The organism is Mycobacterium sp. 2-64, assembly GCF_035918375.1.
In the GTDB taxonomy this organism is placed as follows: domain Bacteria; phylum Actinomycetota; class Actinomycetes; order Mycobacteriales; family Mycobacteriaceae; genus Mycobacterium; species Mycobacterium intracellulare.
Map to the genome: position 1 here is coordinate 3179495 of NZ_CP142361.1, position 57671 is coordinate 3237165.

The 57671-nt window shown below is 67.1% G+C and carries 25 protein-coding genes (1 of these 25 cut by a window edge); 12 read left to right on the forward strand and 13 right to left on the reverse strand.

The annotated features are described in order from the left end of the window. The 10 genes in view from QGN31_RS15005 to QGN31_RS15050 are tightly spaced (at most 30 nt apart) and all read left to right on the forward strand, a layout consistent with a single transcriptional unit that may run on beyond the window. Window positions 1-819, forward strand: partial view of an MlaE family ABC transporter permease gene (locus QGN31_RS15005; RefSeq protein ID WP_014941829.1) — the 3' portion only. The gene continues 24 nt to the left of window position 1, outside the view; only the last 819 of its 843 coding nucleotides appear in the window; its start codon lies beyond the left edge, outside the window; the stop codon is at window positions 817-819. A gap of 1 nt (window position 820) precedes the next feature. Beyond that, window positions 821-1684 carry an ABC transporter permease gene (locus QGN31_RS15010; RefSeq protein ID WP_014711536.1) on the forward strand — a complete coding sequence of 288 codons (864 nt, stop codon included), beginning with the start codon at window positions 821-823 and terminating at the stop codon, window positions 1682-1684. 23 nt (window positions 1685-1707) lie between these two features. Then, window positions 1708-3291 carry an MlaD family protein gene (locus QGN31_RS15015; protein WP_014941828.1) on the forward strand — a complete coding sequence of 528 codons (1584 nt, stop codon included), beginning with the start codon at window positions 1708-1710 and terminating at the stop codon, window positions 3289-3291. After that, window positions 3288-4343, forward strand: coding sequence for an MlaD family protein (locus QGN31_RS15020; RefSeq protein ID WP_014941827.1), 1056 nt, complete (start codon window positions 3288-3290; stop codon window positions 4341-4343). The genes QGN31_RS15015 and QGN31_RS15020 overlap by 4 nt, the downstream gene beginning before the upstream one ends. Further along, on the forward strand, window positions 4336-5391 hold the full coding sequence (locus tag QGN31_RS15025; protein WP_043954803.1) for an MCE family protein: 1056 nt from the start codon (window positions 4336-4338) through the stop codon (window positions 5389-5391). The genes QGN31_RS15020 and QGN31_RS15025 overlap by 8 nt, the downstream gene beginning before the upstream one ends. Continuing rightward, the gene (locus QGN31_RS15030; protein ID WP_014941825.1) at window positions 5388-6527 is read left to right on the forward strand and encodes an MCE family protein; all 1140 of its coding nucleotides are present in this window, start codon (window positions 5388-5390) and stop codon (window positions 6525-6527) included. Before QGN31_RS15025 ends, QGN31_RS15030 begins: the two co-directional genes overlap by 4 nt. Next, on the forward strand, window positions 6524-7750 hold the full coding sequence (locus tag QGN31_RS15035; RefSeq protein WP_008256269.1) for an MlaD family protein: 1227 nt from the start codon (window positions 6524-6526) through the stop codon (window positions 7748-7750). Before QGN31_RS15030 ends, QGN31_RS15035 begins: the two co-directional genes overlap by 4 nt. Continuing rightward, window positions 7747-9006, forward strand: coding sequence for an MlaD family protein (locus QGN31_RS15040; RefSeq protein ID WP_014941824.1), 1260 nt, complete (start codon window positions 7747-7749; stop codon window positions 9004-9006). Before QGN31_RS15035 ends, QGN31_RS15040 begins: the two co-directional genes overlap by 4 nt. A 30-nt stretch (window positions 9007-9036) precedes the next feature. Next, window positions 9037-9711 (forward strand): tetratricopeptide repeat protein, encoded by a 675-nt coding sequence (locus QGN31_RS15045; RefSeq protein ID WP_043954802.1) that lies wholly within the window; start codon window positions 9037-9039, stop codon window positions 9709-9711. After that, window positions 9708-10475: a mannan-binding family protein gene (locus QGN31_RS15050; protein ID WP_014941822.1), complete on the forward strand. Its 768-nt coding sequence runs from the start codon at window positions 9708-9710 to the stop codon at window positions 10473-10475. Before QGN31_RS15045 ends, QGN31_RS15050 begins: the two co-directional genes overlap by 4 nt. Window positions 10476-10723: 248 nt before the next feature. Here the strand turns inward: QGN31_RS15050 and metH are convergent, their stop codons facing one another. Further along, window positions 10724-14518 carry a methionine synthase gene (gene metH / locus QGN31_RS15055; RefSeq protein ID WP_009953405.1) on the reverse strand — a complete coding sequence of 1265 codons (3795 nt, stop codon included), beginning with the start codon at window positions 14516-14518 and terminating at the stop codon, window positions 10724-10726. 479 nt (window positions 14519-14997) lie between these two features. On the opposite strand from metH, the gene QGN31_RS15060 reads away from it, so the two are divergent. Together QGN31_RS15060 and QGN31_RS15065 are read left to right on the forward strand one after the other, a co-directional pair. After that, window positions 14998-15900 carry a PAC2 family protein gene (locus tag QGN31_RS15060; protein ID WP_014380025.1) on the forward strand — a complete coding sequence of 301 codons (903 nt, stop codon included), beginning with the start codon at window positions 14998-15000 and terminating at the stop codon, window positions 15898-15900. 75 nt (window positions 15901-15975) lie between these two features. Beyond that, entirely contained in the window at window positions 15976-17421 is a 1446-nt protein-coding gene (locus QGN31_RS15065) for an amino acid permease (protein WP_009953407.1), read from the forward strand. Here the strand turns inward: QGN31_RS15065 and QGN31_RS15070 are convergent. The 12 genes from QGN31_RS15070 to mshC all read right to left on the reverse strand — a co-directional run bounded on the left by QGN31_RS15070 (window position 17418) and on the right by mshC (window position 57655). Next, window positions 17418-18296 (reverse strand): SDR family oxidoreductase, encoded by an 879-nt coding sequence (locus QGN31_RS15070; RefSeq protein ID WP_008256256.1) that lies wholly within the window; start codon window positions 18294-18296, stop codon window positions 17418-17420. The genes QGN31_RS15065 and QGN31_RS15070 overlap by 4 nt on opposite strands. An 808-nt stretch (window positions 18297-19104) precedes the next feature. Beyond that, window positions 19105-20844, reverse strand: coding sequence for an AMP-binding protein (locus tag QGN31_RS15075; protein WP_041787058.1), 1740 nt, complete (start codon window positions 20842-20844; stop codon window positions 19105-19107). Window positions 20845-20846: 2 nt separating this feature from the next. Continuing rightward, a complete protein-coding gene (locus QGN31_RS15080; RefSeq protein ID WP_029384411.1) occupies window positions 20847-21614 on the reverse strand; it encodes a siderophore-interacting protein in 768 nt (255 codons plus the stop codon). 48 nt (window positions 21615-21662) lie between these two features. After that, window positions 21663-21992 carry a hemophore-related protein gene (locus tag QGN31_RS15085; RefSeq protein ID WP_201409333.1) on the reverse strand — a complete coding sequence of 110 codons (330 nt, stop codon included), beginning with the start codon at window positions 21990-21992 and terminating at the stop codon, window positions 21663-21665. After that, entirely contained in the window at window positions 21989-23287 is a 1299-nt protein-coding gene (locus QGN31_RS15090; RefSeq protein ID WP_008256248.1) for a cytochrome P450, read from the reverse strand. The genes QGN31_RS15085 and QGN31_RS15090 overlap by 4 nt, the downstream gene beginning before the upstream one ends. Before the next feature lie 18 nt (window positions 23288-23305). Then, window positions 23306-29656 carry a sulfolipid-1 biosynthesis phthioceranic/hydroxyphthioceranic acid synthase gene (gene pks2, locus QGN31_RS15095; RefSeq protein WP_014941819.1) on the reverse strand — a complete coding sequence of 2117 codons (6351 nt, stop codon included), beginning with the start codon at window positions 29654-29656 and terminating at the stop codon, window positions 23306-23308. 380 nt (window positions 29657-30036) lie between these two features. Then, entirely contained in the window at window positions 30037-31545 is a 1509-nt protein-coding gene (locus QGN31_RS15100) for an MFS transporter (RefSeq protein WP_326544708.1), read from the reverse strand. Continuing rightward, window positions 31545-49379, reverse strand: a complete 17835-nt coding sequence (locus QGN31_RS15105; protein ID WP_201409332.1) for a non-ribosomal peptide synthetase — start codon at window positions 49377-49379, stop codon at window positions 31545-31547. Before QGN31_RS15105 ends, QGN31_RS15100 begins: the two co-directional genes overlap by 1 nt. Window positions 49380-49396: 17 nt before the next feature. Beyond that, entirely contained in the window at window positions 49397-49630 is a 234-nt protein-coding gene (locus tag QGN31_RS15110; RefSeq protein ID WP_008256233.1) for an MbtH family protein, read from the reverse strand. Between the two features lie 486 nt (window positions 49631-50116). After that, a complete protein-coding gene (locus tag QGN31_RS15115; RefSeq protein ID WP_014941815.1) occupies window positions 50117-52732 on the reverse strand; it encodes a helix-turn-helix transcriptional regulator in 2616 nt (871 codons plus the stop codon). A 480-nt stretch (window positions 52733-53212) separates the two neighbouring features. After that, the gene (locus QGN31_RS15120; protein ID WP_014941814.1) at window positions 53213-55870 is read right to left on the reverse strand and encodes a helix-turn-helix transcriptional regulator; all 2658 of its coding nucleotides are present in this window, start codon (window positions 55868-55870) and stop codon (window positions 53213-53215) included. A gap of 549 nt (window positions 55871-56419) precedes the next feature. Further along, window positions 56420-57655, reverse strand: coding sequence for a cysteine--1-D-myo-inosityl 2-amino-2-deoxy-alpha-D-glucopyranoside ligase (gene mshC / locus QGN31_RS15125; protein WP_008256229.1), 1236 nt, complete (start codon window positions 57653-57655; stop codon window positions 56420-56422). Between the last annotated feature and the right edge of the window lie 16 nt (window positions 57656-57671).

Sequence of the window (57671 nt, forward strand, 5' to 3'; positions counted from 1 at the left end):
GTTGTCGCCATCCGGGACTGGTCCGTCGGATACGTCAGACGTCACCCGGTCGCCTCCCTGACGACCGTGGGCGAACAGTTCGTCCTGGGTGTGCGCACCGTTCAATATTTCTTCCTCGACCTGATCACCGGGCGGTTCCAATGGCACGAATTCGTCCGGCAGGGCGCGTTCATGGCCGGCACCGCCGTGCTGCCGACGATCCTGGTCTCGCTCCCGATCAGCGTCACCCTGTCCATCCAGTTCGCATTGCTGGCCGGGCAGGTCGGCGCCACCTCGCTGGCCGGCGCGGCCAGCGGACTCGCGGTCATCCGCCAGGGCGCGTCGTTGGTGGCCGCGGTGTTGATGGCGTCGGCGGTCGGGTCGGCGATCACCGCCGATCTCGGTTCGCGCACCATGCGCGAGGAAACCGACGCGATGGAGGTGATGGGTGTCTCGGTGATCCGGCGCCTGGTCGTCCCCCGCTTCGCCGCGGCGGTGATGATCGGTGTGGCCCTGACCGGCGTGGTGTGCTTCGCCGGATTTTTCGCGAGCTACATGTTCAACGTGTACTTCCAGAACGGCGCGCCGGGCAGCTTCGTGTCGACGTTCGCGTCGTTCGCGACGACCGGTGACATGGTTCTGGCGCTGCTGAAGGCGATCGTGTTCGGCGCCATCGTGGCCATCGTGTCAAGCCAGAAAGGCTTGTCCACCAAGGGCGGACCGACGGGCGTCGCGAACTCGGTGAACGCCGCAGTCGTCGAGGCGATCCTGCTGCTGATGATCGTCAACGTCGCCATCAGCCAGCTCTACATCCTGCTGTCGCCCAGGACGGGGCTGTGACGTGACGGCCTCGGCGTATGAGCCCTTCGCACCGATTTCGACGCCGCTGGTCCGGCTCTACCGCAGGGGCAAAGTGCCGATCATCCGGCTCGGCCATCTGCTGGTCTTCTTCGTCCGGGCGGCGGTCGCCGTGCCGCTGGCCGTGCGGCAGTACAGCGGCGAGTTCTTGCGGCTGCTGTCGAACATCACCTGGGGCAACGGCTCGATCGTGGTCGGCGGCGGCACCGCGGGTGTCGCGGTGGTGCTCGGCATGACGGTCGGCGCACTCGTCGGGATCGAGGGGTATAACTTCCTGGACCTGCTGGGCCTCGGGCCCGCCACCGGGTTCGTGTCCTCGTTGGTCAACACCCGCGAGCTGGCTCCGCTGATGGCCTCGCTCGCCTTCGCCATGCAGGGCGGCTGCCGCTTCACCGCCCAATTGGGGTCCATGCGCATCGCCGAGGAGATCGACGCGCTCGAGTCGATCGCGATCCGCCCGATCCCCTACCTGGTGACCACCCGGCTGATCGCCTCGGTGGTGGCGATCATCCCGCTCTACGCCGCCTGCCTGGCGATCGGCTACCTGAGCACGCAAGTGGTGGTGGGCATCGGCAGCGGCGGTTCGACCGGGTCCTACCTGCACTACTTCACGCTGATGCTGGCCGGCCAGGACATCGTCTATTCGTTGATCAAGGCCGTCATCTTCGTGTGGATCGCCTCCACCATCCAGTGCTACTACGGCTATTACGCCAGCGGCGGACCCGAAGGCGTCGGGGTCGCCGCGGGGCACGGCATGCGGGCCAGCATCACGGTCGTGATCATCGTGAACATGCTGCTCACCATGGCGCTGTGGGGTGTGGACTCCGGGGCAAGGTTCGGCGGGTAGGTCCATGGCGAGGTCGGTGGAAGATGCCCAATTCCCTTGAGCTGGACGGACGCGGCCCGTCGGACCGGCAGTTGTTCGGCGTCGGCATCGCGGTGGTGGTGGTCAGCGCCCTGGTCACGGCCATGATGTTGGTCAAATCCACGGGCAGGCTGAACGATTACGTGCGAGTGGTTGCCGACCTGGTCAACGTGGGCGATGGCCTTCCGCAAAAGTCGGACGTCAAATACCACGGTGTGCTTGTCGGGATGGTCAACGACGTCGTCCCGGCGGCGCACGGCAAGCCCAACTACGTCCACATCGATCTCAAACCCGAATACGCCCAGTCGATTCCGGCCGCCGTGACCGCACGCGTGGTGCCCAGCAATGTGTTCGCGGTGTCGTCGGTGCAGTTGGTGGGCTCCGCAAACCAAAAGGGTCGGGGGGCGAAAATCCGCCAGAGCGCCCATATTCCGGAGGACAAGCAGTTGCCGACGGTGTTGTTCCAAACCACGGTCAGCAAGTTGCGCGACCTGCTGGCCGCCGCGGGGCGCGGCCGTGACGACAGGTCGGTGGGGATCCTGGCCGCCCTGGGTGCGGCCACCGACCACCGCCGCGTCAGCCTGCTCAACGCCGGGGCGCAATTGAATCGGCTTCTCGACCAGCTCAATTCGATTGTCAGCACCGACACCGGCCCGTCGACGGTGTCCGCCCTGCTGGACGCGACGACGGGGCTCGCGCAGACCGCCCCCGATCTTCTCGACGCACTGCATCAGGCCGTCGAACCGATGCGGACCTTCGCCGAGACGCGTGGGCAGCTGGCCTCGCTCGTGTCGGGTGCGGACTACACGGTCGGCACGACGCGCCAGTCGTTCGACAACCACATCGACCAACTCATCCGGATCACCACCGATTTCACACCGGTGCTCGGCGTGCTGGCGCAAAAGTCGAACAACTTCGTGCCCGCGGTGACCAAACTGGACAACCTGGCCAACCAGTTCATGGAGCAGGTCTGGAACCCGGAGAAGAACCTGGGCAACATGCACGCGATGCTGACGTTCACGCCCAGTTCCACCTACACGCGCGCCGACTGCCCGCACTACGGTGAACTCAAGGGACCCAGCTGCTTTACCGCGCCGCTGATTCCGGTGCGCCCCGATCTGCCCGAGGTGCTGCTGCCGCAGAACTATCATCCGCCCAAGGATCTGGCGCCCCCGCCGGGCACCGTGATCGGGCCGGACGGAAACCTGGTCGCGGTGGGCCCGCCGCTGATCAATCCGACTCCCAATCTGACCGATCCCAATCCCCCGCTGGCCCCGGGGATTACGCCGTCGCCGCCCGTGCCCGGGAGCGCGAATCCCGACAACCCGTCGCCGGGTGCGCCGGCGGATCCCCAACCGCACCAACCGTGGGTCGCCCCGGTGGCGCCCAAGGCGCCGTGGATTCCGCAGTCCGCCTTCGGGGGCTCCCGATTCGGGGGGAACGTGGGCCCTGTAGGGAGCCAGTACGAACGAAACATGTTGGGCGTGATCACCGGAACGCCCGCCACGCCGGCCACCGAGCTGCTGCTCGGACCGGTCGCCCGTGGCAGCACGGTGTCGCTGACCCACCCGGCCGGGGAGGCCCCATGAAGTTTCGCGGCCCGCTCATCGCGTTGGCGCTGTTCATGGTCGTGTCGTTGACGCTGACCTGGCTGGTGTACGTGAGCCTGCGCCGTGACGTCGCCGGCGACACCGCGCGGTATTCGGCGGTGTTCACCGACGTGTACGGGCTTCGCGAGGGTGACGACGTCCGCATGGCCGGGGTGCGCGTCGGCCGCGTCGAAAAGGTCGAACTCGACGGGAAACTGGCGAAAGTCTCGTTCGTGGTGCAGTCCGAGCAGCGGTTGTTCGGCAACACCCTCGCGTCGGTGACCTACCAGAACATCGTCGGCCAGCGTTACCTCGGACTGTCGTTGGGCAAGGAAGGCAGTCCGGAGCTGCTCGCGCCGGGCAGCACCATCCCGGTGGAACGCACCGAGCCATCCTTCGACGTGACCACGTTGCTCAACGGCTACGAGCCGTTGTTCAGCCTGCTGAACCCGCACGACGCCGACAATCTCACCAAGGGCATCATCCAGTCGTTGCAGGGCGACACCTCGTCGCTGGCCACGCTGGTCGGCCAGACGTCCACGCTCACAGAGACATTCGCGGGCCGCGATCAGGCGTTGGGCAGCGTGATCACCAACCTCAACAAGGTGGTGGGCAACCTCGCGGCGCAGAACGACGATCTCGACGGCGTCATCACCGAGACCCGCAGCGTCGTCGGCGAGCTCGACCGGCGGCGCCCCGACCTGGTCGCCTCCGTGGGCTCGCTGGCGCGGGTGACCGGCCGGCTGTCGACCTCGGCGTCCGACGTGTATCCGGCGCTGCGCGAATTCATCGATCGCAAACCCGGCGTGGCCCGGCACATCATGGACGTCGAGCCACAGGTGGCGTTCTTCGGCGACAACATCCCGCTGCTGCTGAAAGGACTTGTCCGGGTCGGCAATCAGGGCGCCTACGGCAACGCCTATGTGTGCGACGTGAACTTCTTGGGGTTCTTCCCCGGGCTCAACGATGTCGTGCCGATCATCATCAACGCGGCCACGCCGGGGAACAGGGCCTGGCACACCCCGAGATGCAGGAGCACCGTCGATGGCTGACAAGACTGTGCGGCAACGTATTTCGGGGATGAAGCGACGCCCGCTGGAAAGCTATAACAAGACGTGGCTCGGATTCATCGCGGTCGCGGTGGTGGCGGTGGTGATCGGGGTCATGCTGCTGGTGCATGCGCTCGGCGCCGGATACCGGCACTACACCGCGGAGTTCATCCAGGCGGCCTCGCTGCGGGCCGGCAATCCGATCGTGGTCGCGGGCATCCCGGTGGGCAACGTCACGAGCATGAAGCTCGTCGGCGACCACGTCGAGGCCGGGCTGAAGGTTCGGGACAACATCGCGCTGGGCAAGGACTCCCGCGCCCGGATCAAGGTCACCACGATCCTGGGGTCGCGTTACCTCGCGCTGGAGCCCAGTGGCCCGGCGCGCCTGCCCCACAACACCTTCGACCTGGCGCACACCGAGGTGCCCTACGACCTGCAAGCCGCGCTGCAGGACGCGACCACCACGTTCGAGCAGGTCGACTCCGACAGGTTCGCCCAATCGCTGGCGGTGCTGGGCAAGCAGCTCGAGGGCCTGCCCGCGGTTGTGCCGCAGGCGATCACGAACATCAACACGCTGTCGTCGATCATCGCGGTGCGCCGTGACCAGCTGGGCCAGCTGCTGCGCAGCACCGAGCAGGTGACCAACACGCTGCGCCGCCAGCAGGCCGGCATCGGCAATCTGGTCAACCAGGGCCAAGACCTGCTGGGCCAATTCATCGCGCGGCGCGCCGTTTTCCACGCGATGATGCAATCGTTGACGAGTCTCGTCGACACCATGAGTCAGGTCGTGGTCAACGACCGGGCGGGACTGGACGCGCTGATCAAAGACATGCGCGACTTCACCGCCTTGATGTCCGCGCACGACGACCTGCTGCACAGCATGCTGCAAATCAGCCCGATCTTCTTCCGCGAGGCGGCCAACCTCACGGGCGAGGGCAACGCGGTCAACTTCAACGCCCCCAACGTTCCGCTGATCGACTCGTGGATGTGCGCGATCAGCGGTCGCGCCAAGCAGTTCGGCATGATCCAGTACTTCAAGGACTGCAAGTGAAGGCCCGCGCGCACAGCGCCCGCGCCACGCTCGTCGTCAAGGTGGTGGCCGTCGTCGCGGCCGTGGCGGCGATCGCGGTGGTGGCCGTCGCCGGTTGGTGGTACCTGCGCTCCGACGAGGACACGATCACGGTCACCGCCCAATTCGACAGCGCCTCGGGCCTTTACGAGGGCAACGTGGTGGCGGTGCTGGGGATGCCGGTGGGCAAGGTCACCAGGATCAACCCCAAGGGCGGCTATGTCGAAGTCGACTTCACCGTCGACCGGCACGTCAAAGTCCCCGCCGACGCGCAGGCCGTGACGGTGTCGACCTCGATCCTCACCGACCGGCAGATCGAACTCACACCGCCCTACCACGACGGGCCGACCCTGCAGAACCACGACACCATCGGGTTGCCCCGGACCAAGACACCCGTCGAATTCAGCAGCGTCCTCAACGTGTTGGACAAGGTGACCAAGTCGCTCGAGGGTGACGGCCACGGCGGCGGGCCGATCGCCGACGTGCTGAACGGCGGGACCGCGGTGGTCAACGGCAACGGCGAAAAGATCAAAGCGGCGCTGGGTGAGCTGTCCAAGGCGCTGCGCCTGTCCAGCGACGGTGGCGCGACGACCCGCGAGCAGATCACCACGATCGTCAAGAACGTCAGCACGCTGTTCGACGCCGTGGCCGCCAACGACACGAAATTGCGCGAATTCGCCTCCACCATCCACCAAGTCAGCCAGATCATGGCGGACGAGGACCTCGGCAGCGGCAGCACCGGACGCAAGCTCGACCACCTGATCCAGCGGGCGGGCGACCTGCTCGACGCCAACCGCGACAACGTCAAGCAGGCCGTCGGCAGCGGCAACGCCACGCTGAAGACGGTGGCCGACCAGCGGCGCGACCTAGCCGAGCTCCTGGATGTGGCCCCGCTGCTGGCCGACAACGCCTACAACATGATCGACCGGGCCAATGGCGCCGTGCGGGCCCGCTTCCTCACGGACCGTTTGATCTTCGACAGCCAGTACACCAAGGAGATCTGCAACCTGATGGGTCTTCGGCAACTGGGTTGCAGCACCGGGACCATCCAGGACTTCGGCCCCGATTTCGGGTTGACCTATGTGCTGGACGGGATGGCCGCCATGGGGCAGAAATGATGACCACCCGCGGGCGGGCCATGCCGTCGCTGCTGGCCGCGGTCATGGTGAGCGCCGGGTGCGCCACGAATGGCCTTGCCAGCCTGCCCCTTCCGGCGCCGGGGCTGGGTTCGGGCGGCTATTCGCTGAACGCGGTGTTCTCCAACGCGCTCAACCTGCCGATGAACGCCAAGGTCAAGTTGGCCGGCGCCGACGTCGGGCAGCTCGAATCGATGATCGCCCGCAACTACACCGCACTGACCCGGCTGCGGATCAGGGACGGCGTGCAGCTCCCCCGCGGCAGCACCGCCGAATTGCGCACCGCGACACCGCTGGGCGACGTGTTCGTCGCCCTGAAGCCACCGGCCGCGGGCGATACGGAGGCGCCGCTGCTGCGCAACGGCGACACCATCGGCCTGGATTCCACGGCGGCCGCCGCGACCGTCGAGTCGGTGCTGAGCTCGGCGGCGATTCTGGTCAACGGCGGGGCGGTCCGCAATTTCACCAACATCATCAACGGTTTCGGCAAGGCGACCGGCGACCAGGGCCAGGCGTTCGGAGACATGATCCGCAAGTCCAACGAGCTGCTCGGGACGCTGGATTCGCGGTCCGATCAGATCAAGAACGCATTGACCCAATTGTCGCACCTGGCCGACCAACTCGACGCCAAGAATCACACCATCAGCGACCTGATGTCGGCCGCCCGTCCCGCCACGTCGGCCCTGGCCGACAACACCGCCCAGCTCTCCAATCTGGCCGTGCAGGTGGGCGACACCTCGCGGCTGCTGGCCAGGTTCCCGTCGATCGGCGGAACCGACACCAGCGGCCGCAGCCTGATCCGCGACCTGAACACGGTCGCCGGGGCCGCCAACGATGTGGCGGTGAGCCCCGACACCAGCTGGCTGTCGGTGAACCGCTTGATCCCCCCGTTGGTCAAATCGACCGCGGGGAACTCGATTTCGGTGAACGTCAGCGTGGACAAGATTCTGCTCGGGTCGCTTCCCGATATCGGGTATCCCGGTGACATCGGGCTGCACGGCCCGCACCACTACAACGTGAACCTTCTCGTCGGCACGCTCAAGTACACCCTGTGGCGCCTGCAGGAGCGCGTGGTGGGCCGGGGGCCGGATTCGCCGCAGGTTCCGGTGATTCCGGACCCGACCATCCCGGGCCAGATCGACGTCGCCCCCGGTCCCCCGCCACCGGGGCCACCCGAACCGCCGCCGCCGGGACCTCACCCATGATCCGCGCCATCGCCACCTTCGCGAATTTCGTTGTCCGAGTGGTGCGCACGGGCCACCGGCGACAAGTTTGGTTGTCGGTGGCCGGATTGGTGCTCATCCTCGTCGTCGCCACCGCGTACCTGCTCGTCGGCGCGTTGCGGGTGAAGCCCTTCGCCTCGTCCTACCGGGTCACGGTGCAGTTGCCGGAATCCGGCGGGCTGCTCCCCAATCAGGACGTCGCGCTGCGCGGGGTGCGCATCGGCCGGGTCGAGTCGCTGCAGATCACCGACGACGGGGTGAACGCCGTCGCCAGCATCACGTCGAAGGTGCGGATCCCGGCGAACGCCGTCGTGCACGTCTCGGCGCTCTCGCCGGCCGGTGAGCAGTACATCAACTTCGAGGCCGCGTCCGACGCCGGACCGTATCTGCACGACGGCAGCCGTATCGCCCTGGACCACACCACCGTTCCGGTCAGCCTGGCGCGGTTGCTGGGCGACGCCGACGGGCTGCTGTCCCAGGTCGATCCCCACAAGATCGAGTTGATCAAGAAGGAACTGAGCCTGAGCAAGGAGGGCCCGGCGAAACTGACCGCCATCGTCGACGGCGGCACCTTCCTGCTGTCCACGCTCGACTCGGTGCTGCCCCAAACCACCAGCATCATCAAGACCAGCCGGGTGGTGCTCACCTTGGCAAGCGACAAGAACACCGGCTTGGGCGCGGCCGCAACGGAACTCAACCACACGCTGTCCGGCGTGGCCAGGATGCAGGCGGGCTATCGGCGGTTGACCGCGCAGACGCCGCGCACCCTGTCGGCCGTCGACAATTTGTTCGCCGACAATTCCGACACGATGGTGCAGTTACTGGGCAGCATGGCCACCGTGTCGCAGCTGCTGTATCTGCGGGTTCCGGCGCTCAACGCCCTGTTCCCGGACTACCGTGGGTCGGTGTTGGACGCAGTGACGAGCGCGTTTCACGACAACGGGGTTTGGGCGATCGCCGACCTCTACCCCCGCTACGTGTGCGATTATGGGACACCGTCGCACCCGCCGTCGGCCGCCGACTACTACGAGCCGTTCATGTACACCTACTGCCGCGACGACGACCCCGCCGTCTCGATCCGGGGCGCCAAGAACGCGCCGCGGCCGGGCGGCGACGACACCGCCGGCCCGCCGATGGGGGCCAACCTGGGCCGCCGCACCGATCCGACCCCCAAGGGCCGCTTCACCATCCCGACCCCCTACGGCGGCCCGCAGCTGCCGATCGAACCGCCGCACTAGCCCCGAACCGCCCGCGCCGATCCCTAGGAGATGCCCGTGCTCGTGACCTCCCAAAAGAATCCGAAATCCGAGGCCGTCAAGACGGAACCGGATGCCGAATCGGCCCAAGACGTGTCAGACGATGTCGACGACGTGACCGCCGGCGAGGCCGAGGACCAAGGCGACAAGGGTGGTCTGCTCACGCGCAAGCGTCCCTCCGAGCGCCGCAACCGGCTTCGGAAACAGGATCTGGGGCGATACCTGCGCCGCAGCATCCTGCCGCTGTTACTCGTTGCCTCGCTTGCCGTTTCGGGATTCCTGGGATGGCGACAGTGGCAGGACCATCGGGTCACACAGGCGGGCGAACAGGCCCAGCAGGCGGCGATCGCCTATGCGCAGGTGCTGACGAGCATCGACTCGAACAAGGTCGACGAGAACTTCCGGCAGGTGCTCGACGGCGCGACCGGCGAATTCAAGGACATGTATACCCAGTCCAGCGTGAAACTTAGGCAGCTGCTGATCGACAACAAGGCGACCGCGCACGGCGTGGTGGTGGACTCGGCCATCCAGTCCGAATCCATGAACAAGGTGGTCGTGCTGGTGTTCATCGACCAGACGGTCACCAACACGGCCGCACCCGATCCGCGCATCGACCGCAGCAGGATCAAGATGACCATGGAAAGGGTCGACGGCCGCTGGCGGGCGAGCAAGGTGCAGCTGCTGTGACGCGCCGGCTCGTCGCGGCGTTCGTATTGGTCGCCGCCGCAACGCTTCCCAGCACCGCCCGTGCGCACGCCTCGGCGCCGTCGTTCTGCGGCGAGCTCGGCGGGAATTGGGACGGCCAGTACTGCCACACCTCGGTCACCTCGGAACGCAACGCCGTGCGCGACATCAAGGTCGCGGTGCCCGAGGACCTGGTCGACAATCCGACCACAGGACCGGTGATCCGCGACTACCTGCACACCCTGGTCAACAACTGGCGAAACGCCAACTCCAGCATGGCCGCCGACAGCTACGGCGAGGAGAACTTCGAAATCTTCCGGCACGCCAATCTGCTCAGCGCGGTGTTTCACGAGGACTATCACGCCGACGGCCCCCAGTCCAACAACGCCTATCGGACGTTCACGTTTGACATGTCGAGCGGCAGGCGGGTGCAGCTGGCGGACCTGACGACGTCAGACCCGCTGACCGCCATTCCCCCTCTGGCTCAACCGTTTGTCCAAACCGCGCTCGATCAGGCGCCGCCACCGCACGACCCCGGCACCTACCCGTTCACCGTCGACCGCTGGACCCCGGACAAGGTCTATTCCGGGGCGTACAAGGCCTGGGCGGTGACCCCCGACGAGTTGATCCTTTACATGCCGGACTACCCGGTCGGCCACGACAGCCCGATCAACTTCACGCCCGGTGTCATGCAGTGGTACATGGACGGCGGCACGGTGCAGGCGCACATCCCGCTGTCGGCCTTGGCTTCCGTGCTGCGCGTATGAGCCCCGTGTAAGTCGTTGCCCCCCAGGCACACCGCGAGTCACAGGAGTACCTGGACCGGGGTAGTGCCGATGTGCCCACCTCCGAGCGACAGCGTCAGACGGATGAGGTCATTGTCGCTCGGAGGCGGGCAAAAGGTGTGATGCCATGGCGGCCGGACTCTGGCCACAGTCCGAGCCCGCCGGGCGCGCCGCGCGTCAGACGTTGACGTACTCGGCGTCGCGGTGACGCGGCACGAAGGCGCCGGAGCTCAGTCCTCCGGGTTGTAGGCGAGGTTGGAGCTGAGCCAGCGCTCACCTTCCTTCAGGGTCCAGCCCTTGCGCCTCGCGTAGTCGGCGACCTGGTCCTGGGCCATCCGGCCGACCACGAAGTACTGCGACTGCGGGTGCGAGAAATACCAGCCGCTGACGGCCGCGCCGGGCCACATCGCCATCGACTCGGTGAGCTCGATGCCGGTGCGCTCGTGGACATCCATCAACTTCCACAGCGTCGCCTTCTCGGTGTGCTCCGGGCACGCCGGGTAGCCCGGGGCGGGGCGGATCCCCTGGTACTTCTCGGCGATGAGTGCGTCGTTGTCCAAGTGCTCGTCGGGCTTGAATCCCCAGAACTCCTTGCGGACCCGCTGGTGCATCCGTTCGGCGAACGCCTCCGCCAGCCGGTCGGCGAGCGACTCCAGCAGGATCGCGCTGTAGTCGTCGAGGGCCGCCTTGAACTCCGCGATCTTTTCACCGCTGCCGAGCCCGGCGGTGACGGCGAACGCGCCGATGTAGTCGGCCAGGCCGGTGTCCTTGGGCGCGATGTAGTCGCTTAGCGACCGGTTCGGGATGCCCTCCCGGTGCTCCCCCTGCTGACGCAGGTGGTGCAGCGTGGTCAGCACCTCGGTGCGGGTGTCGTCGGTGTAGACCTCGATGTCTTCGATACCCGAGCCGACCGCGTTTGCCGGGAAGAACCCGATCACCGCGTTGGCGGTCAGCCACTTCTCCTTGATCAGGGTATCGAGCATCTCCTGCGCATCGTCGTACAGCTTGCGGGCGGCCTCGCCGGTGGCCGGGTTGTTGAGGATGTCGGGGAAGCGGCCCTTCATCTCCCAGGCGTTAAAGAACGGCTGCCAATCGATGTACTCGCGCAACTCGGCGAGGTCGTACTCCTTGAACTCCCGCACCCCGAGGCCCTGGGCGGGCACCGGTGGCGTGTAGCCGTCCCACTCGATCGGGGTCCGGTTGGCGCGGGCCTTCTCCAGCGTGAGCATCGGGCGCTCGTTCTTCTGAGCGTGCCGCTCTCGCAGCGATGCGTAGTCCTTCTCGGTGGCTTCCAGCAGGCCCGGCCGCTGCTTGTCATCGAGGAGGGCCGCGGCGACCGGCACCGAGCGGGACGCGTCCTTGACCCACACCACCGGACCGGACCGGCGCGGCGATATCTTCACGGCCGTGTGAGCGCGCGAGGTGGTCGCGCCGCCAATGAGCAGCGGGATCTCGAGGCCTTCACGTTCCATCTCGACGGCGAAGTTGGACATCTCATCCAGAGACGGGGTGATCAGCCCGGACAGTCCGATGATGTCGGCGTCGTGCTCCCTGGCCGCGGCCAGGATCTTCTCGGCGGGCACCATCACCCCAAGGTCTATCACTTCGAAGTTGTTGCACTGCAGGACGACCCCGACGATGTTCTTGCCGATGTCGTGGACGTCGCCTTTCACGGTCGCCATCACGATCGTGCCGTTGGTGTCCTTCGCCGCTGCCGTACCGTTCTGTTCTTTCTCTTTCTCGATGAACGGCAGCAGGTACGCCACGGCCTTCTTCATCACCCGGGCCGACTTCACCACCTGGGGCAAAAACATCTTGCCCGAGCCGAACAGGTCACCGACGACGTTCATGCCGTCCATCAGCGGGCCCTCGATCACCTCGATCGGGCGGCCCCCGGCGGCGGCGATCTCGGCCCGCAATTCCTCGGTGTCGTCGTCGACGTGGGCGTCGATGCCCTTGACCAAAGCGTGGGTGATCCGCTCGCGGACCGGAAGGCTGCGCCATTCGGCCGCGGCGGGGTCTTCGGATTTCTCTGACTTGTTGAACCGCTCGGCGATCTCGAGCAGCCGTTCGGCCGCGTCCTCGCGGCGGTTCAGGACGACGTCCTCGATGCGGTCGCGCAGCTCGGGGTCGATCGAGTCGTAGGGCACCAGCGCGCCGGCGTTGACGATGCCCATGTCCAGGCCGGCCTTGATGGCGTGAAACAGGAACACCGCGTGGATCGCCTCGCGGACCGGGTTGTTGCCGCGGAACGAGAACGACACGTTCGAGATGCCGCCGGAGATGTGCACCCCGGGAAGGTTCTCCTTGATCCAGGCGCAGGCCTCGATGAAGTCGATCCCGTACGTCGCGTGCTCCTCGATTCCGGTCGCCAGCGCGAAGCAGTTCGGGTCAAAGATGATGTCCTCGGGCGGGAAGCCGACCTCCTCGGTCAGGATCCGGTAGGCGCGCCCGCAGATCTCCTTGCGGCGCTCCAGGTTGTCGGCCTGACCCTGCTCGTCGAAGGCCATCACGACGACGGCGGCGCCGTACTTGCGGCACAGCCGCGCCTCACGAATGAATTTCTCCTCGCCCTCCTTCATGGAGATCGAGTTGACGATCGGCTTGCCCTGCACGTTCTTCAGGCCGGCCTCGATGACCTCCCACTTGGAGGAGTCGATCATCACCGGGACGCGGCTGATGTCCGGCTCGGCCGCGATCAGCTTGGTGAACCGGTCCATCGCGGCGACGCCGTCGATCATGCCTTCGTCCATGTTGATGTCGATGACCTGCGCACCGACCTCGACCTGCTGCAGGGCGACCGACAGCGCGGTGTCGTAGTCCTCGGCCTTGATCAGGTTGCGGAACCGGGCGGAACCGGTGATGTTGGTGCGCTCACCGATGTTCACGAACAGGGAATCGTCGGTGATGTTGAGCGGCTCCAGGCCCGACAGACGGGTGGCCACCTCGATCTTCGGCACCTCGCGCGGCGGTTTGCCCTCGACGACCTTGGCGATCTCGGCGATGTGCGGCGGCGCCGTTCCGCAGCACCCGCCGACCAAGTTGACCAGGCCCGCCTCGGCGAAGTCGGCGATGTAGCCGGCCTGACGCTCCGGGGTCTCGTCGTACTCGCCGAAGGCGTTGGGCAGGCCGGCGTTCGGATAGCAGGAGACAAAGGTGTCCGCGATCCGCGACATCTCGGCGATGTAGGGCCTCATCTCCGGCGCGCCCAGGGCGCAGTTGAGGCCGACCGCGATCGGCTTCGCGTGCCTGATCGCGTTCCAGAATGCTTCGGTGACCTGACCGGACAGCGTCCGCCCGGAGGCATCGGTGATGGTGCCCGAGATGATCACCGGCCAGCGGCGTCCGCGGTCCTCGAACAGCGTCTCGACGGCGAACACCGCCGCCTTGGCGTTCAGCGAGTCGAAGATCGTCTCGATGATGAGCAGGTCTGCACCGCCGTCGACCAGGCCGTTGGCGGCTTCCAGGTAGGCGGCGACCAGCTGGTCGTAGGAGACGTTGCGGGCGCCGGGATCGTTGACGTCCGGCGAGATCGACGCGGTCCGCGTCGTCGGCCCGATCGCGCCGGCCACGTAGCGGGGCTTCTCCGGGGTGCTGTACTCGTCGGCCGCCTTGCGGGCCAGGGCGGCGCCGGCGTAGTTGAGCTCGTAGGCCAGGTCGGCCATGTCGTAATCGGAGAGCGAGATGGCGTTCGCGTTGAACGTGTTGGTTTCCAGGATGTCGGCGCCCGCCTCGAGGTACTCGCGGTGGATGCCCTCGATGATCTGCGGTTGCGTCAGGTTGAGCAGGTCGTTGTTGCCCTGCAGGGCGGTCGGCCATTCCGTGAACCGATCGCCGCGGTAGCCGGCCTCGTCCGGCCGGTCCCGCTGGATCGCCGTGCCCATCGCGCCGTCGATCACCATGATCCGCTGGCGCAGGGCCGCCGTCAGTTCGTCGGTGCAGTCGGGGCGGATGTTCGGCGCGAAGGCATCCGACGCGGAAGTGTTCGTCGCGGAAGTCTTCGTCTCAACGGCCGTCATGTGCATTCCTTCCGTAGCGGAAGGCGTCCTTGACTCTGCCGAGCGTGGCGGAGACCGGCAGGGGACCAGGCCCCCTCCAGAAACCGTTGCAACGCCTCTCGACCAGAAAAGTCTACGTCGTCACCCGACGCCTGGACGCCCTGGCTCGACCCGACCCGCGCTGCCCCGGCTCGCCAGCGCACGGGTCTTGTCGGCAATGGAGTAGTTACCAAGGTTAACGAGGTTGCAGCCGGCCGTATTTCGCCTTGACCGCGGCGACGCCGTTGTAGCGATCGTCCAGCACAAAGTCCACGGCACGGCCTTCGTCAGCGGCAGTCACGCCATAAGAATAGTCGGCCTATGTAAAGCCCCCGGTGAAACGCTCGGCGGGCGCCAATTCACCGCCACCGCGCCCCGAAGATGGGGGCTAGATCCAATTGCCCGACTCCTCATCGAACCGCGCGCGGTCCGCATCGTCGTCGCGCGGAAGGCCGTACGCTAATTCTGTGACCCCGCCCGATGGCCCTCCCTTTGGCCTCCCTAGTGGTAAGGCCGCTCTGCCCGAACTGCATCAGACCATCGTCGTGGCCGCATTCGAGGGCTGGAACGACGCCGGCGACGCGGCCAGCGACGCGCTCGAACACCTCGAGGCCATCTGGGAAGCCGACCCCATCTTGGAGATCGACGACGAGGCGTACTACGACTACCAGGTGAATCGCCCGGTGATCCGGCAGGTGGACGGCGTGACCCGCGAGCTGGTGTGGCCGGCGATGCGGATCTCGCACTGCCGGCCCCCGGGCAGCGACCGCGATGTCGTGCTGATGCACGGGGTCGAACCCAACATGCGCTGGCGCACCTTCTGCGCGGAGTTGGTGGCCATCGCGGACAAGCTCAACGTGGACACCGTGGTGATCCTGGGCGCCCTGCTGGCCGACACCCCGCACACCCGGCCGGTTCCGGTCTCGGGCGCGGCCTACTCCCCCGAGTCGGCGAAGCGCTTCGGCCTTGAGGAGAGCCGCTACGAGGGGCCCACCGGAATCGCCGGGGTGTTTCAGGACGCCTGCGTGGCCGCCGGGATCCCGGCGGTGACGTTCTGGGCGGCCGTGCCGCATTACGTGTCGCAGCCACCGAACCCGAAGGCGACGGTAGCCCTGCTGCGCCGCGTCGAAGACGTGCTCGACATCGAGGTTCCGCTGGCGGACTTGCCGACCGACGCCGAGGAATGGGAGCAGGCGGTCACCGAGATGACCGCCGAGGACGAGGATCTCGCCGAATACGTGCAGTCGCTGGAACAGCGCGGCGACGCCGAGGTCGACATGAACGACGCGCTGGGCAAGATCGACGGCGACGCCCTGGCCGCCGAGTTCGAGCGCTACCTGCGCCGTCGCCGTCCCGGCTTCGGGCGTTAATGACGCGGTCGCCGAACTTGCCGGCGACCGATCAACTACGGAAACATCGCTTCGCACCCACCGATTGGACGTTTCATGCCCTCGTTGCCCGATGACGGCAACCCCAACCCAGGAGCCGGCGACTTCGGCGAAGACGCCGGCTACCGCAAGGGCCTCAAGCCCCGGCAAGTGCAGATGATCGGCATCGGCGGCGCGATCGGCTCCGGGCTGTTCCTGGGCGCGGGCGGTCGGCTGGCCAAGGGCGGCCCCGGGATGTTCCTGGTGTACGCCGTGTGCGGGTTCTTCGTCTTTCTCATCCTGCGGGCGCTGGGCGAGCTGGTCCTGCATCGCCCGTCGTCGGGCTCGTTCGTGTCGTACGCGCGCGAATTCTTCGGCGAGAAGGCCGCTTACGCGATCGGCTGGATGTATTTCCTGGGGTGGTCGATGACGGCCATCGTCGACACCACCGCGATCGCCACCTATCTGCGGCGGTGGACGAGCTTCGAATCGATCCCCCAGTGGGTGTTGGCGCTACTGGCCCTCATCGTCGTGCTGTCGATGAACCTGATCTCGGTGGAATGGTTCGGTGAGCTGGAGTTCTGGGCGGCCCTGATCAAGGTTTTCGCCCTCATCGCCTTCTTGGTCGTGGGCATCATCTTCCTGGCGGGGCGCTATCGGATCGACGGCCACAGCACCGGACTGAGCGTGTGGGCCGACCACGGCGGCATGTTCCCCTCCGGCGTGCTGGCGATGCTGCTGACCACCTCGGGCGTGGTATTCGCCTATGCCGCCGTCGAATTGGTGGGCACGGCCGCCGGGGAGACCGCGGAGCCGGAAAAGGTCATGCCGCGCGCGATCAATTCGGTGATCGCTCGCATCGCGATCTTCTACGTCGGGTCGGTCGCGCTGCTGGCGTTGCTGCTGCCGTACACCTCGTACAAGGCTACCGAAAGCCCTTTTGTCACTTTCTTTTCCACGATCGGCTTCCACGGCGCCGGGGACGTGATGAACGTGGTGGTGCTCACCGCCGCGCTGTCGAGCCTGAATGCGGGGCTGTATTCCACCGGCCGCATCATGCACTCGATGGCCTCCAGTGGCAGCGCCCCCGGCTTCGCGACCCGGATGTCCAAGAACGGGGTGCCCTACGTCGGCATCACGATGGCGGCCGCCATCTGCCTGTTCGGCATTGCCCTGAACGCGGTCAATCCCGGCGAAGCCTTCGAGATCGTGCTCAACATCGTGGCGCCGGGCATCATCGCGTGCTGGGCGACCATCGTGCTGTGTCAGCTGCGCGCCTACCGGATGGCCAAGGCCGGGCTGTTGCAACGGCCCCGGTTTCGCATGCCGTGGGCGCCCTATTCGGGCTATCTCACCCTGGCGTTCTTGGCCGGCGTCCTGGTCATGATGGCCTTCGACAAACAGACCGGCACCTGGACCATCGCCACGGTCGTGGTGGTCATCCCGGCGCTGAGCGCCGGGTGGCTCCTGGTGCGCAACCGGGTGGCGGCCATCGCGTCGCAGCGCGCGGCCCAGACCGGCTAGGACTTGCCAAGTCCCTGGTTATAGGCGCTGGTGGAACGGCCGAGCGCCGCGACCTGGGCGTCCAGTTGGGGTAACAGCTCGGCGGTCGATTTGTGCAGGGGCGCTTCGCCGACCGCGCTGGACAACACCGGCTTGACCCACCGGAACAGGGCCACCCAGCGCGGGCAGTAGACGCGGGTGCGCCGGCGCCGGATGCCCTTGACGAACGCGGCGGCGCATTTGTCGACGGTCGTCGTCTTGTTCAGCGGCCACGGGAAGCTGGCCAGCAGTTGGTTGAACGCGGACAGGTCGGTTTGGGTGTCGCGGACCAGCGCGGTGTCGATCCAGGACATGTGCGCCGAGCCGACCCGCACGCCGTGGCGGGCCACCTCCAGCCGCAGCGCATTGGCGAACATCTCGACGGCGGCCTTGGAGGCGTTGTACGGCGCCAGCCCGGGGCAGGCCGTGTAGGCGGCCAGCGAGGAGACGATCAACACGTAGCCGCGGCGCTCGGTCAGGGCGGGCAAGGCGGCGCGGACCGTGTGAAAGACGCCGAGCACGTTGATGTCGAGGACCCGCTTGAACGCCTCGGGGTCGACTTGGGTCACCGACCCGTAACTCATGATGCCGGCGTTGGCCACGACGACGTCGATGCCGCCGAACCGCTCGACGGCGCGGGCGGCGGCCGCCTGCATCGCCGACAGGTCGCGCACGTCGGCCACCGCGGTCAGCACCCGGTCCTCGCCCAGCTCGTCGGCGAGCGCCGTCAGGTCGGCCTCGTTGAGATCGGTGAGGACGAGCTTGGCGCCCTTGGCGGCCAGCCGGCGCGCGACCTCGGCGCCGATCCCCCGCGCGCCGCCGGTGATGAAAACGACTTGGTCCCGCAGCGATGTCATGGCCGACAACGTACCGCGCTGTGGACCGGAGTGACTGCGGCCGCCCGCGCGGGACGGTCGCCATCGGCCTCGGCGGCGCGGGCCGAGGACGCCGATCGGTCGGTCGAGGCTCTCCGCGGATCACCAGGCGGACGAATTACGCACGAATGGAATTAGCGTCCACGAAATTGATTACAGAAAGCGGGCGGTATTTAGCGCGCGTCTCATAAAGTGTCGCGGGGCGATGGTTATCTCCGCCCACTCTTTGCGGATCGACGAGTCTGTGTAAACACTACGCTAACTTGCCGCCCCCACTACTCTATTCGTTCGCACCTTGCCCGCCGACACCAATGCCGACCGTAGGCTCCGGGCATGACACGCAGTTGCGCATGTCGGCGGGGGCCACGGGATGACAGTCGACAGCTCTGCCCCACCGCCAGTGACCGTTGTAGAAGTCGAATTCGGCCATACCCGATAAGCCACCGGCGCGCGGTGGCCCCGCCAACCCAGCCACCGCGCGCCGGATTTAACAACGCATCCACCCTCGGCCTAGTCGGCTTCAGTAATTGACGGGAGGGATGATGCACAGAAAATCGACTCCATCGAATCTACCCGTGTGGAAATTTGTGTCCCATGCCAGCTTCGGTGACGTGGACACCTATCTCTGGCATCGTCAGGGCAGCAACCTATTCTGCTGGCGCCCGGTGGGAAAGACGTGGAATGAAGCGACAAAGAAGAACGTCGCGTAATGACGGGCGTAACCAAATTCGCCGGCTAAAAGACGGAGAAATAAGGCGATCAACGCTGTGTCGGCGGCGTGGGTGGTCCCCTACGCGTTCAAGCGGGCGAACTGACCTTGCCGATACTGCTCGACGCACGCCGAGCGCCGCACCTTGCCACTGGTGGTGATCGGTATCGACCCGGGTGCCACCACAACCAGATCCGCGACGCCGACGCCGTGCGAGTGGGAGACCGCGGAGGTGACGTCACGCTCCACGACGGCGAGCGTGTCCACCGCCTCGGCGCGGGACGCGGCCTTGTTCTTGACTTCGGCGATCACGACGAGCTTTTCCATGCCCTGATGCGGAACCGCAATCGCCGCGCACCGGCCCCGGGTGATCTCCTGGACCGTCGCTTCGATGTCGTCGGGCGAGTGGTTACGCCCGTAGACGATCAGCAGATCCTTGATGCGGCCGATGATGAACAGCTCGCCGTCGAAGAAGAACCCCGAGTCCCCCGTTCGCAACCACGTCGCTTCCGGTGCGCCGGCCGACGGAGCGACAAGCCGACCGCCGAAGGCGCTTTCGGTCTCCTGGGGCTTTAGCCAATAGCCCATGGCGACGTTGTCACCATGCACCCAGATCTCACCGACCGTTCCCTGGGGGCACTCAATGTTGGTGTCGGGATCAACGACACGAATCACCGGAGACCGCGGCGCCCCGTAGCTGACAAGTGGTGTGCCGGTTGAACTTTCGCACTGCTGCGCAATCCCGGTGGCCAGTTTCTCGGAGTCGAAGTGGGCGATTTTGGGTGGTTGCGCCGGTGTGCGGGTCAACGCGTACACCGTTGCCTCCGCGAGCCCATAGGCGGGCCGCACCGCTTTGTCGGGCAGATTGAAGCGCGTGAACCGCCCGGTGAAACGCCGCAAGGTCGCCGGATGCACCCGTTCGCTACCACTGAGGATGACCAGTACGTCCCCGAGATCCAGTCCGGCCATGTCCTCGTCTGAGGTTTTGCGGGCCGCCAATTCGAAAGCGAAGTTCGGCGACGCGGAAAATGCGTGACTTTCCTTGGCCAGCAATTGCATCCATCGGGCCGGTCGCTGCAGGAACGACACCGGACTCATCAGCACCGTGCGAATACCGCCCAGGACCGGTGCGCACACCCCCAGTACCAAACCCATGTCGTGGTAAAACGGCAGCCACGACACGATGGTCGTATCGGGTGGAGCGACGCCGCCGTACTCCACACAAAAGTCGGACATCACCTGCCCGAAATTGGCCAGCAAGTTCCGATGCGAGACCATGACCCCGGCGGGCTGACGGGTCGACCCGGACGTGTACTGCAAATACGCAAGATCTGCGTGATTCTCGCTCCCGGCGCCGGATCCTGTGCGGGCGTCCAGGCCCAGCAGGTCGACCTCAACCACCGACGGCACGGGCCCGCCGGACTCCGACTTGACATAGTTCGCAACGGTTTCCGCAGCGGCGGACGTGGTGAGGACGACCGTCGGTGACGCATCGCGCAGCACCGAACTGACCCGCTCATCGCTGACGCCACCCAGCGGAACCGAAAGCGGAACCGCGACCCGCCCCGCCTGCAGTGTGCCGAGAAACGCCACGACGTAGTCGAGGCCCTGCGGGGCCATGATGACGGCGCGATCACCCGTCGACCCGCAATCGTGAAGCTGCCGGGCAAGGTTCACCGTTCGCCGCTGCAGCTGAGACCACGTCAGGCTTTCGGCAATTCCGTTCCAGTCCTGCTCGTAGTCAATGAAGGTGAACGCCGTGTCGTTGGGCTGCAAGCTGGCTCGTTCACACAGCAGGTTCGAAATGGACGTCTCAACCATGATCACTCCATGCCGGCTCGGCCGGGGGTCCAAAAGGGTTTGGTGCATATCTGGCGTCGATCCCAGCCACGTTCGGTGGTCAGGATCTTGCGCAAGGTTTGTATGGTGCGGGCCTCGCCGGCGAGGTAGGCGACGCCGGGATGGGCGGGTAGCGGGAGGCTACGTAGGGCATCGGCGAGCACGGCAGAGTCTGCCGCTGGAGCGTCACCGCGCTCGACCCGGGTCAGGGGGGTGGCGAGGGGAAGGTGGTCGGTGTCGGTCGCGGCCTCGACCACGCCGTAAACCTCGGCGGACGGGTGCAGAGAGCGCAGCATCGCGGCGAACGCGACCGACGCGGTTTCTTCGCCGGCGAACACGTGGTAGGGCGCGCCGCGGCGGATGACGAATTTGCCCTGGGGGCGGGTGAACTGGGCCTGGTCTCCGACGGAGGTGGCCGTCGCCCAGCGTCTGGCGGGCGTCGCGTTCTTCGGGTCGCCGTCGTGGTCGACCATCACGATGTCGAGCGCACCGAGGTCGGGGTCGACGTCGTAGATGGAATACGTGCGGAGCACCGGGTACGGGCGCAGCCGCACAACGGAATCACGCAGGTTCGCGACCTGCAGCCGGACATGCTGACCCGGCGTCCAGGTCAGTCCCTGCAGCCGCGGGCCGCTGAACCGGATGCGGCGCATTCTTGGTGTCAGACTTTCGATCTCGCTGACCGTCGCGGAGAGGAAAACAGCGTCTCGCAGCGTGCTGATCAGTGGGAAACGATCGATGAGGGTGGCCACAAAGAACTCCAAAACACTTTCGGTGGTCGACGGTGGGTGCCGGTCTGCTCAGTAGTTGTTGCAGGTGCCGAAGACGCGCTGGACGAGTTCAAACTGCTGGTCGGCCCCCGGCTGGCCGGCCAGCATCTGGGCCATCTGCTGGCGTTGACCCGGCGGCGAAGCGAGGAACTGACGCAAGAAGGCCCCGCTCTCCGGCGAAGAGTTGAATTGTGCGGCGGCTTGCGGATCCGCCGCCTGCAGCGCCGATATCACCTGTCCGTAATTGCAGGTGGTGTTGACGAACGGACTCAGGTCCCGATCGGCGAACGCAAGACCGGCACCGGCGGTCAACGACAATGCGAGGGCGCAAACGCCGACAGCCACTCGGGTCGTGGTCAATTGGACACCTCCTGAACGGGTGCGAACTCGAGGTGCAATTCCTTGAGGCGCCTGAACAACAGGGTGCGGTCCCAGTCGAGCCGGCGAGCGCCCGGGGGACCGTGCTCGGCCTCGGAAAGCCGAATGTCGCGCATCCGAGCCAGGATTCGTTCCAGGCTCACCCGCACTTCGGCGCGGGCGATGGGCGCGCCCGGGCACGTGTGAACACCACGGCCGAACGCCATGTGATGCAGTATGTTCGGGCGGCCGAGGCGGAATTCGTCGGGATCGTCGAACCGCCGGGGATCGCGGTTTGCCGCACCGTTCATCACCAGAATGCTGGTACCGGCTCGCACATCGACGTCTCCGATCCTGGTGCTACGCCGCGCCAGGCGGAAGTTCGATTTGATCGGGCTCTCGATGCGCAGCATCTCCTCGATGAAGGCGGGAATCTTTGAATTGTCCTCGCGCAGCTGCTCTTGCAGGTCCGGTCGCTCCGCCAACGTGAGCATCGACAGACTCAGCAGGTCGATCGTCGTGCCGTGGCCCGCGGCGTACATGAAGGTGGCAACGCGGGCGACGTCTAACGCGTCGGGGGTCGTGCCGTCGGGAAACTTTGCCAACGCAAGCTCGGTGAGGACGTCGTCGCGCGGATTGCGCCGCCGTTCCTCGATGTACTCCACGAACCACTCCTCTTTCACGCCGACGAAACCGCTGCGGTCGCCTTCGAGCCTGCTGGCTCTCGCCGCGTGGCGGAATCGCTCACGATCGGCCTCGGGTACGTCCAGCAGGTCGGTGATCGCGTCGAGCGTGAACGGGAAGTTGTAGTCGAAGACGATCTCGCACTTACCCTTTGCGACGAAGCGGTTGAGTTGTTCATCGGCAAGGCGCCACAGGAAGTCCTCGTTGTTCTTGAGCTGTTTCGGCGTGAACAACCGGCTCAACAGCGAGCGGTGCGCGGTGTGCTTCGGTGGATCGAACGTGATGAAGTAGTCGCCGAACGTAACCTTCTTGCGGTGCCGCTCGATCACGTCCGAGATGTCATCGCTGTCGGTTTTGGTCGGAATCCCCGACCATGGCCCGCTGACGATGTTGCATACCGACAGGGCCTGCTCGGTGTCGCGTTGCACCGCGAGGGCCTCGTCGTACCCCGACACCATCACCACACCGTGCGCCGGCTCACGCCATACCGGGCAACGCCGGATCGCGTCGTAGTAGTCGTAGGGGTCGTCGACGAGCGCCTTGTCGGTGAAGAAGTCGAGGTGCTCGGGTCCGCTCGGAGCGGACTTTCCTGTGACCATGTGATCGGAAGCCATGATGAAATCCTTTCCGCCTCACGCCGCGTCCGCGGGCGCCAGCTTTGAGCACAGCAGTTCCGCCAGACCGCGAATGGTGCCAATGCTGGCGATGTCGGCGGGCATCACGCGTATGCCCGTTTCGGTCTGGATGCGGGTAAGTAGTTCGAGACCGCCCAGCGAGTCGAGTCCGTACTCGGACAGCGGACGGTCGGGGTCAATGTTGCGGCGCAGGATCAGGCTGACCTGGTCGGAGATCAATCGCCGCAGCCGGGTGGGCCACTCGTCCAGGGTCAGCTCTTCGAGCTCGGCGCGCAGTCTGCTTGTGCCCGTGGCGCTTTGCCCGTTGGAGCGGAACGCTTCGGCGAAGGGGCTGCGTTGGGCGAAAGCGGCCAACCACGGTGTGGCCGTTATCGGGGCGTAGCCGGTGCAGGCGCGGTCATGGCGCAGCAGCGCTTCCAATGCATAAGCGCCTTCGTCGGGAGCTATAGCAGCGTCGGCGCGGTCGGCCAAGGCGGTGGCGCGTCCTATCTGCGCCCAGGCGCCCCACGCGATCGCGGTGGCCGGCAGACCTCGAGCCCGGCGCCAACGGGTGAAGGCGTCCAGCCAGCTGTTGGCGGCGGCGTAGGCGCCCTGACCGGGCGAGCCGACCAGCGCGGCGGCCGAGGAGAACGAGCAGAACCAGTCCAATGGCTGCGAAGCGGTCGCGGTGTGCAAATTCCATGCACCGTAAACCTTTGGTGCCCAGTCACGCTCGATGAGCTCGTCGGTGATATTGGTCAGCGTGGCGTCCTCGATCACCGCCGCCAGGTGCAGCACACCGCGCACCGGAAGCCCGGTGGCGGTTGCCGTGGCCACCAATCGCCGGGCCGTCTCGGCCTCGGTGATGTCGCCGCAGTCGACGACGACGTCGGCACCGATCGCGCGGATGCGCTCGATCATCTCCAGCGCCTCGGGAGTCGGTTGCGAGCGCGAGGACAGCACGATACGCCCGCAACCGGCTCCCGAACCGGGAGTAGCCATCTTCTCGGCCAGGAACAGCCCCAAGCCTCCCAGCCCACCGGTGACGATGTAAGCCCCGTCGCTGCGGAAGACCCCGACCTGCGCGGGCGGCACCATCACGCGGCTGCGGCCCGTGCGCGGGACATCGAGCACGAGTTTGCCGGTGTGCTGCGCGCCGCTCATCACCCGAATCGCGGTGGCGGCGTCGGCAAGTGGGTAGTGCGTGCTCTGCGGCATCGGCAACGAGCCGTCCGCGGTGAGCCGGTACACCGTGTTCAGCAGGTCTCGCAGCCTGTTCGGGTGGCTGAATGACATCAACGCCAGGTCGAGGGCGTAGAACGTGAGGTTTCGCCGGAACGGGAAGAGCCCCAACCGGGTGTCGCCGTAGATGTCGCGTTTGCCGATTTCGACGAATCGGCCACCGAACGCCAGCAATGCGACGCCCGCGCGCTGGGCGGCGCCGACGACCGAGTTGAGCACGATGTCCACGCCATAGCCGTCGGTGTCGCGACGTATCAGGTCGGCGAACTCCACGCTTCGCGAGTCGTAGACATGCTCAATACCCATGTCGCGCAGTAATTGTCGACGTTGCTCGCTGCCCGCGGTGGCGAAGATCTCGGCCTTCGCGGCCCGGGCAATGGCGATTGCCGCCTGTCCAACCCCACCGGTCGCGGAGTGGATCAGCACCCGCTCGCCGGCTTTGATTCGGGCCAGCTCATGCAGGCCGTAATAGGCGGTGGCATGCGCGGTGGTGACCGCCGCCGCCTGGTCGTCGGCCAGGCCGGGCGGCAGCGTGACGGCCAGGCGCGCGTCGCAGGTGAGGAACGTAGCCCAACAACCGTTGGCGCTCAGGCCGCCGACATGATCCCCCACCCGGTGGCCGGTCACGCCCGGTCCGACCGCGGTCACCACGCCGGCGAAGTCGGTGCCCAGCGCAGGCAGCCGGCCCTCGAAGGCGGGGTAACGGCCGAACGCGACGAGGACGTCGGCGAAGTTGATGCTGGACGCGCTGACGGCGACCTCGATCTCTCCGGGTCCCGGTGGAACGCGGTCGCAGGCAACGAGTTCGAGTGACTCCAGGTCGCCGGGCGTACGGATCTGCAGCCGCATCCCGTCGGACTCGTGGTTGGCGACGGCGGTTTTCCGCTCCTCGGCAAGCAGCGGAGTGGGGCACAGCCGCGCGGTGTACCACGCGCCATTTCGCCAAGCGGTCTCGTCCTCGTCCGAACCGGCGAGCAGTTGCCGTGCCAGCTGCTCGGCGTCGGTGGTTTCGTCCACATCGATCAGACTGGCGCCCAGATGCGGGTGTTCCATGCCGATTACCCGGACCAGGCCCCGCAGCCCGGCCTGCGCGAGGTCGGGCACGTCGTTGGACACCACCGTTTGGGCGTTGCGGGTGACGACGTACAAGCGCGGCGGTTCGCCGGGAACGTCCACCAGCTCGCGGGCAATGCGCGCCAGATGTTGCACGTAGTCCCGGCCCAAAAGCGCACACTGCTCGTCGGATTCACCGTTGTCCGGCCCGATGAGGATCACCGCTCCGGCGAATCCACCGGTACGCAGATGATTTCCGAGCTGACCCACGGTGGAGCTGTGGTCGGCGTGCCGCGGCCAGGACATGGTCGTGCACTGCATCCCGTGGTTTTTCAACGCGTCGGCGAGCGAGCTGGCGGCCACGTCCGCGGTGGCGGAAGTGCCGAGCAAAAGCCAGCTTCCGGCGTCGGTGTGGTCCGGCTCCGGCAATTCGCGTTGCCGCCATTCGACGGTCAGCAGCCGCTCGGCCAGCACCCGATCTTTGTTGCCGCTCTCGGATGCGCTGGTACCCACCCGCAGGCCCTGCACGGTGAGCAGGACTGCCCCGTGCTCGTCGAGCACGTCGATGTCGGCCTCGACCCCGGAAGTCTCGGCCTTGGTCACCCGTGTGTAGCAGTAGTGGGCATTGCGGGCGGCGCCGTAGGCGCGGAGTCGACGAATACCCAACACCAACCCCAGCGCGCCGTCGCCCAGGGCCCGGACGTCCGGATGAGCTTCAACGGACTGGAAACAGGCATCCAGCAATGCGGGGTGTACGCCGTAAAGAGCTTGTTGCGAGCGGATTTGGCGGGGCAGCGCCACCTCGGCCAGGACGGTGCCGGGCGCCTCCTTGCCGGTGTGGACGACACCCAAACCGGCGAATGCGGGACCGTACTGAACGCCACGTCGGTCCATGCGCGCGCGCACCTCGTCGCCATCATCGCTACCCGTATGCGCGGCGAGGAGCGCGCACATGTCGTACGCGGGGGGCCGGTCATCCTCTGCGGCACGGAGGATTGCGGCGGCATGCCGCGCCTGTTCGCCGCCCCGATTCGACTCGACGGTGAACTCGACGACGCCCGGTGAGGACAACGACGCCAAGGCGCCGATCGTGGTCTGCTCATCCAGCAGGAGCGCCTGCTCGAACCGGATGTCGCGAACCTCGGCCGTCTCGCCCAGCACGGTGCGCGCGGCGGCCAACGCCATCTCGCAGTACGCGGCTCCCGGGAGCACAACCACATTGCGGATCTGGTGGTCGGCGAGCCACGGCTGCGCGGCGGTGCCGACCTCGGCCTGCCACACGTGGCGCTCGGGCTCCTCCTGCAGGTGCACGTGCGAACCCAGCAGTGGATGCACGGAAACGGTGCAGCCGCCGTGTGTCGGGGATTCCTGGCCGCCGCCGCTCAACCACAGCCGGCGGTGCGTCCAGGTCGGCAGCGGCGCGTCCACCAGCCGCCCACTCGGGTAGAGCACGGAGAAATCGACCGCCGCGCCCGCGCTGTGTAGATCCGCCACAAAACCACGCAGCCCGTGGGGAAGCGATTGTTGACGGCGCATCCCGGCCAGAGCGGCCATCGGCATCTCCCGACCGCGCGCGGTCTGCTCGAGAGCGCGGGTAAGCAGCGGGTGCGGCGCCAGCTCGGCAAAGACCCGGAAGCCGTCCTCCAAAGCGGCCTGCACGGCCGTGGCGAACCGCACCATACGGCGCATGTTGTTCGCCCAATAGCGGGCGTCGCACACGGGCTGCTCGCGCGGGTCGAACAGGGTCGCCGAGTAGTACGGAACCTCCGGTGTCATCGGCCTGATCTCTGCGAGCATCGCGGTCAGCTCGTCCATGATCGGATCGACTTGAGGCGAATGAAAGGCGACGTCCGTGGGGACCTCGCGGGCCATCACATCGCGCTGCTCCCAGGCCGCGACCAGGTCGCGAACCGTTTGGGCGGCACCGGCAATCACGGTGGACTGCGGCGAGGCCACCACCGCCACCACGACGTCGTTGACGCCACGCGCCGTCAGCTCCGAAAGCACTTGCTGGGCAGGCAATTCCACCGATGCTGTGGCACCCGCACCGGCGATGCGGGACATCAGCCGCGAGCGGCGGCAGATCACCCGCGCCCCGTCTTCCAGCGACATCGCACCCGCGACGACAGCTGCCGCGGCCTCGCCGAGGGAGTGCCCGATCACCGCGCCCGGGCGCACTCCATATGCCTTCATCGTGGCCGCCAGCGCGACCTGCATGGCGAACAGGGTCGGCTGGACACGGTCTTGGCCGGCCACGGTCTGCGGCGCCGACATGGCTGCGATCACCGAGAATCCGGACTCCCGCGCGATCAGCGGTTCGACTTCCGCGACGGTGGCGGCAAACACCGGTTCGGTCGCCAGCAGGTCTGCGCCCATCGCCGCCCATTGCGAACCCTGCCCGGAGAACACCCAAACCGGTCCGCGGTCGTCCTGTCCGACCGCGGGCTGATAGGGAGCATCGCCGTCGGCGACCTCGCGCAGCGCCACGACGAGCCCGGCCCGGCTATCCGCGATGACCGCGGTGCGTACCGGGCGGTGGACGCGCCGGCGCGCCAGGGTGTAGGCCAGGTCGGGCAACGCCAGATCGTCATGTGCTCGCACCCAGCCGGCCAGCCGGCCGGCCGTGCGGCGCAGTTCATCGGCCGAGGTGGACGACAGCGGAAATATCAGCGGTTCCGTGGTCGACGATTCGGCCTGGGATACAACGGTTTTCAGGGCTTGTTCGGGTGCTTGTTCCACGATGGCGTGCACGTTGGTTCCCGACAGGCCGTACGACGAGACCGCCGCCCGTCGTGGGTGGTCCCCGTTGGTAGTCCACGGCGTAGTCTCCAGGGGCACAAAGAGTTTCGTATCGATCTTGGCCAGGTCATCGGGTAGCCGGGTGAAATGCAAATTCCGGGGAACCACACCGTGCTGCAGCGCGAGGATCGCCTTCATCATCCCGAGGGCTCCGGAGGCCGCCTGCGCATGGCCGAAGTTGGTCTTCACCGACGCCAGCGCGCAGGGCCCCTCGACGCCGTAAACGTCGGCCAGGCTGGCATATTCGATCGGGTCACCCACCGGGGTGCCGGGCCCGTGGGCCTCGACCATGGCAACCGTTCGGGCGTCGACACCCGCGGCGGCCAACGCCGCCTGATACACCGCGGTCTGCGCGGTCTTCGACGGAGTGGCGATATTCACGGTGTGACCGTCCTGATTGGCGGCGGTCCCCCGCACGACGGCCAGAATCCGGTCGCCATCGCGCAGCGCGTCGGAAAGCCGCTTGAGTAAGAGCATGACGCTGCCCTCGCCGCCCACGAACCCGTCGGCCGCGACGTCGAAGGCGTGGCAGCGCCCGGTCGGCGACAGCATGCCCTCGGCCGACCCCGCGGCGAATTTCCGCGGGTCCAACGCCAGCGTGGCGCCGCCGGCAAGGGCGAGGTCGCTTTCGCGCTCGTGCAGGCTGCGGCAAGCCAGGTGGATCGCGGTCAGGCCGGAGGAACAGGCGGTGTCCACGGTCAGTGCGGGACCGTGAACCCCCAGGGCGTAGGCGATGCGCCCGGAGGCCAGGCTGAAGTTGCTGCCGGAAAAGCCGTATGCCCCCTCGACGGAGTGCGCGTCGGCGGCCAGCAGTTGGTAGTCACCATGCGTCAATCCCATGAACACGCCGGTGCGCGAGTCGGCGATTCGCTCCCGCGTAAGACCGGCGTGTTCCATGGCCTCCCACGAGGTTTCCAGAAGTATCCGGTGTTGCGGATCCATCGCGGTCGCTTCCCGCTCGTTGATCCCGAAGAACTCGGGATCGAAGCCGGCGACGTCGTCGATGAATGCGCCCCACCGCGAGACCGACCGGCCCGGCACACCCGGCTCGGGATCGTAGTATTCGTCGGCGTCCCAGCGGTCGTGCGGGATCTCGGTAACCAGGTCGTCGCCGCGCAGCAACGCCTCCCACAACTGCTCCGGGGAGTCGATGCCTCCCGGTAGCCGGCACGCCATGCCGATCACAGCAATGGGAGTGACAGGTGTGGCGCCGATCGGAGGCGAGTCGGTCGACGGCCAGCGCTGCATGACGTCGTCGATCGGGTAGGTAGTCATTTCGCGCCCTCACAGCAACGACTGAGTTGGCTGCCAGGGTCGTCGTCGAACGGATTGATACTCACCGGTCCTCCAAATCTCGCGTGGGCAAGGGCCGAACACATCGGTGCACAGCTGTTGCAAGCGCTCTGGGGCATCGCCCGGAACGACTCGACAAGGTGCATGATTCAGAGCGTTGTGGTTTTGCAATCCCGTTGTCAGGCTTATCAAGTCGGTAGCGTAGTCAGGACCCGCACATAGAGTGGTCGACGCGAGCCAACAGAGTGGTGGCTGCGCCGGCGGCGGGCAGTACTCCACCAGAAACCGGGTCGCTGCGCGGATCACGCTCTGCAACAGCATTTTTCGTCGACGCCGCACACTTCGGCCGTGGCCGCGACGAGCTAGATCTCCCCCGCGTCGACGGCTTTCCTGACTTCCTGCGCGCGGGCCACCTGCGCTGCCGTGTACCCGATCAGCAGCGCCACCGCGCCGAGCAGCACGACGACCCCGGCCAGCCACAACAGGCCGTAGGTGTAGCCGCGGTCCAGCGCATGTAACTGCGCGGCGTTCATGGACTTCACCGGACCCAGGGTGCCGCCCAGCCGCAGCGTGTGCGATGTGATGGCGGCCTGGATGATGACCAGTACCAGCGGCCCGCCCAAGGTCTGCAGCATCACGGCAATCGCCGAGGTGGGCCCGATCCGGTCGGAGCCGACGCTGGCGATCACCGACAGCGTGAGCGGGACGAAGATCGCGCCGATACCAAGGGCGCCGATGCTGAGCGGCACAAGCAGGTTCGGGAAGTACGGGATCCCGGCGTTGAGTGTCGCGCCGTACAGCGTTGCGAGCAGAATCAGGCCGCTGCTGGCGAGCACCACCACCCGCGGCGGGAACCGCATCACCAGCTTCGATGCCGCGCCGACCCCGATGGCCACCCCGATGCCGAACGGGATGAAGGCGACACCAGCGCGCAGCGGGCTGTAGCCCATGATGGTCTGCACATACATGCCGACCAGCACGGTCAGGCTGAACAGCACGCCACCGCCGAGGAACATGGCCGCGAACGCGGCCAGCCGGTTGCGGTCGAAGAACAGGCCGAACGGCACGATGGGGTTCTCGGCGGTGCGCTCCGCCACGACGAACGCCACGAGGGCGGCCAGGGCCACCAGGCCCGAACCGATCGTGATGGCCGACTGCCACCCGTGCTCCGGGCCCATCGACAGGCCGAACACCGCGGCGGTACAGCTCAACGTGGCCAGCGCGGCCCCGGTGGCGTCGAGCTTCATCCGCTCCTTCTGGGTTTCCTGCAGCATGATGACGGCCAGGCAGATCACCGCCAGCCCGATCGGCACGTTCACCAAAAACGCCAGCCGCCACGACACGTCGGTCAGCGCGCCGCCCACCACCAGGCCCAGCACCCCGCCGAGACCGGACATCGCGCCGAACACCCCTGTTGCGACGTTGCGTGCCGATCCCCTCGGGAACGTGGTCGCTATCAGCGCCAAATTGGTCGGCGCCATGATCGCGGAAGCCGCGCCGTGCAGCAGCCGCGCCGTTATCAGGGTCCCCCCGTCCCAGGCGATGCCGCACAAGGTCGAGGCGAAAGTGAACAGCGCGACCCCGACGATGAAAGCGCGCTTGCGGCCGATGGTGTCACCCAGGCGGCCACCCAGCAGCATCAGGCCACCGAAGGTCAGCATGTAGGCGGTAATCACCCAGCTCCGCCCGGCATCCGACAAGCCCAGCTCGTTCTGGATCCTGGGCAGCGCAAAGATCGCGACGGGGCCGTCCATCGCCACCATCAGTTGCATGCCGCCGATCGCGACAACGACGGCGACGAACGGGCGAGACCGCAGCAAAGGCGGAAGGCGCCTCTTCGCGGGGCGCGGCGCGCTCGGTTTGACGGCCATCATTCTGTGCGCGCACCTTCGAGTTCTAATAGAACTTTGAGTTGTTGGCCATACTGGGTGAGCGATTCTGTATTCAGCATTTCTTGATGCCTGGAATCGACCGCGTAGCAATGGATTTCGCCAGTAATGTGAGGTCGCCAACTTTGCAGCGGAGACGAACTCTGGTCGTCGTCATCCCCCACGGCAGCGAAAACGTCCACGTCACCGTTGAAAACCCCTGGTTCATGGTCTCGGGCCAACGCCAGATTCGTGTCGTCGTTGCGGACGATCGAATCGAGGAGCGGCTTGTATCGAGCCAATTCGACGATTCCTCGTTCGCGGAGTAGTTCTTCTGCAAGCTCGTAGGTGAGCGGCTCATCGGGAATGTCGATGCGGCAGAACCGCAAAACTTCTTCCAGCGCCTTCTCGACCAACACATCGCTGTTCAGGACGTCGCTGTTCGGGACGGTCAGGAGGGCGTCGAGAAGGATCAGGCGTGCGATCGAGCATCCGCGTCGCTGAAGCTCGATGGCGATCTCATGGGCGACCACGCCTCCGAAAGACCAGCCGAGAAGGTTGTAGGGCCCGGTCGGATCGACCCCCTGAATCCGGTCGGCATAGTTTTTCGCCATGTCGCGGATTGACGCGGGTTCGGCCTCGCCGTTTTGCGGGGCTTGCTGAATTCCGATGATCGGGCAGTCCAGGTAATTTCCGAGGGCGTGATACGGCCAGCTCAGCCCGCTCGCGGGATGGATGCAGAACAGCGGAATACCGGTGCCCTCCTTGAGGAACTCGACGGGCACGACTTCCACCTCGCCGGCATCTTGGCCCAATTCCCGGCTCAAGCTCCTGACGGACGGCGCGTGGAACAGCGTGCGCACCGCGAGGCCGGCGTCCAGGGATTTGTTGATGGCGGCGATGACGCGCATCGCCGATAGCGAATCCCCGCCCAGGTCGAAGAAGGAGTCGTCGACCCCGACGCGCTCGAGCCCGAGCACCTGGGCGTAGATGGCGGCCACGATCTCCTCGGTGGGCGTGGCCGGGGCCCGGTAGCGATCGCCCTCGCAGTACTCGGGCGCCGGAAGGGCCCGGGTGTCCAGTTTGCCGTTGACCGTCAACGGCAGCGCGTCGATCACCACCACCGCCGCCGGGACCATGTAGGCCGGCAGCCGCTGACCCAGCCGGGCCCGAACATCGGCCGGGTCAGCGGCGCCGGTGACATAGCCGACGAGGCGCTTGTCACCGGGGCGGTCCTCGCGGGCGATCACCGCCGCCCGCTCCACCCCATCCATCGCGGCCAGCGCCGACCGGATCTCACCGAGTTCAATGCGATACCCGCGGACCTTGACCTGCTCATCGGCCCGACCCAGATAATCCAGCTGCCCGTCGCGCCCCCAACTCACCAGATCCCCGGTGCGATACATCCGTTGTCCCGGCGCGCCGAACGGGCACGCCACAAACCGCGAACCGGTCAACCCCGGGCGGCGCACATATCCGACACCGACCCCGGTACCGGCCACATACAACTCCCCGACCACCCCGACCGGCACCGGACGCAGCCACCGGTCCAGCACGAAGAACGCCGCGCCGGGTACCGGCGAACCGATCGGCACGACATCCGACCCGGCGGTCAGCGGCGCGCTCAAGGCCACCCACATCGTCGTCTCGGTCGGGCCGTATTCGTTGATCATCACGCGCCCGGGTGCCCACCGTTCGGTCAGCTCGGCCGGGCAGGCCTCGCCGCCCACCAGCAGGGCCACCGACTCCAGACCCTCCGGCGACAACGTCCCCACCGCCGAGGGGGTTTGGCATAGGACGCTGACCTGTTCGGTGATCAGCAGCGCGCGGAAGTCTTCCGGTGCGGCCGCCACCGACTCGGGCACCACCACCAACCGCCCACCGTGCAGGAGGGCGCCGTAGATCTCCCACCCCGAGATGTCGAAGCTGTAGGAGTGCCACTGCGACCACACATGCTCGGGCCCGGCCAAACTCGGATCAAGAGACCCGAGCAGCTCGGTGACGTTGCGGTGGGTGATGGCGACGCCTTTGGGCACACCGGTGGTGCCCGACGTGTAGATCACGTAAGCGATGTCATCGGGATCCGGCGTCGGCAATCCCGTGTCGGGGAAGCCGTCAATGCGGGGATCGGCCACATCGATGACCGTTAGGTCGCGCCCATCCAGCCGCCCGGCCAGCGCCGCGGTGGTGATCGCGGCGATCGGCGCGGCATCGGCCACGACGAACGCGATCCGCTCCGCCGGATGCGCGGGGTCGATCGGCAGATACGCCGCCCCGGTCTTGAGCACCGCCAACATCGCTACGACTGCCTCGGCGCAACGGTTGAACAGCAGCGCCACGCACTGTCCCGGACCCGCGCCTTGGGCGGTCAGCAGGTGCGCCAGCAGGTTCGACGCCTCGTCGAGCTCCCGGTAGGTCATCGACCGGCCGTCGGAGCTGATCGCCACGGCCTCCGGGGCGCGGGTGAGCTGCGCGGCGAACACCGCCGGAATCGACGGCGAGAATGACGCCGTCGGGGTCAACGCCGCCCGGTTGCCGATCTCATCCAGCCGAGCGTGCTCGCCCGCGTCCAGCACGTCCACGGACGACAACACTCGGGACGGCTCGGCGGTGACCGCGATCAGCACTCGCTCCAGCCGCTCGATCAGCGCCTCGATGGTGGCCGCGTCGAACACGTCGGTGCGGAACTCCACCGACCCGCCGATGCCGGCGGGATCACCGGCGGAAGTCCAGCGTTCGCCCAACGTGAAGGTCAGGTCCATCCGGGCAACCCGGGTGTCCGCCGCCAGCGGTGTGACCTGCAGATCACCCAGGGTCAGCCCGGCGGGGACACCGTCCTCCCGCGCAAAGTTCTGCCAGGCCAATACCACCTGTATCAGCGGGTGGTGGGCCAGGCTTCGGGTCGGGTTGAGGCGCTCCACGAGCACCTCGAAGGGCACGTCCTGATGCTCGTAGGCGGCCAGACTGCGCGCCCGCACCTGATCCAGCGATTCGGTGAAGCTCGGGTCGCCGGCCAGGTCGACCCGCAACACCAGGGTGTTGACGAAAAAGCCCACCAATCCATCGAGTGCGGGATCATCGCGCCCGGCGATCGCGAATCCGACCGCCACGTCACTGCTGGCGGTCAGCTTGGACAGCAGTGCGGCCAGGGCGGCCTGGATCACCATGAAGCTGGTCGCGTTGTGCTCGCGGGCCACCGCGCGCACCCGCTGCTGCAGCTCGGGCGGCCACTCCACCATCACGCTGGCACCGCGGTAGTCGGCCACGGGCGGATAGGGCCGATCGGTGGGCAGCGCCAGGCGCTCGGGCAGCCCGGCCAGCTCCTGCTCCCAGTACGCCAGCTGGGCGGCGATCGGGCTGTCGCTGTCGGTGACATCACCGAGCTGCGCACGCTGCCACAGCGTGTAATCGGCGTACTGCACCGGCAACGGCGCCCAACCGGGTGCCTGCCCCGCACACCGGCTGGCGTACGCCACCGCCAGATCAGCCACCAGCGGCGACATCGACAAGCCGTCGGCGGCGATGTGGTGCACCACCGCCACCAGCACGTGTTCGTCCTCCGCGATACGGAAAAGCCGTGCCCGCAAAGGAATCTCGGTGGCCAGATCGAACGAGTGACGCACCGTCGGGTCGACGGCCTCCTGCAGCCGGGTTTCCGGCCAGTCGGTGGCATCGACGACCTGCCAACCGAAGTCGGCCTGCTCGATCGGGATAACCACCTGTTCGGGTATCCCGTCGATGGCCGGGAAGAGGGTGCGTAGGGTCTCCTGGCGGGCTACCACATCGGCGAGCGCCGCCCCTAACGCCTCGGCATCCAGCCGTCCGCTGAGGCGCAGCGCCACCGCCATGTTGTAGATCGGCGAAGGCCCCAGCAACTGGTCGATGAACCACAAGCGTTGCTGGGCAAACGACAACGGCACCACCTCAGGCCGCTCCAGAGCCACCACCGGCTGGCGTCGACCGCCACCTCCGCCGACACGGAGCGCCAACTGGGTCACCGTGGGCGCCTCGAACACGGTGCGCACCGAAAGCTCTGCCTTCAGACCCATCTCGATCGCGGCGACCAAGCGCATCGCCAGCAGCGAATCCCCACCCAGATCGAAGAACGACTGGTCGACCCCGACGCGCTCAATCCCGAGGACCTCGGCGAACGCGCCGGCCAGGATCTCTTCGACCGGGTTGGCCGGCGCGCGATATCCGGCATTTTGGTATTCGGGTGCCGACAGGGCGCGGGTATCGAGTTTGCCGTTGACCGTCAACGGCAGCGCGTCGAGCACGACCACCGCGGCCGGCACCATGTATTCCGGTAGCCGCTCGGCCAGCGCGGTTCGCAGGTCGGCCGGGTCCGCGGTCCCAGTGACGTAGGCAACCAGGCGCTTGTCGCCGGGGCGGTCCTCGCGGGCGATGACCACCGCCTGATCCACCTCACTCAGCGCGGTCAGGGCGGTCTGGATCTCCCCGAGCTCGATGCGATAGCCGCGGACCTTGACCTGCTCATCGGCGCGCCCCAGGTAATCCAGCTGCCCATCGGCGCGCCAGCGCACCAGATCCCCGGTGCGATACATCCGTTGGCCCGGCGCCCCGAATGGGCAGGCGACAAACCGCGAGGCGGTCAATGACGCACGACCCGCATACCCGGCCGCCACCCCGGCACCGGCCACATACAACTCACCGACCACCCCAGCGGGCACGGGATGCAACCAGCCGTCGAGGACGAACAGTGCCGCCCCGCCGACCGGCGCACCGATTGGCGGCGTCCCGGATCCTTGCGTCAGCGGGGCGCTGATCGCCACACACATCGTGGTCTCGGTCGGACCATAGGCGTTGACCATCACCCGCCCCGGCGCCCACCGATCCACCACCTCGGCCGGACACGCCTCACCCACTACCGCCAAGGCCACCGACTCCAGCCCCTCGACCGGCAGCGCCGCCACCGCCGACGGCGTCTGGGTCAACACGCTGACGCCTTCGGCGACCAGCACCCGATGCAGATCCTGCGGTGAGGCGCTCACCGCCTCGGGCACCACCACCAGCCGGCCACCGCGCAGCAGGGCCCCGAAGATCTCCCACACCGACACATCGAACGCCAACGAATGACACAGCGCCCACACCCCCGCGGCCGGCAGGCCCGCCCGCAACGACCCCAACAACTGGGTCACGTTGCGATGGCTGATCCCAACACCTTTGGGCACCCCGGTGGTGCCCGAGGTGTAAATCACATACGCGATGTCGTCCGGGGCCGGCCCCGACAAATCCGTGTCCGGTTGGGCGTCGATGGCGGGATCGTTGACGTCGACGACCGCCACGTCATGGCCGTCGAGCCGCTCGGTCAGCGCCGCGGTGGTGATCGCCGCGATCGGCGCGGCATCGGCGAGCACGAAGCCGATCCGCTCCGCGGGCAGACCCGGGTCGATCGGCAAATACGCCGCCCCCGACTTGAGCACCGCCACGATCGCCACCACCGCCTCGGCCGACCGCGACAACACCACCGCCACAGTCCGCCCCGGCCCCGCCCCCCGCCCAACAAGCAGGTGCGCCAACCGATTCGAGAACTCATCCAACTCGCGGTAGGTCACCGACAGTCCTTCACCGACCACCGCCACGGCATCCGGAATCCGGGCCACCTGGGTCGCGAACAATGCCGGCACCGACACCGCAACGCTGTGCGGGCTGGCTAAAATCGCCTTATTACCAAGCTCTTCCAGGCGAGCGCGCTCACCCTCGCCGAGCACATCCACCGACGACAACCGCCGGGCCGGGTCGGCGGCCATTGCCACCAACACCCGCTCCAACCGACCGATCAACGCCAAGACGCTGTCCGCGTCGAACACGTCGGTGCGAAATTCGACTTGCCCCGAAATCCCGGCGGGCTCACCGGCGTCGGTCCAGCATTCTTTGAGGAAGAAGACGAGATCCATTTTCGCGGTCTGGGTGTCCCCGAGCAGCGGCGTGACCTGAAGGTCACCCAAGCTCAGCCCGGTCTCGGGGACGCTGACCTGTCCCGGGAAGTTGTTCCAGCCCAACATCACCTGGACCAGCGGGTGGTGGGCCAACGATCGGGTGGGGTTGAGCCGCTCGACGAGTACCTCGAACGGCACGTCCTGGTGCTCGTAGGCGGCCAGGCCGCGTGATCGCACCTGCGCCAGCAGCTCGGCGACGGTGGGATCGCCGGCAAGATCGACGCGCAGCACCAAGGTGTTGACGAAGAATCCCACCAGCTCGTCGAGCGCGGGATCGCGGCGCCCGGCGATCGCGAATCCCACCGCCACATCGCTGCTGGCGCTGAGCTTCGACAGCAGCACCGCCAGGGCGGCCTGCGTCACCATGAATCCGGTCGCGTTGTGTTCGCGGGCCATCCGAGCAATCTGCTGCTGCAACAACGCCGGCCACTCGACGGTCACCCTGGCGCCGCGCTGATCGGCCACCGGCGGGTAGGGCCGGTCGGTGGGCAGCTGCAGTCGCTCGGGCATCCCGGCCAGCGTCTGCTCCCAGTAGGCCAGCTGCGCGGCGATGCGGCTTTCACTGTCGTCGAGATCGCCGAACTGCGCGCGCTGCCACAGCGTGTAGTCGACATACTGCACCGGCAATGGGGCCCAGTCGGGGGCCCGGCCCGCGCACCGGCTTGCATAGGCCACACTCATGTCTCGCACCAGGCGGGTCGTCGACCAACCGTCGGCGGCGATTTCGTGCAGCACGGCCACCATCACGTGTTCATCGTCGGCGACGCGGAAAAGCCTTGCCCGCAACGGGATCTCGGTGGCCAGGTCAAACCCGTAGCGCACCACGGCGCCGACGGCGTCCTCCACCTGGCCAGCCGGCCATCCGGTGGCATCAACGACGTCCCAGCCGAAATCGGCCTGGTCGGCGGGCACCACCAGTTGCTGCGGTATCCCGTCGACCGCCCGGAACAGGGTGCGCAGGCTCTCATGGCGGCCGACCACATCGACCAGCGCCGCACCCAGCGCGTCCGCATCGAGGCGCCCACTCAGCCGCAACGGCACCACCACGTTGTAAAGCGGTGAAGGCCCTTGCAATTGGTCGATGAACCACAACCGACTCTGGGCAAACGACAACGGAATCACCGCCGGCCTCTCCGCCGGCACCAGCGGCTCCAGGCCCCCGCCCTGACCGACACGGGGCGCCAATTCGGCAACCGTAGGGGCCTCGAACACCGCACGCACCGACAGGTCGGCATCCAGAACGTTGTTGACCGCGGCGATCAGCCGCATCGCCGACAGCGAATCCCCACCCAGGTCGAAGAACGAGTCGTCGGCCCCGACCTTGTCGATCGCCAGCACCTCGGCGAACAGGCCGGCGACGATCTTTTCGGTCTGGGTCTGCGGCGCCCGGAAGGCTGTAGTGGCAAAAACGGGCGCCGGCAAGGCCTTACGGTCGATCTTGCCCGAGGACGTCATCGGGAACTCGTCGAGCACCACGATGTGCGTCGGCACCATGTACTCGGGCAACCACGCGCTCAACTGCTGACGCACGGCGGTGATTTTGGTGTTGGTCTGCGGGTCGTTGGCGTGACTGGTGACTCGGTGGGCCGCGTCGGGCGGCAGATACAGATCGGTCAGCGCCCAGCTCCGCTCAGCGTCGGCGGCAGTGACGAACACCGCGTCCACGGTGCCCGGTTGGGCTCCCCAGGTGACCGCGACGCGGTATCCGGCACTCTCGCCAAGGCGGTGGAGCTGTTCGGGGACAACGGCGTCCGCGCTCTCGGCCAGGGCCAGCGCGTCGGACAGGGCGAGCCCGTCGGCGAGGGCGTGTTCGGCATGCACGTCGGTGATCACTCCCGCGCGGGGGATCTCGGTGACGCGAACAATGGCGGGACGCTCGGCCACCAACCGGTCGTGCAGCCCGCCCAGGCCCGCGCACTGGGCCCACGCCCAGCTGTCTGCGCCGGTCAGTGAGCGCACCGGCGCCGGGGTTTTAAAGACGACGAGGTCGTAGCGATACCGGTTGAGTTCGTTGTCGGCCGCGCCGCGCTTGACTTCAATATCCAGCCCGGCCACCGATGCATGGCCAGCGGCCCAGGCGGTGAAAAACTCTGGGGCCAATAGTAATTCGGCTTCGCCGAGCATTGCGCGCTGAACTCGTTGGCGAATCTCGTCAACGTCGGCGGTGTCGTTGGCGGCCCGGACAAGCGCGACGCCGGTTTGAAACGCGCCCTGCAGACTGTGATTGCGCACGTCGCCGACGAACAGTGCCCCGCCTGGTGCCAGCAATCGCATCGCGACCGCCAGCACGTCGGTGAGATAGCGCGCGCTCGGGAAGTACTGGACCACCGAGTTGAGCACCACCACATCGAAATGGCCCTCCGGCAGCGCATCTGACACATCGGCGGGCTGCACCCGCAACCGCACCCGATCCCCCCACGGCTGCCCGGCCACGGCGGCCTGCAGCCTCTGGATCGTCGGCGCGGAGAAGTCCGTGGCCCAGTACTCGGCACAGACCGGCGCCAACTGGGAAAGCAATAGCCCCGAACCCACGCCGATCTCCAGCACCCGCGCGGGATGCAACTCGAGGATCCGATCCACCGTGGCCGAACGCCACTCGATCATCTCCTCGTGCGGGATCGGATCGTCGGTGTAGCTGCTGTTCCAGCCGCGGAAATCCATGCCGAATTCCGGCGCGTCCACGTCGGCGCCATACGCCTCGTCATACAGGTGTTGCCACGCTTGGACGGTTTCGGCGTCGTGCTCGGCGGTGGTGGCCTGCTCGAGGGTGACATAGGCGACGAGGTGCGAGCCGGTTCTGCTCTCGTGCACGGTGGCGGCCGCCCGGGCGACCTGCGGGCAGCCCAGCAAGGTGTTTTCAATTTCGCCCAGTTCGATGCGGTGCCCGCGCAGCTTGATCTGAGCGTCGGCACGGCCGAGGTAGTCCAGGGTTCCGTCGAGCGTCCAGCGCGCCAGGTCGCCGGTGCGATACAGCCGCGCGCCCGCGGGCCCGTAGGGATCGGCCACGAACCGTTCCGAGGTCAGATCCGCGCGGCCCAAATAACCGCGCGCCAGCGCCGGTCCGCCCAGATACAACTCGCCGATCACCCCGATGGGGGCGGGGTTCAGCCGCGCGTCGAGCACCAGCGCGCGCATCCCCGGGAGCGGGCTGCCGATGCGGACCGGCTGCCCCGCCACGAGCGGCACCGTGGTGGCCCAGATTGTGGCCTCGGTGGGGCCGTAGCCGTTGAACATGCGCCGCCCCGGCGCCCACGCGGCCACCAACTCGTCGGGGCAGGCCTCACCGCCGACGATCAAGGTGGACAACACATCCAGCCGGCTTCGATCCAGCGACGACAGCAACGTCGGGGTCATCACGGCCGCGTTGACCCGTTGCTCCTGCAGCAATGCGGTCAACGCCTCGCCGGCATACACCTCCGGCGGCGCGACCACCAACGCGCCGCGCGAACCCACCGCGACCAACAACTCACCGAGCGCGGCGTCGAATGTCGGGGAGAGCACCGCCAGCATTCGGGTGTCCGCGCCCAGCCCAAACGCCTCGCGGTGCGCCGCGGCGACCCCGGGCAGACCGCCGTGGGTGACCGCCACGCCCTTCGGGGTGCCGGTGGACCCCGACGTGAAGATCACATACGCGGTGTTGTCCGGTCCCAACTCCGCCAGCCGGTCGGCGTCCGTGATCGGTTCGGCGCACCGCCCGGACAGGTCCAGGCCGTCGATGCGCAGCACCGGGCGCGTGCCGGCGCCGGCCACCGTGTCTGCGTCGCGGGTCAACACGCACACCGCGCCCACGGCGTCCAGCACCGTCACGATCCGCTCGACCGGGTGAGCGGGATCCACCGGCACATACACGCCGCCGGCTTTCTGCACCGCCCACCACGCCACCACGAGTTCCGTGGACCGGCCCATCGCCACGCCCACCGCGCGTTCGGGGCCCACCCCCGCCTCGATCAGCACCCGCGCCATCCGCGTCGACCACGTGTCGAGCTCGCGGTAGGACAAGCTCCGGGCCCGATCCACGATCGCCACCGCGTCCGGGTCGGCGGCCACCGCCGCGTCCAACAACTCCGGCGCCACCCCCGCCGGCGCCCCAACTCCGGCGCCAGACCACCGCGACAGCACCAGATCACGCTCGTCGCGATCCAGCAGCGCCAGGTCGCCCACCACCACCGACGCATCCGCGACGACCGCTTCGATCACCCGCGTGAACCAGGTGACGAAGCGCTCGATGGTGGCCCGTTCATACAGGTCCGTGGCATAGGTCACGACCCCGGCGGCCATCGGTGCGGCCGGGTCGTCGGAGGGCACCTCCCGCAGGTCGACATCCAGATCGAATTTGGCGGTGCGGCTGTCCACCGCCAGCGGCTCGACGCTGAGCCCGTCGAGCGCCACCTCGGGGCGCACATTGTTCTGGAAGGCCAGGGCCACCTGAAACAGCGGATGGTGCGCCGTGGAGCGCACCGGGTTGAGCTGCTCGACCAGTCGCTCGAACGGCACATCCTGATTGGTGTAGGCGTCCAGCGCCTTCTGGCGCACCTGCTCGAGCACATCGCTGAACCGGTGCGCAGGCCTCACACCCACCCGCAGCACCCAGGTGTTGACGAAGAACCCGACCAGCTCATCCAGCGCCGCATCCCTCCGCCCGGCGATCGGGGTGCCCATGGTCACGTCCTCGCCGACCCCGGCCCGGTGCAGGACCACCACCATGGCCGCCTGCAACACCATCGAGGCGGTCGCGTTATGCGCCGCCGCCAACGCCTTGATCCCCGCCCACAGCCGCGGGTCGAGGTGCATGTCCACCGCATCGCCGCGGTAGCTGGGCACCGGCGGGCGCGCCCGATCCGTCGGCAGCGACACCACCTCGGGCAAATCGGCCAACTCCTGCCGCCAATAGGCCAGCTGCCCGGCAATCACACTGTCGGGATCGGACTCGACGCCCAACCAATCCCGTTGCCAGAGCGTGTAATCGGCGTACTGCACCGGCAACGGCGCCCATTGCGGGGCCCGGCCCCCCCGCCGCGCCAGATAGGCCTCGCCGATATCCCGGGCCATCGGAGCCAGTGACCAGCCGTCAAATGCGATGTGGTGCACCACAATTCCCACGACATGCTGCTCGGGGCCCACCTCATAGATCTGCGCGCGAATCGGGATCTCGGTTGCCAGATCGAACCGATATCCCGCCAGTTCCACCAACTCGCCGAGCAGATCCTGTTCGGTCAACGACACCACTGCCGCGTCGCCACGCCGCCACATCCCGGCCTCGGCCGGCAGCACCTGCTGGAACGGCACACCGTCCATGTCGGGAAATATGGTGCGCAGCGCCTCGTGGCGGGCGATGACGTCATCGACGGCCGCCGTCAACGCCTCGACGTCCAGCGCCCCGCTGATCCGAAACGCGGTCGGCATGTTGTAGGTCGCCACCCCGCCCTCGAACCGGTCGAGGAACCACAACCGGCTCTGCGCATACGACAACGGCACCATCGGCGGCCGCGTGCCGGCCACCAACGGCTGACGCGTACCGCCGTCCCCGCCGATACGGGGCGCCAACTGGGCAACGGTGGGTGACTCGAACACGGTGCGCACCGCGAGGCCGGCGTCCAGGGATTTGTTGATGGCGGCGATGACGCGCATGGCTGATAGGGAATCCCCGCCCAGGTCGAAGAAGGAGTCGTCGACCCCGACGCGCTCGAGCCCGAGCACCTGGGCGTAGATGCCGGCCACGATCTCCTCGGTGGGCGTGGCCGGGGCCCGGTAGCGATCGCCCTCGCAGTACTCGGGCGCCGGAAGCGCCCGGGTGTCCAGTTTGCCGTTGACCGTCAACGGCAGCGCGTCGATCACCACCACCGCCGCCGGGACCATGTAGGCCGGCAGCCGCTGACCCAGCCGGGCCCGAACATCGGCCGGGTCAGCGGTGCCGGTGACATAGCCGACGAGGCGCTTGTCACCGGGGCGGTCCTCGCGGGCGATCACCGCCGCCTGCTCCACCCCATCCAGGGCGGCCAGCGCCGCGCGGATCTCACCGAGTTCAATGCGATACCCGCGGATCTTGACCTGCTCATCGGCCCGACCCAGATAATCCAGCTGCCCGTCGCGCCCCCAACTCACCAAATCCCCGGTGCGATACATCCGTTGTCCCGGCGCGCCGAACGGGCACGCCACAAACCGCGAACCGGTCAAAGCGGCCCGGCCCAGGTATCCGTACGCCAGCCCGCCGCCGGCCACATACAACTCCCCGACCACCCCGACCGGCACCGGACGCAACGACGCGTCCAGCACAAAAAAGCCAAGGTGCACCAACGGCACCCCGATGGGGCTGACACTGCGGTCGACGTCGGCGACGCTGATCTCGCGGAACGAGGCATGCACGGTCGTCTCGGTGATGCCGTACATGTTGATAAGCCGCGGTGACCGGCGGTGGCGGTCCAACCAGGTTCCCAGGCGCTGGGGTTCTAGCGCCTCGCCGCCGAACACCACCGTCTCGAGCTTCAGCTGAGATCCCCGCTCGGGTGCCCGCGCATCGGCGGTTTGCAGCGCATAAAACGCCGACGGCGTCTGGCTCAATACGCTGACCTGTTCGGCGATGAGCAACGCGTGCAGGTCTTCGGGTGAGCGCGTCACGGACTCCGGTACCACCACCAGCCGCCCGCCGTGCAACAGCGCACCGAAGATCTCCCACACCGAGTAGTCGAAGGCCAGCGAATGGCACTGCGTCCACACCTGCTCCGGCGACAGCTCCAGGTCGGCGCTCAGTGCCGTCAGCAGGCGGGTCACGTTGTGGTGGGGAATGGCAACGCCTTTGGGAACCCCGGTGGTGCCCGACGTGTAGATCAGGTAGGCGATCTCCTCGGCAGCCGGCGTCGGCAGGCCCGTGCACGGGCAGCCCAGGATGCGCGGATCGTCGACATCGATGACCGGCAGGTCACGGCCGTCGAACCGGTCAACCAGCCCTGTGGTGGTGATCGCCGCGATCGGTCCGGCATCGGCAACCATGAACTCCATTCGCGCCGTCGGGTGCGCCGGATCGATCGCCAGATACGCCGCCCCGGTCTTGAGCACCGCCATTACCGCCACGACCGCCCCGGCCGACCGTGGCAAGAGCAGCGCCACACACTGTCCCGGGCCGGCGCCCAGGGCGGCCAACAGGTGCGCCAACCGGTTCGACGCCTCGTCGAGCTCCCGGTAGGTCGTCGACCGGCCTTCAAAAGTGATCGCCGCCGCCTCCGGCGTGCGCGCCACCTGAGCGGCGAACACCGCCGGAATCGACGCCGCGGTTGGCACCGGCCGGGCCAACACCGCCCGGTTACCGATCTTGTCCAGGTGTGCGCGCTCAGCGGCATCCAGGACATCCACCGACGACAATCGCCGGCTGGGATCGGCGGTCATCGCCGCCAGCACCCGCTCCAACCGCTCGATCAATACCTCGATGCTGGCCGCGTCGAACACGTCGGTGCGGAACTCCACATCCCCGGCGATCCCGGCGGGCTCACCAGCCTCGGTGAACCGTTCGGCCAGCGTGAATGTCAGATCCATGCGCGCCGACTGAGTGTCCACCGGCAAACGCGTGACCTGTAGCTCACCCAAGTCCAGCCCGGCGGCGGGATCGCTGGTGTGGCCGGGGAAGTTCTGCCAGGCCAATACCACCTGTATCAGCGGGTGGTGGGCCAGGCTTCGGGTCGGGTTGAGGCGCTCCACGAGCAGCTCGAAGGGCACGTCCTGGTGCTCGTAGGCGGCCACGCTGCGCGCCCGCACCTGAGCGAGCAACTCGGCCACGGTGGGATCCCCGGCCGCATCGACCCGCAGCACGAGGGTGTTGATGAAAAACCCCACCAGCTCGTCGAGCGCCGGGTCGCGCCGCCCGGCGATCGCGAACCCGACCGCCACATCGCTGCTGGCGGTCAGCTTGGACAGCAGTGCGGCCAGGGCGGCCTGGATCACCATGAAGCTGGTCGCGTTGTGCTCGCGGGCCACCGCGCGCACCCGCTGCTGCAGCTCAACCGGCCAGTCCACGACCACGCTGGCGCCGCGGTAGTCGGCCATGGGCGGATATGGCCGGTCGGTGGGCAATGCCAGGCGCTCGGGCAGCCCGGCCAGCTCCTGCTCCCAGTACGCCAGCTGCGCGGCGATCGGGCTGTCGCTGTCGGTGACGTCACCGAGCTGGGTGCGCTGCCACAGCGTGTAATCGGCGTACTGCACGGGCAATGGCGCCCAACCGGGTGCCTGCCCCGCATACCGGCTGGCATAAGCCAGTCCCAGATCACGCACCAGAGCGGTGATCGACCAGCCGTCGGCGGCGATGTGGTGCACCACGGCCACCAGCACGTGTTCGTCGTCGGCGATGCGGAAAAGCCGTGCCCGCAAAGGAATCTCGGTGGCCAAATCGAACGTGTGGCACGCTGTGGCTTTGACGGCCTCACTCAGCCGGCTTTCCGACCAGCCGGTGGCATCAATGATCTGCCAGCCGAAATCGACTTCTTCCCTTGGGATAACCATCTGCTGCGGTGTTCCGTTGGGCGCCGCAAAGAGCGTGCGGAGGCTCTCATGGCGGGCCACGACGTCGGACAGCGCCGCCCCTAACGCCTCGGCATCCAGCGGTCCGCTGAGCCGCAACGCCGCCGGTATGTTGTAGATCGGTGAAGGCCCTTGCAGTTGGTCGATGAACCACAAGCGTTGCTGGGCAAACGACAACGGCACCACCGCGGGCCGCTCAACCGCCACCACGGGCTCGCGTCGACCGCCATCCCCGGCGACGCGGAGCGCCAACTGGCCAACCGTGGGCGCGTCAAACAGGGCGGGTACCGAAAGCTCGGCATCGAGGCTGGTGTTGATTACGGCGACCAGGCGCGTCGCCAGCAGCGAGTCGCCACCCAGATCGAAGAACGACTGGTCGACCCCGACGCGCTCAATCCCGAGGACCTCGGCGAACGCGCCGGCCAGGATCTCTTCGACCGGGTTGGCCGGCGCGCGATAACCGGCGCTCTGGTATTCGGGTGCGGGCAGGGCGCGGGTATCGAGTTTGCCGTTGACCGTCAACGGCAGCGCGTCGAGCACGACCACCGCGGCCGGCACCATATATTCCGGTAGCCGCTCGCCCAGCGCGGTACGCAGCTCGCCGGGATCGACGGTGCCGGTGCCGGATTCGGTGACGTAGGCGACCAGGCGTTTGTCGCCGGGGCGGTCCTCGCGGGCGATGACCACCGCCTGATCCACCTGACTCAGCGCGGTCAGGGCGGTCTGAATTTCGCCGAGCTCGATGCGATAGCCGCGGATCTTGACCTGCTCATCGGCGCGCCCCAGATAATCCAGCTGCCCATCGGCGCGCCAACGCACCAGATCCCCGGTGCGATACATCCGTTGGCCCGGCGCTCCGAATGGGCAGGCCACAAACCGCGACCCGGTCAACCCTGGTCGGCCCACATAGCCGCATCCCACGCCGCGACCGGCCACATACAGCTCGCCGACCACACCGGCCGGCACCGGGCGCAACCACCCATCGAGCACGAACAACGCCGCCCCCGCCACCGGCGCACCGATGGGCACCACACTCGAGCCGGCCTTTAAGGGCGCGCTGATCGCCACGCACATCGTGGTCTCGGTCGGGCCATAGGCGTTGACCATCACCCGCCCCGGCGCCCACCGATCCACCACCTCGGCCGGACACGCCTCACCCACTACCGCCAAGGCCACCGACTCCAGCCCCTCGACCGGCAGCGCGGCCACCGCCGACGGCGTCTGGGTCAACACGCTGACGCCTTCGGCGACCAGCACCCGATGCAGATCCTGCGGTGAGGCGCTCACCGCCTCGGGCACCACCACCAGCCGGCCACCGCGCAGCAGGGCACCGAAGATCTCCCACACCGACACGTCGAACGCCAACGAATGACACAGCGCCCACACCCCCGCGGCCGGCAGGCCGGCCTGCAACGACCCCAACAACTGGGTCACGTTGCGATGGCTGATCCCAACACCTTTGGGCACCCCGGTGGTGCCCGAGGTGTAAATCACATACGCGATATCCTCAGGCTCCGGGCCCCGCAACCCCGTACACGGTTGGGCGTCGATGGCGGGATCGTTGACGTCGATGACCGCCACGTCATGGCCGTCGAGCCGCTCGGTCAGCGCCGCGGTGGTGATCGCCGCGATCGGCGCGGCATCGGCGAGCACGAAGCCGATCCGCTCCGCGGGCAGACCCGGGTCGATCGGCAAATACGCCGCCCCCGTCTTGAGCACCGCCAGGATCGCTACCACCGCCTCGGCCGACCGCGACAACACCACCGCCACAGTCCGCCCCGGCCCCGCACCCCGCCCAACAAGCAGGTGCGCCAACCGATTCGACACCTCATCCAGCTCGCGATACGTCAGCGACTGGTCCTCGCACACCACCGCCACGGCATCCGGAATCCGGGCCACCTGGGTGGCGAACAATGCCGGCACCGACACCGCAACACCGTGCGGGCTCGTTAAAACCGCTTTATTACCAAGCTCTTCCAGGCGCGCGCGCTCACCCTCACCCAGCACATCCACCGACGACAACCGCCGACCCGCATCGGCCGCCATCCCCACCAACACCCGCTCCAACCGACCGACCAAATCGCGGATGTCACAACGAGAAAGCCACTGCCCAGCGCCGCCGAACCCACTCGTCTTCGCGCCGGGTTGCAGGCCGAGGAAGAGCCGATCGTGGTCGCTGAAGAAGTCCAGCCCACATTGATCGACGAGATTCGTATGGGTCAGGGTGCCAGAAATCTTGGCACCGGCGATATTCGCCAGATTTGTAGTCGGGATGAAATTGAGGATTACGCGATTCGACCTCTGCGCGGAGCCGCGGGGTCGCCTGTACTCGATGAGATGCACCGGGAACCGCTGATGGTCCAACGCTTCTCGCAGTCGCCTGTCGACATGCTCACAAAAACTGGCAATCGTGGATTCCGGCGAAGCCTTCAAGACTAATGGGACGAACCCGGTAACCATTCCGGGCACCGTCTGTGTCTCCGGACGGACCCGCCTGCTTACCGGAAAATCGAAAACCACCTCCGAGCCCTCGACGTCGCACCCTCCCACCAGGAGCGCGCATGCCGCGGCAATCACCGACGAGCGACGCACCCCCAACGCCTGCGACAACTCTCGGATCCCAGAGACAGCAACAGGGTCCAATTCCACCGGTGCAGAAGATTCGTAGGGTTCACGGCCGTCCGCGGCGGGCGCCAACCCATAAGGCGGTTCGCTTTCGGCCGGCAGGTTCTTGGTCCAATAGGCCTGATCGTCGAGATAATCGGTGGACGCTTCGTATTCCGCCTCGCAAGCAATCAGATCACTCAGCGATCCGAAAAAAGCGGGGGGAATCGGCGCGCCCGACGCCATGGCATTGTAGACATCGCCGATCCGATGACAAATAAGAGCGAGGCCGATTCCGTCCGCCACTATATGGTGGCAGCAGACGAACAAATAAAATTCATCTGCCCGCGTCTGCAACAACGCGAATTTGAACAGCGGCCCGCTGAGCGGCATCACCGTGCGCTGAATCGAGGATGCCAGCCGATAGGCTTCCTGGACAGGATCCTGCGAGCCCATCCGCTCATAGCGAGCAAGCTCGACATCCGGGTAATCAACCGCCGCTTGGAACACCTGGCCATCCACCTGGAAAAAGGCGGCTCTAAATGGTTCGGCCTCGCGCACCACTTGACGGATCGTGTGCTCCAGCAACCAAGGGTCGAGCGTGCCCTCGATTCGCAGAAGATAGCCCAGTTGCCACCTCGCGCCTCCGCGATCGGTTTCCTGCGCAAGCCATATATCCAGTTGCCCGCGTGTCAGCGGGAATGGCCCACCGTCAGATTCCGTCAGTCGTTCGCGCCCAACCGACAGCGCCCGGTCATCGATCGTCATCGGATTCCCTTTGCCGTCTACCTGTCAGAAGCCTGGCGCGCTGCCGCCAGCCTGTTCCGCAGCGTCTTCGGCCGGATATCGGGCCAGTTCTGTTCGATGTACTCCAGGCACGCGGCGCGATCCGCTTCGCCATAAACCGTCTGCCAGCCGGCCGGAATATCGGCGAACGCAGGCCATAGGCTGTGCTGCTCTTCGTCGTTGATCAAGACGAAAAAGCTGCAAGTGTCGTCGTCGAACGGATTGGTACTCACCGGGCCTCCAAACGTCGTTGTCGCATGGGTCGCGCACTTCACTGCACGTGCTGTTTTGGACCGGGCGCCAGGGGGCTTGACCCAGCATCGGTCTCGACATGACCGGGAGCGTATGGGTTTCAATCCTGTTGTCGGCCTTATCAAGCCGGGTAGCGTAGTCCGGACGCGCACATAGAGTGGTGAGCGCGATTTGCGAGAGTGACCGTTGGTAGCGTCAGGCAGAGTTCGCCGAGAATTCGCGTGGTAGCGCGGATTTGATTCTGCTGCAGCGTGTTTCGCGATATTGCTGCCTTTGTTGTTCGGCGAAGACGCGGGCGCCGGCCTGTGTTGACGGCCGCAGGGAGAGACAGAGGGGCGTGCCGCAGACGACGGGCTACGGCTCCCCCGCGGCGATGGACCCGCAAATGCGGCAGCCGGGCCGGGAAAGGTCGGCTTGAGCGGCCAGCGCGGCCTGTTCGATGGCCATCCGCCGGCGCGGAACCGTCGTCATGACGTGCTCGAATCGTCGTCGTGCGTCGCGGACCAATCCAGGTTCAGTAGCTGAACGAGCTGGTCGCGATTGTTGACGCCGAGTTTGGTGAAAAGCCGGTACAGGTGCCCCTCGACGGTGCGCACCGAAATAACCAGCCGGTCGGCGATCTGACGATTGGACAATCCGGCCGCGACCAGCAGCACGATCTGACGTTCACGCCCACTGAACGGAAGGGGGCGCGCCGCGGCCTCGAGCGCCGGTGTACGCACGCCGCACTGGCCCGCCAAAGCATGGGCCCAGCTCGACGACTCGACCTCCTTGCGCCGCTCGCCGCGCCGGGCATGCTCGCCGGCCGCCTGGGCCGACGCGTCGGCGGCAAAAGCCAACGCACCGAGATCGGCGAATTTGTGCGCGGCGACATCGAGCAGATCACCGTCGTGCTGCGCCAGACCGCGGGCTTGGTCAGCGACCGCCTGCGCCGATGGAGAGCCCAGCATTCGGGCGAGCTCATCCACCCGGGTGGCCTGTGACCGGTCCCCGAAGCGAACGGCGGCATGGCGCGCCCGCATCTCCGCCACGTGCATCCCGGCCGCTCGCGCGATCTGCGCCGCCTGCATCGCATGCGATTGGGCGGCCGTCGTGTCGCCGGCGGCTGCCCGCTCCCAGGCCCGGGCCAGCTCGAGTTCGGGCAAAAACACCCCGACGTGGGGTCCATACGTTTCCTCCGCACGCCGTAACGCCGCGACGGCCGCCGCGCCGTCGCCCCGCGCCCCCTCGGCCTGGGCCAGCAGGGCAGCCACCACCAGTAGCCACGGCGACGGAAAGCCTTGGGACAGCTGCGAAATGGACCGGTCAAGTGTGGCGCACGCCGACGACAGCTCGCCGCGGCTCACCTGCACGAGCCCGAGCATGGCGTCAACCATGGCCTTCGCCGCGGGGAGACCGGTGGCCAGCGCGGCGTAGCGCCTATGGATTCGGTCGGCCGCCGGGTAGTCGCCGGCCGCGGTCGCGACCATGACCTCGGCCATTCCGATGGCGAATCGCTGCGCGCCCGCCCTGCAGAGTGCCGTCGCGCGCACACCGGCAGCGGCGATGCGGCTGACTTCGGAAAAGCGCCCGGCCGCCATCAAGGCGCCGCATGTCGCGACGGCCGCCCACACGGTCGCCATCGGCACTACGTCGGCCTCGCACAGACGCGGCCCGAGCTCGATCGTCGTCTCAATGTCGCCGCAGAAGAACCCGATTGATATCTCCAGCGCGGCGAGCAGCTGGAGGGCGCCCTCGGCCACGAGGCGCTGCCTCGCCTCGGCCACTACGCGCGTCGCGGTTTCGGCGTCACCGCAACCCCACGCCAAGTTGGCGGCGCGCAGGCAGCCCCACCGCGCGATCAGCCAGTCGTCGGCGTCACTGAGGTCGACGTCCAGCAGAATGGATTCGGCCTCCTCGCCGCGCCCCTGCCAACTCACCGCCTCGGCAAGCACCAGAGCGGCCGGCAGGCCACCACCGCGTTCGACCGCGAACTTGGCCAGTTCCTCACCAAGCGCCACGTTCGACATCGCCAGTGCGCTGGCCGCCGCATCGATGACCACCTCTAGGTCGGGCTCCAGGTCGCTGCGCAACATGAACTGAGCCAACCGGATTCGGCCTCGCGGATCGGCGAAGTGCGAGCGCCGCCCGCCCGCCCTCAGGTGCCTCCGAAGGGTTTTCGCCAGGATGCCGTTGAGCTGCCGCGAGCGCACTATCCCCGCGTGGCGGGTGGCCGCTTCACCGAGCATGGGGTGATTGAGTTGCGCCAGGGTGTGGGTTCCGTCGGCGACCAACTGGATCAGACCACGACGCTCGAGGTTTGCCATCGCGTCGGCATCGCAGATGTCGCGCAGGATCTCCCACTCCAACACCTCGGCGGTGGCCAAGACCTCGACCACCTCCAACTCCTCTGGAGTCAGCGACTGCAACCGGAATTCCAAAGCGTCGCGCAGTTCGCGATCCGCCCGCAGCGGGCCTTGTAGTTGCCAGCCATGCTCGGCGTGAACCAAGGTCCCGCTTTCGCGGCCGGCCGTCAGAAAGCCCCGCAGTAGCAACGGGTTGCCGGCGCTGCGCTCGAACAACTCGTCGACCAGTCGCGGGTCGACCGGACCACCCAGAACCGTGCCGGCCAATAGCTCGGTCTGCTCGCGCGTAAACGGGTCGATGTGAACGGTCAACAACAGGCGCTCTTTCAGCAACACCGTCAACGCGTCCAGCACCGGCTCACCGGATCGGATCGTCACGATCAACCGCGCGCCGCCGCCGGCCGCAAGCTGATTGACCAAGGTGGCCGACAGCGGATCGAGCAGCTGCGCGTCGTCGACCACCACCACCAGGTTCTTGTCCTGGCTCAGGGTGTTATGGGCGGCGGCCAGCATGATTGCCGGTTCATGCCCCACCCCGAGGCTCACCGCGCGCGAAAAGGCGCCCAGCGGCACGGCCCAGCCCGTTTGGGTGCCCAGTGCAAATCGCACCGTGCGCCCGGCCGACTCCACCGTCTTCGCGAGCATGCGCGCCAAGGTCGACTTGCCCACGCCACTGTCGCCGATCAGCGCCACACCGTGGAAGTCCCCGTTGTTCAGCGCGGCCAGCGACCGGCGCAACTCCGCATCGCGTCCGACGATGGGCCACGTCGACCCATTTGCCCTCTGTGTCAAACGATGTATCTCCCCGCTCCCCCAAGCCGGCGACGTCGCGGCCAGACTGCTGCTGGTCCGTGACGGGCGCGAGCCAGTGCCGTTGTCGTCCACCGGACGACGCCCTGGGCCGCCGCTACACAAACCCGGACCGCGCGCCCGCCAGATAAAGCCTGAAGGCGTCCAACGAAGTCGAGGCCGGCGCCAACGGCTCCGATGCGCGTCGGTCCTCGACTATCGGCGACTCACACGGCGAGGCCGTCTCTGCGGGTACGGACGGGCCGACATCGTGATTAACGATCGCGACCGCGCGCTTGCGACTGCCACTCATGTGCCGGAGGGTATGGTCCCTCGAGCAGGCATCGCCGGAATCCGGATACAAGTCGAGTGGTGCGCGCCTGGAGATCGAGTGGCGGCCCGTCGAATCGATCGGTTGCCGACGAAGACTCAGCCGGTCCGCGGGTGATCGTGGCGCTCGTAACGCAGCGACTCGTCGCCGCGACGTGACAACTCGCTTCGCATGGACGGCTCCCTGCGCATCAGGCAGATGAGCTGCTCGCGAGTGTTGATCCCGAGTTTGGCGAAAAGCCGATACAGGTGTCCCTCCACCGTGCGCACCGAGATGACCAACTGGTCGGCGATCTGCCGGTTGGATAAACCGGCCGCGACCAGCATGACGATCTGGCGCTCACGGCCGCTGAAGGGAAGTGGGCGTGCCGCGCTCTCGACCGCCGGTGTGTGCAACTCGCAATGGCTCGCCAAAGCGTGCGCCCGGGTCGACGACTCAAATTTCTTGCCGCGATCGCCTCGGCGGCCATGCTCGCCCGCCGCCTGCGCCCACGCGTCCGCGGCAAGCGCCAATGCGCCGAGATCAGCGAACCGACCCGCAGCGGCATCGAGCAGGGCACCGTCGTGTTTCGCCAGAGCGCAGGCATGGTCGGCGACCGCCGCGGCCAACGGGGTGTTCAGGATACGAGCGAGTTTCTCCAGCGGCGTGGCCTGCGAAGGATCGCCGAAGCGCACGGCCGTGTGGCGTGCCCGCATCTCCACCGCATGCATCTTGGCCGCTCGCGCGATCTGCGCCGCTTGCGTCGCGTGCGCTTGGGCGGCCGACGTGTCACCGGCAGCTGCCCGTTCCCAGGCCCGGGCGAGCTCGAGTTCGGGCAGGAACACCGCGACATGCGGTCCGTAGTTTTTCTCCGCTCGCCGCAGCGCCGCGGCGGCCGCCGCACTGTCGCCCCGCGCCCCCTCGGCCTGGGCATGGAGGGCGGCCACCACGATCAGCCACGGCGACGGAAACCCCTGGGCGAATACCGCAGTGGCATTGGTGAATACAGCGCACGCTGACGCCAGCTCACCGCGGGCTACCTGCACCAGCCCGAGCATCGCGTCGACCATGGCCTCCGCGGCAAGAAGGCCGGCGGCCATCGCGGCGTAACGCTCGTAGATCTGCTCCGCCGCCCGATAGTCGCCGGCGGCCGTCGCCGCCATGACCTCGGCCATGCCGATGTTGAATCGATGCGGTCCCAATCCGCACAGCTCGGCCGCGCGCGCCCCGATGGCCGCCAAGCGGGGAACCTCGGAAAACCGCCCGGCTCCCGCCAACGCACAACATGTCGGGAAAACCGCCCACACGGTCGCCATCGGCAGTGCATCGGATTGGCATAGGCCCGGCCCGAGTTCGATCGTCGTCTCTACGTCGCCACGGAAGTACGCCATGGAGACCTCCAGCCCGTTGATGAGGCGGAGGCACAACTCGGACGAGACAAGCTTTTTCACGTCATCGAGTACCTGGGTGGCGGATTCGACGTCCCCGCAACCCCAGTACAAGTTGGCAGCGCGCAAGCAGCCCCACCGCGCGATCAGCCACTCGTCGCCGCCGTCGGGCTCGGCGTCGACGAGCACGGCGTCGGCCTCCTCGCCGCGCCCCTGCCAGCTCACCGCCTCGGCGAGCACCAGAGCGGCCGGCAGACCGCCGCCGCGATCGACCGCGAACCTCGCCAACTCCTCGCCCAACCCCACATTCGACATCGCCATCGCGTCCATCCCCGCCTTGATGACCATCTCCAGGTCGGGCTGTAGATCGCTTCGCATCATGAACTGGGCCAGCCGAATTCGTCCCTGTGGGCCGGGCAACCCCGGCAGCCGGCTCCCTGCCCGGTGCTGCTTTTGAAGGGCTCGCGCCAATTCGCCGTTGAGTTCCCGGATGCGCACCATCCCGGCGTGGCGGGTCGCCGCTTCACCAAGCATCGGGTTGTTCAACTGCGCCAGAGCGTGGGATCCGTCGGCGACCAACTGGATTAGACCACGACGCTCCAGGTTCGCCATCGCGTCGGCATCGCAGATCTCCCGCAGGACCTCCCACCCCAGCACCTCGCCGGTGGCCAAGATCTCCACGACCTCCAGCTCCGCTGGGGTCAGCGAGCGCAGCTGAAACTCCAGAACGTCGTAAAGTTCGCGATCTGCGCGCAGCGGGCCTTGGAGTTGCCAGCCGTGTTCGCCCTGAACCAGGGCCCCATTTTCGCGGCCGGCGGTCAGAAATCCGCGTAGGAGCAACAGGTTTCCCGCACTGCGCTCCGACAACTCGTCGACCAAGCGTGGGTCGACCGGACCACCCAGAACCGCACAGGCCAATAGCTCGGTTTGCTCGCGCGTGAACGGATCGATGTGAACGGTCAGCAACAGGCGCTCTTTCAACAATGCGGTCACCGCGTCCAAGACCGAATCGCCGGACCGGATGGTCACGATCAACTTCGCGCTGCGGCCGGCCGCAAGCTGATTGACGAAGGTGGCCGACAGCGGATCGAGCAGCTGCGCGTCGTCGACCACCACCACCAGGTTCTTGTCCTGGCTCAAGGTGTGATGCGCGGCGGCCAGCATGATCGCCGGCTCGTGTGCCACCCCAAGGCTCACCGCGCGAGAAAACGCACCCAACGGCACAGCACGACCCGTTTGAGTGCCCAGCGCAAATCGCACCGTGCGCCCCGCCGACTCCACCGTCTTGGCCAGCATCCGCGCCAGCGTCGACTTGCCCACGCCACTGTCGCCGACCAACGCGACGCCTTGGAACTCGCCGTTACTGAGCGCCCCCAGCGATCGTCGCAACTCGACATCGCGCCCAACTACAGGCCACGCTGACCCCTTACCCCCGTGCATCTGAAGCCCTACTTAATTCAAGGGCGCAGTGCGCGTATTTCGTGCATACATATCAGGCAGCTTCCGTGGGTTCGGTCGTAACTCTCCATCGGGGCCGGCACGGCCCAGCGGTAGCCGCCACACGTTGTTTGTGCCGCCGACTACGATCGCGACTTGCCGGTCAGCCTCGCCGTCTGCCCGATATCCACCGAGCTGACCCGCTCCTCGTACGCGCGGGACCTCACCCCTCTAGAACCAGTATTACTTGAAATATACTCGGGTAGGCCGCGGACAGCAAATTATTTTCTACCCCTCAATTCACACATATGTAAATTAAATATGCTGATTGTACAGCTGTTTCATAAGTTTGCCGGGGCACCGGCCGAGGCCCCCTCAGCAAACTCATAGGAACGGCTTGAATCGGCTCAAGCGCCGTCCGCGGATGCATGACTTTCGCGTCGACTCCGCTAGAGGTTGCAGAACGTGCGAGCGGTTTTCCTCGCGATAGGTTTACCGCGACTACAGGGCCACGCCCAGGAGCGCATCGACCGCGGTCGCCACCAAGCGGGGCGCCTCGGCGTCGTGGCCACCGTACTCGAGCGCATCGGTTGACCAACCATCAAGCGCCGCAAGCGCTTTGGGCGTGTCGAGGTCGTCGGCCAGATATTGGCGCACCCGCGCGATCACGTCGGCGGCGTCGGGGCCGGTCGGGAGCGCGGTCGCGGTGCGCCAGCGCTGCAGCCGGGCGACGGCCTCGTCGAGCACCTGCTGGCTCCAGTACCGGTCGCCGCGGTAGTGGCCGGCCAGCAGGCCCAGCCGGATGGCCGCCGCCTCGACGCCTTGGGCGCGCAGCGTCGACACCAGCACCAGGTTGCCGCGGCTCTTGGACATCTTGTGCCCGTCCCAGCCGATCATCCCGGCGTGCACGTAGTGGCGCGCGAATCGCCTTTCGCCGCGGACACATTCGGCGTGCGCGGCGGTGAATTCGTGGTGCGGAAAGATCAGGTCGCTGCCCCCGCCCTGAATGTCCAGGCCGCTGCCGATGCGGCTGAGGGCGATCGCCGCGCACTCGACGTGCCAGCCGGGCCGTCCGTCGCCGAACGGCGAGGGCCAGCTGGGCTCCCCGGGCCGCGCCGCCCGCCATAGCAGGGCGTCGAGCTGATCGGTCTTGCCGGGCCGCTGCGGGTCGCCGCCGCGCTCGGAGAACAAGCGCAGCATGGTTTCTCGGTCATAGCCCGACTCGTAGCCGAACTGGGGCGTGGCGTCGGCGCGGTAGTAGATGTCGGGGTATTCGCCCTCGACGACGTAGGCCGCCCCGGACGCCAGCATCTTCTCGACCAGCTCGACGACCTCGGCGATCGCCTCGGTCGCCCCGACGTACTCGCGGGGTGCCAGCATGCGCAGCGCGGTCATGTCCTCACGGAACAGCGACACCTCGCGCTGCGCCAGCTCCCGCCAGTCGATGCCGTCGCGCTCGGCGCGCTCCAGCAGAGGGTCGTCGACGTCGGTGACGTTCTGGACGTAGTGGACGTCGTGGCCGAGATCCAGCCATTGGCGGTAGATGAGATCGAACGCCAGATAGGTTGCGGCGTGGCCCAGGTGGGTCGCGTCGTACGGGGTGATGCCGCAGACGTACATCGTGGCGGTCGACCCGGACGCCACGGGGCGCACCTGCCGGTCAGAGGTGTCATACAGCCGAAGCTCCGGGCCGCGCCCCGCCAATACGGGGACCTGTGGGGAAGACCACGACTGCATGGCAATCAGCCTAAGC

What these genes read in the sequence shown, in the direction of transcription:
- pks2 (WP_014941819.1), bottom strand. Translation starts at nt 29,656, where the DNA reads ATGACTACCTACCCGATCGACGACGTCATGCAGCGCTGGCCGTCGACC.
- QGN31_RS15100 (WP_326544708.1), bottom strand. Translation starts at nt 31,545, where the DNA reads ATGGCCGTCAAACCGAGCGCGCCGCGCCCCGCGAAGAGGCGCCTTCCG.
- QGN31_RS15090 (WP_008256248.1), bottom strand. Translation starts at nt 23,287, where the DNA reads ATGGCTTCCGATCACATGGTCACAGGAAAGTCCGCTCCGAGCGGACCC.
- QGN31_RS15035 (WP_008256269.1), top strand. Translation starts at nt 6,524, where the DNA reads ATGATGACCACCCGCGGGCGGGCCATGCCGTCGCTGCTGGCCGCGGTC.
- QGN31_RS15065 (WP_009953407.1), top strand. Translation starts at nt 15,976, where the DNA reads ATGCCCTCGTTGCCCGATGACGGCAACCCCAACCCAGGAGCCGGCGAC.
- mshC (WP_008256229.1), bottom strand. Translation starts at nt 57,655, where the DNA reads ATGCAGTCGTGGTCTTCCCCACAGGTCCCCGTATTGGCGGGGCGCGGC.
- QGN31_RS15025 (WP_043954803.1), top strand. Translation starts at nt 4,336, where the DNA reads ATGGCTGACAAGACTGTGCGGCAACGTATTTCGGGGATGAAGCGACGC.
- QGN31_RS15045 (WP_043954802.1), top strand. Translation starts at nt 9,037, where the DNA reads ATGCCCGTGCTCGTGACCTCCCAAAAGAATCCGAAATCCGAGGCCGTC.
- QGN31_RS15105 (WP_201409332.1), bottom strand. Translation starts at nt 49,379, where the DNA reads ATGACGATCGATGACCGGGCGCTGTCGGTTGGGCGCGAACGACTGACG.
- QGN31_RS15075 (WP_041787058.1), bottom strand. Translation starts at nt 20,844, where the DNA reads ATGGTTGAGACGTCCATTTCGAACCTGCTGTGTGAACGAGCCAGCTTG.
- QGN31_RS15020 (WP_014941827.1), top strand. Translation starts at nt 3,288, where the DNA reads ATGAAGTTTCGCGGCCCGCTCATCGCGTTGGCGCTGTTCATGGTCGTG.
- QGN31_RS15015 (WP_014941828.1), top strand. Translation starts at nt 1,708, where the DNA reads ATGCCCAATTCCCTTGAGCTGGACGGACGCGGCCCGTCGGACCGGCAG.
- QGN31_RS15070 (WP_008256256.1), bottom strand. Translation starts at nt 18,296, where the DNA reads ATGACATCGCTGCGGGACCAAGTCGTTTTCATCACCGGCGGCGCGCGG.
- metH (WP_009953405.1), bottom strand. Translation starts at nt 14,518, where the DNA reads ATGCACATGACGGCCGTTGAGACGAAGACTTCCGCGACGAACACTTCC.
- QGN31_RS15040 (WP_014941824.1), top strand. Translation starts at nt 7,747, where the DNA reads ATGATCCGCGCCATCGCCACCTTCGCGAATTTCGTTGTCCGAGTGGTG.